We start from the raw sequence: 55274 nt of genomic DNA, 5'->3' as shown, positions 1-55274 counted from the left end.
GCACCCGCTTTAGGGGAGCCGGCAAGATCGTGACGGGTATACCAGGTGATCACAGTGGCTCCTGTGCTTCCTGGTCAGAGCCGTGTCCGCATCGCTGGTGTGACGCTCAATCCAACGGGTGCTGGCTTGTCCGCTCACACATCGCTCACGCCCAGACGGGTACCCCGCATGCTCGGAGGCGGGTGCGTCGTCGGTTCACGGCGGCCATCACGACACGGCTGGGCGTCACCTGTCCACCTGCCGCTTGGCGCAGCAAAGGATACGTTGTACAATTTCTTGTACAAGAGTAGAGGTGAGCGATGAAGACCATGACTTACTCCGAGTCTCGCGCGAGGTACGCCGAGGTACTCAGTTCCGTGAATGACGACCGCGAAGAGGTCGTCATCACCCGAGCTGGCCATGATCCGGTCGTCATAGTCTCCCTGGAGGACTACGAGTCCCTCAAGGAGACGGCATACCTGCTGCGCAGCCCGGCTAACGCCAGGCGGCTGCTGGCCTCGATCGAGGAACTGGAAAACGGCGGTGGCACCGTACGTGATCTGGCGATCGCCGAATGAAGATCACTTTCGCTTCTCGTGCCTGGGACGACTACCTGTGGTGGCAGGCCCAGGACCGGAAGCTGCTGAAGCGGATCAACACGCTGATCGCGGATATCGAACGAAACGGGAATGAGGGAATCGGCAAGCCGGAGCCGCTCAAGCACGGCTTCCAGGGCTACTGGTCGCGGCGTATCAATGATGAGCACCGACTGATCTACAAGGCCACTGAAGATGCGGTCTTGATCGCACAGTGCCGCTACCACTATGAGAGCTAATCTTTCCCCTCGTGAGGTGGCCTCCTTCTCTTGCGTGAGCGGGAGCGGGGGGCAGCCAGCAGTGGCGGCGACCGCTCCGCCACCAAAGACTTCTTAGCCGAAGCGCAGGACATCGCCCGTCATGTGGCCCTCGATCGGCCCGCCGCCTGGGCCAATTTCAGCCCCACCAACGTCACCTTTCGCTCCGTCAGCGCCGCCAACGTTTTTGGTGACGTGGGCATTGGATCTCCGACACCTTGGCCGTGTGTCAACGGTCATTGAGATGCCCAGGTAGGTGGCCGTTGGAGGCCCAGGCTGGTGGCCATCAGAAACCCAGGCGTGTGGCCAGTGGTGTTCCTGGGGTGGGGGGTCAGTTCAAGGGGACCACTCCCTTCCCGGCGAGGGCCTCAGCGAGGCGATGTGAGTCGCCGGAGGTGGTCACGAGGTGAGCGTGATGCATGAGGCGATCGGTGCTCGCGCCCGCGAGAGTCTTCGGCATGATCGTGTCGAAGCCCGAGGGATGAATGTTGCTGGTCACCGCGATAGAACGGCGCTCATAGGCGGCATCGATGATCCGGTAGAACGCCTCGGCGGCGTCCTCGCCGACTGGAAGCAGGCCAATGTCATCAATGACAATCAAATCGGCCCGGCAGATCCGGGCGACGGTCCGTGCGGTGGACCCGTCGACCTTCGACTTGCCGATCGCGGTGCTCAGCGTCTCCAGGGTGAACCAGGACACCCGCATGTCCTTCTCGATCGCGGCCTGGGCCAGGCCCTCGGTGAAGTGGCTCTTGCCCGTCCCCGACGGGCCGGCGATCACCAAGTTCTCGGCGCGGCCGATCCATTCCAGGGTGGTGAGGGAATTCTGGGTGGGTTCGGGGATGGTGGAGTCCTCGGCCCGCCAGGAGCCCAGGGTCTTGCCGGTGGGGAAGTTCGCCGAGTGGCGCCGCAGGCGCCGGGTGGCCGCGTCGCGGCCGGTGACCTCCTCGGCTATCAGCAGCCGCAGCACCTCGGCAGGGTCCCAGCGTTGAGCTCGGGCGGTGGCCAGAACGTCCGGGGCCGCCTTGCGCATATAGGGCAGACGCATGCGGCGCATGAGCTTGTCGAGTTCCTCGGGGATCGCGGGCGGGTTGGGAAAGCTCATGGGGGTGCCGTTCTCTTATGAGACGTTCGGTCAGGATTCGCTGGTGGGTGATGTGTTGGGTCAGCGGCCCAGGGCCTGCCAGCCACTGGTTCCGTTCTGGACGGAGTGGGCTTCGTCCGCGCGGACGACCTCTCCGGCGGGCTTGCTGTCGGCGATGTGTCCCAGGATCGAGAGCAAGTCGTCGTCGGCGAAGCGCCCGGCTGTGGCCGCCAGCCCCAGGGCCTGGTCGACTCTGTCGTTGCCCAGGACGGCGGCCAGCTCGACCGCGCGGGCCATCTTGGCGCGGATGCGGGTGGCGCCGGCGGGTCCGGCTTCCTTGAGCCAGCGCCCGGCTCCGGGGCCGATGCCCACGAACGCGATCTCCGCTTCCGAGCGGGGCCGCAGCCTCGGCTGGTGGATGCTGCGTCCGTCGGGATGGTCGGGGTAGTGCTCGTCGATGATCTGCGGAACACCCGGGGTGGAGAGCTCGTGGCGCCAAATCTCCGAGAGATCACCGGAGTTGGTGCGGGCGGTGATGGACAGTTCCTCGCCGACCACCCGGCACCACACCCTCGCGCCGGTATATCCCGGCGGGGTCGAGTAGCGCACCGAGTTGAAGCTGATAGTGCGGTCCGAGCCGACCAGCCGTTCCTCGCCCAGCGCGAGCGCGAGCGGCTCGATGGGCAGGACGTGCAGCGTGGTGCGTTCGACGTCCAGACGGTCCGCAGGTATCTGCCCAGTCGCCCGGTGGCGGCGCGAGTTCACCGCATCGCACCAGGTCAGGCAGGCATCGGCGAGCTCGGAGAAGGTGTCGTAAGCGGCCAGCAGGTTCGCATCTGTGGGCACCAGGTCGGCTTTCGCGATACGAACCGTCGCTTCCGCGCCGCCCTTCGATTCGGGGTCGTAGGGCACGCAACTGACCACTTGGCAGCCGTAATGCCGGCCCGCGGCGACCATCTGCGGATGACGTACCGGGATCCCGGCGATGTGCTCGACGGTCACCGTCTTCGCGTTGTCGGTCAGCACGTAGGTCGGCGCCCCGCCGATCCGCCTGAGCGTGGTGTCCAGGCAGGCCACCAGCGTGCCCAACGTGCAGTCCCAGACCGGGATCACGACCCGAAACCGCGACCAGGACAGCCACGCGCAGAACAACCAGGTCCGACGGCCGTCGATGCGCGGACCCTCGCCCCAGTCGAACTGGAGCCACCGGCCCGGCTCGGGAATCCACGGCCGGTACGTGCGGCGCTTGCCCGCCTTCCACGCGCTCTTCGCCGCGTTCACCGCCCGCCGCGTCGAGCGTTCGCTGCCCCGGTAGCCCATCTTCACGAGCTTCTCGTGCACCACATCGGCTCGGATCGTCGCCTTCGACTGCTCGACCCACTCCTCGACCTTCTCCCCGAACGCGTCGATCATCTTCGGCCGCGGCTCTCGCTCATAGGGATTGCGCCCGCCGTTGCGGGCCTCGACATACCTCTTGACCGTCTTCGGGTCGTGCCCCGTCAAGGTCGCCGCCGACCAGACCGTCCCGGTCAGGTCGTACGCCTCAAGGATTTCCATAATCTCCGTGTCAGACTTCGTCACAGGACCTCTCCGGCCGGTAGCTGATGCGTGCAAACACCAGCAAACGGGCGGAGGGGTCTCCTCCAGTTAAGGAAGTGATCAGGAACACCACTGGTCAGACGGCCATCCACCTGGACTTCCGGTGGCCATCAGCCTGGACTCGGCTGGCCGCACATCTGGACTTTGCCACGGCCGCCGTCAGCCGTGGGCATCCTGTGCGAGGCGTACGGCTTCAGCATCCCCACCGCCGTCCTGCCGTACCTGAACTTGGCCCAGGCCGCCCACTGCGCGTACCGGCTGAGTCTGGCCCGGCTGCGCGAGATGGGCGTACTGATCGGCTCGTACGAGCCGCACCGGCCGAAGGCCGGAGGCGGGGCCGACCGCTTGCGCTGGCAGGAAGCGCTGGAGCTGCTCACTCCCAAGCTGTCCGCCCAGGCGTGATCACCGCCGCCGTGGTTGTGGCGCCTGCGGGAGCGGGGCCGTCGATGCGGCGGGGACCGAGCCTGAGGCGGACATCCGGCCCGGCGAGGCCGACGGGACTGTGCCGGATGATGCTGCTCCGCCGGGCGGTATTTGGGAGATCAACTCCCCGTCCGCTCACGCAAACGGCCCCGGACGAAGGGTCCGAGGCCGGTTGGAGCCCCTCCCTGGGGGAGGAAACCCAGGTCAGAGCGGCAATGCTTTGTGCCCCCGGCAGGATTCGAACCTGCGGCACCCGCTTTAGGAGAGAGTTGGATCTTTCTCCCGCGCAGTGGAGCGGCGATCCGCCTTTTCCCAGGTCATCGCACTATAAGTGCAGGTCAGAGGCTCGCGGTGGTAGTCGCGCCGTCTCGACCCAGCGGCATTTCTTACCGGATCGTTCCCCGTCCTTCCCTGGCTGTTCTTAGGGTTCTGTCCCCCGCCTGTCCCCCGGGCGTCCCCTGAGACCCTCCGCTTGGTCCTCCGCCTGAGCAGCCGAATCAAAGGCGCAGCTGACCGAACGCTAAGCATTCGAGCGACTACCGCTCAGGGTTCGTGCCGCTCAAAGAGAACCACGTAAGCGCGGCGCACGATGCGGCGCTCGCCAGGAGGAGTCGCCTCGGCGGACAGGGTGCCGAAGGCGACTGCGAGCACTGGCGGAGGAGGGAGCATCTCCGGCGCCACGGCCGTGCTGATTGTGTCGGTCACTCGCTCAGACCCTTGGCGTCGCACTCGGCGCAATGGTCCGAGCACAGAAACGCCTCGCCGTGCGTCTGGCCGTGCCCGCAGGCCCGGCAAACCGCCCACTGCCTGACCGTGAGCCCGACCTGATCTGAACCGCACTTCGCGCAGCGCACTCCGTGCACGAGCGGCGTCTGGCCGTCCGCGTCGGGGTGGCTGGCCGTGTAGCCCAGCAGGCGTGCCTGCGGCTGCATCATGTCCACCTCGGGCAGCTTCGGGTCCTGCGTCAGCCGGACGAACGCCGAGTGGGCGACGGTGACGTTGGACGTCAGCGGGTGTGCTTCGAGTTGCGTCATGAGACACGTCGGGCCCCGGTCGCCGTCTTCGGTGAGCGTGTAGTGCGCGACCTCCCACACCGCCCGCCAGTCTTCGCCCAGTCCTGGGCGGCCCGCGTCCGTGCGCGGCATCCTCGTCGTCACAGCCAGCGTCCTTCGTTGTCGCGGGTGGTGAGGCCTATCGCCTCTTGGTCGTGGATCTCCCAGAGGGTCAGTCGCGGCAAGGCGCTGACGTGCTCGATGTGCACTACTGCGAGACGGTCGCCGTCTGGGTCGTAGTGGCCTTCGTCCCATCGCATGCGGCCCGTGTTCTCCCAGTACAGGCCTGAGTGGACGAGCCAGATACGGCGCAGCTCAGGGTCGTAGTCGAAGACCTCCCAGACGTCGGCTGGGCCGTCCGCGTCGCGCGGCCACGACTGGGCTGTGCCGTACGGGCGGCCGAGCTCGCGCTGCGTCTTCAGCTCGATAGGGGTGAGCGGGTGCGCCGGCCGTATGTGCTGGTACGCCTGACCGGCAATCAGCTCCCGTGCGGTGACGGCTTCGCCGTTGCGGTCGAAGGTCGTCACGTCGTCGGCGACATCGTTATAGACGTGGAAGTTCCAGCGCGCGCCGTCGTGGCACAGGAATGTCTCACCCACGTTGATCTCGTCGTAGCTCACTACTCGTTCACCTCCGGGAGGTAAAGCCAGGGCGAGCCGTCGCGGACCCGCTTCACGTAGGCGTACTCCAAGTCGTGGGCGGCCTCGGCGGAAGGTGTCAGGGAGTTGGGGCAGGTGGCGGCTCGTGATGACTGCTTGGTTGGTTGTGTCCTGAACGTGAAAGGGAGCTGGTTGTAGGTCAGTTCCTGGAATCGATGCTGCGCGAGAGATGAAGGTATGGCCCTTCGAAGCCGCCCTGCGGAGGGAGGCTTCAAACCGCCTCATGCTGCGCTAGTTGATGACTGCCGTGGTGAGCGATTGGGGAAAAGGCGTCGTAAGAGACGTCAGGTAGGGATCGGGAAGATGAGCGCAAGCGAATCGTTGCGGAAGCGTCGTTAAGCAGACAGATGACATCGAAACCGGGGTCTTTAGCCAACTCCGGGATGAGCCTGGCGGACATCCGCTTACTGGCCAGGTGGTGTCCGGCGTGTAGACGACATGAGCCCGGTCTGCCGCTTTCGCGTGGAACAGGAGAAGGCGTGCCCCGATACCGTCTTGCCCGACTGGGGCAGGACGAGAGGGAGTGTCCCAAGCGGCAGACACCGCAAGGGATCGAGTACCGATGCGGGGGACGCTGGCGGACCGACTCGTAGTAGTGATGAAGCCCCTGTAATGGGGGTGGAGCGAAGGGGTCGGGCCATTCGTGACGTTGTTTGTCTAGACAACCGGGGATCTCCGGGAGGAACTACATGGACGCGTTGAAGTCATCAGGCAAGCCGTTTGATATTTCGAAACGGGAAGTCTGGGAGGCATACGAAAGAGTGAAGGCAAACAGAGGTGCGCCCGGCGTGGATAGTCGGTCCATCGAAGACTTCGAGAAGGATCTCAAGGGAAACCTTTACAAGATCTGGAACAGGATGTCCTCAGGGACCTACTTTCCACCGCCGGTGCGTGCGGTGGAGATTCCCAAGTCGTCGCCTGGCGACGGCGTGAGGGTCTTGGGCGTGCCAACGGTGACCGACAGAATTGCCCAGACCGTAGTGGCCAGGCATCTCATGGAACGGGTTGATCCCGTATTCCATGAAGACTCCTATGGCTATCGGCCTGGACGGTCGGCACTGGACGCGGTGGAACGTTGCCGTCAGCGCTGCTGGAAGAGGGACTGGGTGATCGATCTCGATGTCCAGAAGTTCTTCGACAGTGTCCGGTGGGACCTCATCGTCAAGGCCGTGGAGGCGCACACCGATGCCGTATGGGTGATTTTGTATGTCAAGCGGTGGCTTCAAGCACCGCTGCAACTACCCGACGGCACCTTGCAGGTGCGAGACCGCGGAACCCCACAGGGCTCAGCTGTCTCACCTGTGCTCGCGAACCTGTTCATGCACTACGCGTTCGACACATGGCTGACCCGGAAGTGGCCGGGCATCACGTTCGAACGGTACGCCGACGACGCGGTCGTGCACTGCGTGTCGGAGCGTCAGGCCCGCGATGTGCTGGCCGCGCTGATGGACAGGATGGAGGAAGTCGGGCTGCGACTGCATCCCGACAAGACCAAGATCGTGTACTGCCGGGACGGGAAACGCCGACGGCCCTTCGGGCAGACGGAGTTCACCTTCCTCGGGTACACGTTTCGAGCGCGAGAAAGCCGGAACAAGCACGGACGGCGATCCACGTCGTTCGAGCCGGCGATCAGCAAGGAAGCTCTGAAGAGGATCAGTGGGGAAGTCCGCAGTTTGCGGCTCCACACCCGGTCCGACCTCTCCTTCGTAGAGCTCGCACGACGGGTCAACCCGACCGTGCGGGGCTGGATGAACTACTACGGCCGGTTCTACCGGTCGGCGTTGACACCCCTTCTGATGCGCATCAACGCCTACTTGGTGCGATGGATCCGGCAGAAATACAAGAGGCTCTCGGCGCTGCGGAAGGCACTCCGGAAGATGTGGGATATCGCAGATCGGTATCCCTGCATGTTCGCGCACTGGAGATGGACAACAGTTGCGTCCTCGGCCTGGTGATCAGAGTGGCAAGAGCCGTGTGATGGGAGATCATCAAGCACGGATCTGTGAGAGCCGAGGGGTGAGATTCCCCTCGGCTACTCGGCAGTGGTGAGGTCGCCGAGCCAAAGGCTGCGTAAGGCGTGGTCGAGCTGGTGGGAGTCGGCGATGGTGTGGAGGTTGAGGGTGCGGTGGATGAGTTCGTGGAGGAGTAGTTCATCGAGCTGGATGGTGGCCCAGTGGAGAGTGAGGCCGCGGGTGGGGTGGTGGCGGGCTCGGGTGGTGCGGAGCCGGGTCGAGAATGAGACCGGTATGCCTGTATTGCGGGAGCGTGCTGCTATTTGCAGGTCGATGATTTTGAGCCATTCCTGGCCGGTGGCGGCGTAGAAGTTGATGAGCCCTTGTCTGGCTTTGTGGAGTTTTTCCGCTGTGCTGTGTCGCATGGAGATGCAGCAGCGTGTTCCGGGGTCCAGATGGTGAAGGGCGGGCTCGATCTGCTGGGTGTCCGGGACGACCCGGAGGCGGTGCGGCTGGCCGAGGACCGGGAACTCCTCGCCGGTCTCGAGGACCTTGATTGGGTTGTTGGGCCTGGTGTCGGCGATGCAGGTGAGCTGCTGGTAGATCCAGCGGCGGCGGCGCCGGGCGAGGTCGGATGCCTGGGCGTCGGTGGTGTGGTGGGGGCCGCGGACGATGACCTGTCCGATGGTGGTGACGTCGAGGTCCATGGTGGTGCGGTCGCTGGTTCGCACGCTGATCGTGATGTCGCCGACGACGATGGTGCGTTCGGTCTTATAGGTCACTGCATTGGCGTCCTGTTCATGGTGTTCGCGGTGTGTAAGGCAGTCCGGTGCAGCTCGGCCGGAGGCTCGTCAGTGGCGGTTGCAGACCCAGGTCTTTGGTTCGCCGTGAGTGACGAGGTCCAGCTCCGTCGTGGTGCTCTTGCTGCACAGCTGGCAGGCGACGTGGACGGTGCGGGGCATCCGCAGAGGCCGTATCGGCTCGTCGGCGTGGAGTGTGAACGGGGTTGTCTTGCCGGGGACGGTGATGATCAGCCGAGAGGGATGGTCGGGATGGGGTTCGGCCTGCACGACGAGCAGGTGCTCGTCGGGGGCCTCGTGGAGGGCGAAGGTGTCGCCCACCCGAAGGCGCGAGGCGGGAAGGGCCGAGGGGAGCGAGACGGTGACCATGAAGCCCTGAGCCTGGCGGGGGTTGGGCATGGGCGGGTTGGGCGACGGGTTCACGGCTGATCTTTCTGGTGTGGTGCCGGAGCGAGGGAGCGGTAGGTGTGACTGGCTGTGAGTTCGGCGGTCAACTGGATCCGCGCTTTGCGTAGTCGCTGCTGAGCAGTGCGCAGGCGGGCTTCGGCGCCGGCTAGGGCTTGCTTGTGCCGCGTGACGAGTTCGGCGAGGCGGGCGACCTGCTGCGTGTAGTGCGTTACTGCGTCGGCGCGGAGTTCGACGGTTGGCCTTCGGGGCTTGTATCCACCCGGGGGCTTGCGGGTCTTGTTGCGCTGAGTCCGGGCGAAGTCGACGAGTTCTTCACGGACGACGTACTTGATCCGCTTGCTGAGGGGGCCGGTCAGGAGCACCAGGCGGGGGAAGTCGGTGTGACGCTTGGCCCAGTTGCTGACGGCGGAGCGGCTGACCCCGACGAGGCGGGCTCCGTCGGCGAGGGTGACCAGCGCGTCCTCGTGTCCTTCGTACTCGGGGCGGAGCCATGTCACTGCTTCCATGCTGGTCGTCCTTGCTGGGGGTGCGGGTGCGGGTGCGGGTGAGGTAGCGGTAGAGGTGGCCGCCGATGCGTTTGTTGATCTCCGCACTGGCGGATACGTCGCCTGGGGTGTGGTCGGCGTGGGTGGCGACGGGGCGCTGGTGTTCGTTGCACCAGCGGGTCCAGTGCCAGCGGGAGCCGTCGGGCGCGATGTACCGGCGGGTGAGGTCGTACCTGACGCCGACGAAGTCGTAGACGGTGGTGGGGAAACCGGCCTGCCAGGGCAGTCGACTGGTCACAGGCTGGTGTGCTGCTGGGTGTAAATCTCGGCGGCGTTGCCGTCGCTGGGTACGCCGAGGGTGATCGCCAGTGCAGCGAGGAGGCCGGTAACGATGGCTGCCTGCTCGGATCTGTGCGCGGGTGTCATGGCGAGGTGGGCGGGCAGTTCGAGATCGGTGCGAAGACGGGCGCGCAGGCGGTTGATTTCGTCGGCGATCTGGCGGCAGACCGGTTCGACGTGGCGCTGATGGTGTCGCCTGGCTGCGGCTTCCTGCTGCTGGTCGGATGTGTGCAGCCGCTGGCAACTGCCGCACAGATGGCCTGGGGCGGGTTCGGGGATTTCGCGTAGGGAGAGGCTTCCGCAGCGGGTGAGGACGAGTTGGTGAGGGTCGGCCGGCCAGGTGGTCACGGGCACGAGGTGCGGTTTGCCGGAGACGGAGATGCCGTACAGAGGATTCATCGGCTTCGCCCGTTCTTGATGAGGGCCAAGAGGAAGGTGAGATCGTCTGCGGCGTGGACGAGGAGGTCGGCTGCGGCTTCGGCGTCAGCGAGAGCTTGTTCGGGTTGATCGTCGTCCGGTTCGTGGTTGCAGAGGACCTCGGCGACCCGCGCGCCGTCCATGTCGCAGATCTCCAGGGAGGTGTGCGCGGCCTTGGCGTGGGACGCGTCGAGGAGTGCACTGTCGGTGGACCAGTCGGTGCGGCGTAGTCCAAGGGGCGGCAGATTCGCGGCCTTGAGGCGTGCGGTGATCTCGGTGATGCGCTCGCTGCGGGCGTGGTCCGCCTGCGTCCAGCGGGTGTGCTGGTCGCGGGTGGCGAACCAGTGGTAGCCGCGCCGGCCGTGGACGGTCGTGGTATCGAATGCGGTACCGAGGATCTGGCGCCACTTCGGTGAGGGGAGTCGGACGAGTTCATCTTCGGCGAGCAGACGGTCGATGAGTCGTACGCATTCGACGCTGCCGTGGGGGAGGTCTGGGACGGTGCGGTAGGTGTCGCGGTCGTATCCGGCGGCCCAGAACACGGTCATGACGAGGTCGTATCGCTGCAGGGGTCGGTCGGCGGATTCCAGGGCGTTGAGGATGGTGTCGCGGTTGAGGGTGATGGGCGTCATGGTGGTGTTCCGTTCGTGGTGATTGGGAGGTGCCCCCTCCATCTGTAACTAAATTCTACTCTCGACAGGAGGGGCGTCAAACCCGTTCATGCAGGTCAGTAGGGGGTGCTTGTCAGGCGGCGACCGGCGAGGCGTCCTTGGCCGCTTGCTTCTCGGCTTCGGCAGCGGCCAGTCCCTCAGCCCTCTTCTTCGCCTGTGCTTCGGCAGTCGCCAGGGTCTCTGCTTCGAAGTCCGAGAGTGCGTACCCCTCGGCTTTCAGGAAGGCCAGCCAAGCAGCGGTGTGGGAGCCGATCTCCCCGCGCCAGGCGCTGTCGCCCATCGCCTGCGACTCGTGTGCGGCACAGACCAGGGCGAGCAGGATCTGCCAGCGGCGGGATGCTGGGGTCTTCGCGATCACCTCGGCGAACGGATCGCTGACCCGGGTCCATTTGTTGCGGTCCTCGTTGGGGTCTGGAACCCGTAGGAAAGCAGCGGTCAGGGTGGTGTCGCCGGTGTCGACGAAGTGCTCGTACAGGTAGCTGGTGCCGGTGATCGTTGACATGACCAGCGTCCACGCTGCGGGCGAGGCATCGCCCTTGCGAGTGCACAGCGTTGCCAGGAATTCGTGCCGCACCAGCCGGGCTGCCCGCCACGCCTTGTTGTTGCGGATGACGGTGCGCCGCGCCTCCTTCTCCTCCTCCTTGTCCTTGTGCTCCCGGGCATCCTTCGGGGCATCGGGGGAGAGCTTGTGGCCGCACTTGGCCCAGTTCTGGCACAGCCACACCGCGACCGGCTCGTCCCGGTCGAGGTAGGCAGCATGACCGGGGCAGTTGCGATGATCCTCGGGGGTGACCGGATCGCCGTCCGCCGTGGCGAGATCGGTGAGTGGGCGGGTGGGGGTCTTCGCCCAGTTCCAGGACCGCTCTACGAGCGGAATGTCGGCCGTGGCCAGTTCCTCGGTGAGCTTCTCGCGGGCTGCCCGATCGGCGAGTTGGTCACGCAACTCCTGCATGGTGTGCGCCCAGTTGCCGCGTTGACCCTTGTCCTGATCGCGCTCCTTGGCGCTGCGGAGCCACCACAGGGCATGGTCGAGGTCCTCGACCTCGTGCAGGTCGGCGAGTTCCACGAAGTCGAAGTCGTAGGCGAGCGCCTCGGAGAGGCTCTTGTCGCTGAGCTTGTCCGCCGTTTCGGCAGCCTTCACCTGCTCCGGAGTCAAGCCCAGGGAGCGGGCGTGCTTGGCCTTGCGCGCCTTGCTGATCTGCATGAGCGACAACTGGCGTACGGCATTGATGTCGTCGCGTACGGAGGCGGCCCTGCGGTGCGTGTTCTCGATGAGGCTGATCGTCAACGCGTCATCGTCGACGCCCTTGAGGTCGGTGCGGATGATCGCCGGGACCAGCCGGTAGGGGCGGCCTGCGGCTATCGCGTTCTCGGCGGCGATGATCGCGGCCTTGAAGCGGCGCTGCCCGAAGATGATGCCGAGCGTCTCGCCGTCGGTCTGCGGGCGCAGGAGCAGCGGGGATTGCACGCCGATCTCGGCGACGGAGGCGATGAGATCCGCATCCGGCTTCGTGGTGTCTTCCTCCTCCTTGTCATCGTCGTCGTCGGTGTTGGAGGGGCGCGGCTTGCGGTGGTTGTAGGGATCGACGACTAGCGTGCGCGGGTCGACCCAGGCGAACGTGCCCGCGAACCCTTCGATACCGACGGATGCTTCAGCGGTGGTCGTGGGCTCGATGTCGGCGCTGGTCAGGGGTGCTTCAGTGTCAATGACGGTCATCGTGGTCTTCCGTGACGCGGGTGTGAGTAGCCGATGGCCGCCCATACCGAGGTGCTGGGGCTGGAACAGGTCAGGCGGTGGCCGTGGCCTTCTTCCGGGGCGTGCGGTTGCCGGGCTTCGCTCCCGTCGTTCGGGTCGTGCTGCTCTTGCGCGTACGTGCCTTCGGCGTGTTCTTCGCCTCAGCCTCGGTCTTGCTGGGGGCCAACTCGACGGGGGCAGAGTTGGTGCTCGGCGGAGGCGTGAGGCGGCGGGTGCGTGAGTCCATCGGGGAGCGGTGGCCATCGAACGCCGGGAGCAGCACGGTGCGGATGGCGGTGAGGATCGACTCCAGCGGAGCCTCGTCGGACGTGAAGGTGACGCCCGTGCTGTAGCGCACGCCCTCCGCCAGGCGGCGAGGGCCCGATGCGGTTGCCTTAGCGGTGCCGGCCGGGGACGCGAGTGCTGTCCCCCCGATGGCGAATGCCTGGACGGCCTGGCCGTTGAACAGGTGGCGGATGCCGATCGCGCGGCGGTCGGCAGCGACGAGGTGGATGGTGGAGTCCTGGCTGGGCTCGAAGTCATCGACGACATTCCAGACCCCGAGTTGGTCGGCCAGACGCTCGGCGAGAAGGTGCAGGTCCATCAGGGAAATTGCGTTCGGCGGCTGCGAATCGGTGGCTCCGGCGCTGGTCATGCGGGTGAGCTCTCTTTCCGAGGGGCGTGTTGGCGGAAGGGCGGGACGTGGAGCAGCCGTCCCGCGCGAGGGTTTAGGGGATGTGGACGATGGCCGGGATGCCGTCGGGGTTGGCCGGGCACAGGTCGCGGATCTCGGCGGCCGCGTCCCTGGGGAGCGCCGTCAGCTCGCCGCTGCGCGTGTATCCGGCGAAGACGACCGGGCCCTGGATCTCGTGGCCGAGGCTTCCGGCCAGGACGTGGACGGCGAGAACGGCGTAAAAGTTGGGCAGTTGGCGTGCGCGATGCTCGGCGGCGAGGGCGACGATCGAGGGGCCGCTCGGCCTCTTGATGTACTCCACGGCTTCTACCGAGTCGAGCAGCGCCCGGCTGATGATCTTGGACTGTTGGTCGAGCGTGGCGCCGATGTCGAGGTCGGTGACCTTGCCGTCGAGGCCGATGCGCAGGGCATGGATGGTGCCGGTCATGAATCGATCCGTTCGTAGAAGTGGAAGGGATTCACTCCCCAACCCATAAGTTAATTCTACTCTCGATGGGAGGGGTGTCAAACTCGTTTGTGCAGCTCAGGTGGGGTGCCTCGGTATCGTGGCCCGGTCGGTCTGCGTCAGGCGGCGACCGGGGCGGCCTGCTCCAGAAGCTGCTGCGCCTGACGTACGGCGCCGATAATGCGCGCCTTGCCGAGCATCTCGTCGCGGTGCTCGAACACGGCGCGCGCGTGCTTCATGGCGTCCTCGATCGCGTTCGGGTTCGCCAGCGAGTCGGCGCAGGCGACCGTCACGCGCTGCCCGAGGTCCCAGATGATCGCGTTCACAGATGCGCAGGCTGCGGCTACCTCGTCGATGTCGCACATCGACCACTGGAACTGGGCCGGGTCGAGGCCCCGCTCGCGCAAGTGCTGCGCCGCCGAGCGCAGCAGACCGCCGCTGCCGGCGGCAGGGTCGTGGATGTGCTCCCCGGCCTGGGGCTGATCCACGTGGAGTCTGACGTCCATGACGCTCTCGGCCGCGAGCATGTTCGCCATGGCATCGGAGACCGACGGCGGTGTGTGGTACTCGCCGAGCCCCTGCTGGGCCCCGACGGAGCGCACGAGCGTCATGACCGGCGACAGCACATCGGTCTGGGCGCGCAGGTACGGGTCCGCGTGCCCAGTGAGGTCGAACAGGCCGTTCTCCAGAGCCGCTTTGGTGACGCCGCGTACGACGTAGGCGCGGTGGTCGTCTATCTCTTCGTCGTTGAGCCACTCGTGCAGAATGCGGGCGCGGTCGATCAAGTCGGGACGGTTGATCCAGTGCATGGACCAGATCTCCCGGAACATCCCGATCAGCTCCGCGTCCTTCTGGCCGAGGATTTGCACCTTCAAGTCCGGGCCACCCTGGTCCTTCTGCCGGATCAGGGCGAGCGCAGCGACGATCCCGATGGGCACCTCGATGCGAGTACCGCCGTGCTGCCTGTGCCACACGCCAGCGACCGCCTCACCGATCCGCATGGCCTGCCCGTGCGGGTCGCGCGCAACTTTCGGCGGCAGCGGCCGCGGTGCCGCCACTGTCGCGGCGGGCGGAGGGCTGGGCGGTGCAACAGGCACTTGGGCTCGTGTGAAGGTCGCGGGTACGGGCTCCGGCTCTTCTTCCAGGCCAACGAACAGGTCGAGTTGCGTCACAGGTTGATCGCTTTCAGTGAAGGGGTGTGGGCATGCGGAGGCCCGCCCCCGCAGGGGCGGGCCGTGATGGGGAGGGCGACCGCTCTAGCCGGTCGGGCGAGGGTCAGCCCTGGTTGATCCAGACGACGCCGTAAGGCGTGTGCCAGGTGTATGACAGTGCGGACTTGTGGACTTCATCGCGCAGGTGTCCGCCGCGCTCTGCGGCAAGCGGCCATCCGCGTTCGGTGATCGCGTCCTGCTGTACGAGCGCCACCCAGGCGACGGCCCGTTCCTTCGAGCGCACGGCGGGCCTGAACGCCACCTCGCCGACGATCATCTCGTGCAAGTGAGTCGGGTCGGTCATCACCGAGGCCATGTCGGCATGGCGGGCCGCCGCGACGGTACGGGCGGCTTGCTCGGTGCGTGCCTGCCAGTGAGGGACCAGGTAGACGTGACTCTCGTTGTCGTTGTCGGGGTGCCACATCGTGATGCGCCACATGCCGCGCATCCAGCCCGCCACGTCAGGCTCCGCTGGGAGTCGGGGCGATGGAGTGCAGCCACTCGGTGAACCCTGCCGGGTCGATGGAGCGCCACTGCTGGATGCAGCGGGCGGCGGCGCGGGCGTGCTCGGCGCGCGCCGCCTCGGTGAACGCCACCTTGACGGGCGCGTGATGGCGGCCGTGCGGCCAGATCATCTGTGCCGAACTGGGCGCGGCGGCAGCGAGGTGCCACGTCAGGTTCATGGCCAGGTGCGCCGGGCTCTGTGACTCGATGGGGTCGCCGTCCATCAGGGCTATGGAGTCGTTGTCGGCGAAGAAGTCCAGTGGTGTGCCGTACGCGGCGTCGTCGGGCATGTTGACCCACACCCGCTGGCCGCGCCGCTCGTGGGGCTCCGTCTCGATGACGGTGCGGTTGAAGGTGAGGCAGGTGCCGTGCTTCTTCGACAGGTACAGGACGCTGACGTGGTCGCCGGGCTGGTAGGTGGGCATCGTGCTTCCCTTCTCGGTGGGGTCAGTTGCGTGCGGAGGTGTACTCGGCCACGGCAGCGGCGCGTGCGGCCGTGGCGGGGCAGGGGGCGAGGAGCCGACCGAGCCCGGCCAGGAGGCGCGCGGAGTCCTCCTGGCGGTAGGCGTCGACGATGGCCTCAATGACGTGGGCTGTCTGGTCCGGGGTGGTGGGGTGATCTGCGCGGCAGTTGCATGAGTCCTTCGCGTAAGCGGCCAGCGCCGCGAGCACCTGCGGGCGCTTGCTCGGCGGGGCGCAGCCGTCGTGCCGCTTGCGGGGGCGGTCCCGGCGCAGGTGGCTGTAGAACCGCTCTCCACTCCAGCCGCATACCAGGCAGTGGACTTGCCACTGCTCGTCACTGCCGGGGTAGCCGCTGCGCGGAGCCCAGCCGAGTTCGTCGATCCGGGCCAGGGCGACAGCGGCGGAGATGAGATTGCGGACGGTGGGGTTGAGGCCCGTGAGGTATTCGCTGAACTCCTCGGCTGAGGAATGGTCGGTGACGGTGGTCGTCTGGGGTTGGCTCGTCATGGCGGTGCTATGTCCTCGTGGTGTTTCGGGGAGCCCGTTCGTTGGCGCCAGGGCCTGCGGCGGGCAGTTGCCTACTGGGCCGCGTAGGCGCGGAGCACGGCGTATGCGGTGGCGACACTGGTTTCCGGGATCGCGAGGGTGAGCGGCGCATCGGGGTCGATGGCGCGTGCGTCGTGGCGGATCTTGAGATCGTCGGTGGGCGTCCGGACGATCGTGAATCGGGGGCCGGACTGAGAGAAGGCGGCGTGCAGTCCCGGTATGGCGTCCAGCACGGTGTGCACTTCGGGGGCAAACCCGAGGGTGGGATCCGTGTCGCCGGGCAGTTGTGCGGGCAGTGCGGGCCGGGCGCAGCGGATGGCCTGGCGGGTGTTGAGTCGGTCGAGGAGCAAGCCGACGTGCACGCCGTCGCGGTGCGGGAAGGTGATGACGATGGTGAGGACGGGGTTGCCGCCGTCGTTGGCGCGCAGGTTGATCTCGGCGTGGTCTGTGCTGCCCTGGGCGATGGCGGGGATTTTCGCGTCGCGCAGCGGCAGGCTGAGCAGCCGCAGGGCTGCGATGGCGTCGAGGCGTCCGTAGTGCGGCAGGACCTTGGTGTGGATGACGCTCGCGAGGGCCGCGCTGTCCTTGGAGTCTGCGCCTCGGCGCGGCATCGACATGGTGTGGGAGATGGCTTCCGGAAGCTTTGCCGGGTTGTGGCTGGTGGTGACGAAGGCGCTGATGCGGAGCGTGTCCGCTTGGGTGTCGAGGCTGACGCGGAAGCCGAGTGGGTGGGTCAGCATCGCGGTGGACAGGAGTCCGGTCACTTCCCATTCCGGGCCGAGGGTGTCGGCTGTGTCGGCGGCGAGGGCGAGCAGGTGCGCGGGGACTTGGCTGGTGGAGTACAGGTGTGTGCTGGTCGGCGCGCTGCTGTCATCGCGGGCAGGGGTGCTGTCGCTGTTCATGGAGTCCTCGGGTGGGGTGTGGATGAGGTGGGCGGATCGGGTTCACCTGCCCACCTCGTATCTTAATTCTACTCTCGAATGGGGGTGGGTCAAATCCGAACCACCAAGTCACAAATGGGCGTTGAGCTATGAGCCGCTGGCGGCAGCGAGTGCCGCAGTCATCTCCTCGGCAGACTTGCGGCCCGACACCTCGTCGTACGGGATGGTGTGTGTCATGTCCTTGTGCGCCGAGTTCTCCTTGGTGGCGACCTTGCCCCACACCTTGAAGCAGTCCTTCTCGGCCTTCTTATCGCGGTGATCGTCCTGGCCGTGCTGCGCCACGACCAGCGGTTGGCCGACATGGCCGTCGGTAACAACTTGTCCGAGTCCACCGTCCGTCGCTGGCGGGACGAGCTGATCGCCCTGCTCGCTGCCCAGGCACCGCGCCTGAACCGCGCACTGAGGGAAGTCACCAAGAAGGGCGGGGAGGTGGTTCTGATCGACGGCACCCTCGTTCCCACCCAGCGCCGCACCGGAAGAGCCGACCGCAAGAACTACTCCGGAAAGCACAGTCATCACGGCCTGCACTTCCTCGCCCTGACCGATGAGAGGGGCCGCCTGATCTGGAGATCCGCCGCCCGGCCCGGCGCACCCACGACAACACCGCCGCCCGCCACCACCATGTCCTGGCTCACCTGCGCGCAGTCGGCCTCGGCGCCCTCGCGGACGTCGGCTTCCGCGGCCTGGACAACGACGTACGCGACCCCGTGATCGTCACGGGCTTCACAGCCACCCGCACCCACGAACTCACCCCCAGCCAGAAGGACGCCAACCGAGTCCTCGCCGTCGGACGTGCACCGGTCGAGCACGGCTTCGCCCACGTGAAGAACTGGCGACCCTCACCAACTCCGCACCGACCCCGCCGGCGCCACCCACCTCCTGCGCGCCCTGCTCGTCCTGACGAACCGCGAAGTCAACCGCTGACGGATACTGGCCGCAACCGGGGTGAGCACGACGATACTCATAGAGGGGCCTTCGAACCCGCTTGTACGGTGGGGGTATGGCAGATCAACGGAACGTAGAAGGGTCGGTCGCGCAGGTCACTGTGGCCTGGGGGCGCGTAGAGAAGTGGCTGCATGCCCACGCCCCGGCGTCCGCCGTACTGCTGCGCCCTGCGGCCGGTGATGCCGATATCGCCGCCGTGGAGGAGACGATCGGTGTGACGTTTCCGCCCGCGCTGCGAGCCTGGTACCGGCTTCACGACGGCATCGACGATCCTGAGGACGGGAAGAGCTGGTGGCCCGCCGGGTTCTTGCCGGGGGGCCAGGGCTGGTATCGACTGGGGCAGCTGCAAAGCGCCTACGTGATGCAGACTCGCGACTGGGAACGCGAACCGGGTCGTATTCCGATCTCCTGTACTCCGGACGACATGTGGCACGGGCTCTACATCGATGCCCGCCCGGATGAACCGTCTTACGGCAATCTTGGCCGGTGGGTGGTCGACCGCGAACCGGATCTCATCCCGGAGTCCACCTCGGGCTGGCCGCTTCAGGCGTGGCTCACCGAGATCGCCGACGCTCTGGAAAAGGGCCGCTGCCTTATCGAACCCGACGGCTGGCGCGACGAGGACAAGTGGCCCGCATTGACCGTGTGCGGAGGGCTGACGTGGGTGGCCCCCGGGGAGGAGCCGCAGTCTCCCGAGGGCCGAATCCTTCTGGACGGTCCTCGTTAACGCCGGGTGGTCCGGCAGGAGCAGTGTCCCTGCCGGACCACCCGGCTCCTTACGGCTTGGGGACCGCGCAGGTCACGGTCGCCTTGGAGGCGTCGCAGTGCCCGAACTGGGGGAAGTTCACCCAGTAGAGGTCCTTGTCGAGCAGCCGGTACTTACCGGAGAATCCGGAGCTGAACGCGCCGCCCATCGAGGTGGAGTTGATCCAACTGGACATGGCGGAGCGGCCGCAGACCTCACTCCACGTCGGGGCCGCCTTGCGCTCGTCGTCGTACAGGTGCCACTCGCCCTGCTTGACGCGGGTGGCGTAGGTCTGCACGCACTTGTCGCCCGAAGAGACCGGGTTCAGGCCACCGATGATGCCGCCGGGCATGCCGCCGGAGTTGTAGCTGGAGGCATAAGCGAACTCGTCGCACGACACCTTGTCGCCCGCGCTGATCTCCGGGACGGGCGTGGCGTCCGGGTTGCCATGCTTGCTGGCCCAGCTTGAGCCATCACTGTTCCTGGGGCAGATCACGTCCCGGTTCTTGTTCGGGTCACGGCCCGGGGCGTTCTTGGACGCGTCCGGGAGGAAAAACATCGGCTTGTTGTGCGCCTTGCTGCCCGGGTGGTTGGGCAGCTTGGACTGGATCAGCCACGCGTGCGCGACCGCGGCCGGCGTCTTGTCGAAGTTCATCACCCACGTCGGGATGTACTTGTGGAACGCGCAGCCCGGTGTCGTGGAGGAAATCTTGTCGCAGCGGATCTGCGCGCCATCGGCCTGCCAGCGCGAGGCGGCCGGGTTCGCCACCGGCGAGTAAGCGGTGATCTTCGTGGACAGGTCGAGCGTGTCGGCATTGTTCGCCGTGCTCCAGGTGTGGTCGATCTTCCCGACCGCCGTGTGCGAGAACGGATCCGCACCCACCCATTCCAGTGCCCCGTCCCACGACTGCGGGCCGTTGGTGCACCGGTCAGGCATCATGCAGTCGAACCGCACGTCCAGCGTCACCGACACGAACTTCGCATCGACCGCCACCGGCACGAGGGTGAGCTGCTGGGTGAACGTTGCCGAGTTCCCCGCCAGTTTTACCTCTTGGCCGACGGCCCACGAGGCGTTCAGGATCTCACCGGTGGGCCTGCCGTCCTTGACGACGATGCCTACGTACTCGAAGGTGAAGCTGCCGATGCAGGCCTCATACCGTTTGATGTGCGAGTTGCCGAAGCCCTCGCACCAGTCGACCAGGTGAGGCAGTGGCGCCCTCGTCCCGTTCGTCCCTTTGGTGAGGGCGGCGCGGGTCTTCTTGCTGTTGTCCGGCACCAGACGTGAACACGGTTGAATGTTCGTCTTCTCATTCACCTCGCCACAGCTCCAGCCGTCTGCCGCGCTGCGGCCGATGGGCGGCTCGGCCGGTGGCACCGGTTTCACATCCGGCTGGGCGATCGCCTGTGGCTGCTGGTGGCCGTCCTGGCTAAGGGGCGGTGTGTCCTTTTTGGGCTCGAGCAGTTTGATGTCGACGGACCGGTTGCGGATCTTGAAGTTGACCCACGGGGACCACTCGGTCTCGTACAGGCCGCTGTCGTCGTAGGCGGAGGTGTGGAGGGCATAGGTGACGCCCGGCTTCAGCCTCCCGTGCTCGACCTTGACTTCTGCCGTCGAGCCGGATGGCACGAACTTGGACACGAGGACGCCGAACTGGCTGTCATCAAGCTTCACTTGAGTCTTCGGCTTGCCGAAAGCGTCAGTCGTGTAGACCTCGAACGTCAGGTTCGCTGTGTCGTTGTCCTTGTCGGTCACGGTGTTGCGCAGGACCGTCTCGGTGGTGTTGACCTGCCACACCCCGCCCACCTGAGTCCAGGTCGGGCCGGCCTGCGGGTTCTTGCCCGACACCGGTCGGTTGCCGGCCAGGACGTTGTTCTCCGGACCTGCTGCCGGGCGGGAGGAGGGAGCGGCGTTGGGATTGGAGGTGGGGGGCAAGTCGGGCTCGGGTGCGGCGGTTGCTATCCCGGATCCCAGGAACAGAGCAGCCGCGACACCCATGGCTATGCGAGCCATGATGCCTTTTCGTCTAGCTAAACTGGACACGTAGTTGTAGCCCTCACTCTTGGTGGTCGGGTTCGTCGCGCCGTCCACCTTCTTAGGCGCTACTGAACTCACGCATCAACGCCATCTATCCGGACATCCCCGCGTGTTCGGCAGAAACCAGATGTGACGCTGCGCACGGTTGTAGAACACTCGGTCACGATCAGGTTGCACTCTTCGCTGCAAGGACGAGACGGTGGGCTTGCCGCACAGCCATCCGCCGGAACCCCGCAGCCAGCGGCTACAACGTTCCGCCTGCGCACACCGCCGACTGAGGACATGAAGTAGTCACGACTTCGGCCGGACAGGGACTGATTGGACACTGACCGACGATCTACCCCGCAGACTGCCGCCCCGACCAGCGCGAGCACCCGAAAGGCCGTCACGCCAGCCCCTTTGACCTGGGACTTCAAGTCGGCGGAGGCTCAGTCCATGCCACGCGACCACTTGAACGGCACGGACCGCCGCCACCCGTAGTCGCGCATCTTGAGGATCTCGGCGCCCCCCCTCGCGGTCCCGTCAACGCGATCCGCGGCTCTATCACGACGCAGCCCCAACCAGCGCAATGCCCCGGCGGCTGCGCTTGCGGATGCTCGCCGCCCCAGCGTGACGCGCACTGGCCCGCTGCGCCGTCACCCGACACTCCCCGCACAGCGCCTCACTCAGCCGTCGATGCCCCGCCACCCCGCTGCTCGTCCCGCACGTCCCCGCCTGGGTCGGCAGCTTCGGCAGCGCAGGCGCCTCCTCGGCTACGGCAACCGCCTTCCCGTTGACCCATATCCGGGCCGCACACACACCGTCGAAGTGGCCGGCCTCCGGCCGCACCCGGTCGTAGCACTGCACCACGAACGGACAAAGGGCCGCGCAGTCCTCCATCAGCGGACCGCAGGCCTGGAGGAGTTGCGTCGGAGCGCGAAGGAGCGAGTCGTCAGGGATGTAGCCATCCAGGCCTGCGCAGGGCGCGAAAGAGGTCCAGGCGGCCGAGGTGGTGGAGTTGATCACGAGGGTGGTGCTTCCTTGCGGTGGAGGGCGGTTCAGAACAGGTAGGGATGCGCGACGGCAGCGGGCAGAATCGCGTCCAGAGCGGCAGCGGCCTGGAGTTGGAGCGTCATGGTGTGGCGCGACCAGCGGCGATAGAACTGCGCGTCCCACACCCCGGGGCCTGCGTACGGCCCAGGGCACGGCACGTACGACGCCTCATGCACCCGAGCCCGCTCGACCACCTCGCGAAGCGCGCCATAGCGCACCGCGGTCAGCCTCTTGCCGGCGAACTCGTAGGCCTCACGCCAGGTGACATATCCGAAGCGCACGCCTCGCGGGCCCTCGATCTCGTAGCGGAACCCGCCCGGCGCCGGCGTCCACACAGTCAGTGCCCCCGCGTCGGGCTCCCCGTCCAAGCGGCGCACAGTGAAGCGGCCCTCGCGCTCCTGGAACTGCTGCTCACCCCACTCGGCACGGGCCAGGCCATCGGCCAGGTCGATGAACTCCAGCAGTTGCGCCGGGGCAAAGAAGTCACGGACCGCCATCTGCAGGTCGTCGTCCGAGAGCCTCATGCGCCTGCCGCCCCTACGGTGTGCGAGCAGGTGGCCAAGTGCTGGGTGATTGCCTCGGCTATCGCGTCGAGCCGTAGATCACCGGGCGACTTGCACAGGTCCTCGGGGATCGTGTCGCGCACGATGCACCGCCACAGTGGGCTGTTGGAGTCCTCCGGGACATGCGAGACGTGCCAGCCCAACAGCCGGCGGCGCCGAAGGGGCAGGGAGTCCTGGCAGGCCACCACCACCAGGGTGCCGTCCGGCGCGTACGCGCACACGGCAAGACCCCCACGGGTCTCGATGTACGGGTGCAGCCCGAGGGATTCGAGTACGGAGTGGACGTTGCTGTAGATGGCGAGCGCATCCAACTCCTCGGGCCCGTAGTCGTCGCGGATGGCGGCAACTGCCGAGGCGGCGTTCAGCATGAGGATCCGATCTGATTCTTTAGATCGCGACCTATCTGCGGTCGCGTCGAGTCTGCCGTGGGCGCTGGCGGAAGGGGCGTGCGGGGCGGCCCCGCCATGACGACGTCACAGGTGAGCGGTCGCTGCGGGTCTCCCTCCTAAGTGCTGCATTGCGTCTGAATTCTACTCCCTGGAGTGGAGATGGCAACTGAGATCCTTGCGGCCATCTTCATATCAGATGCGACCTATCTCGTGTCGAGATTCCGCTCGCTGCCGTCATCGGCGCTCCTCACGCGCACATCACGCATCGCGTCAATGCTCTGGCGGGCAACCGCCGACAGCCCTTGCCCGCCTGGAGTGCGCCGCACCGACTTCAGCACCCGCTCGTTCGCCTCCCGCTCGGCCTTCTTGAACCGCTCCTTCTGTGCCCGTTGCTCCGCCTCCCGCTGCTGCCTCGGACTCGTACCGCAGCCACGGCACGAAGGCCCGGCCCCGTCCGGGTGAGTCGAACAGCCAGAAGCAGGCGGCGTATCGCCCAGCGGCTTGTCCTCGCCAGCGGCAGCGGGCTCCCCTGCGGCGTCAGCCGTGGGGGTAGGGGGGTTCTCTTTCTCTGGGTGTTGGCTCTGGTTACTTCCTATATCGCCTGAACCACCTGTCCCCGGTGCGCCGATGACTGGAGAGCCGACGCCTGAGAAGCCGTCTTCGGCCGCAGCAGGACTATCCCGTTCCAACTCCCGGCCGAGCCTGCGCGTGATGCGCCGCGCCTCCTGATCCAGGTACTCCTGCCCCGCCCACTCCTGCACCGTGTCGTACACCTCCGTGACCTTGACGAGTTGCCCGTTGTCGAGCCGTTCGGTCACCACCCGGTAGTAGCCGAGCACCTTGAGTTCCTTCACCGCTTCGCGAACCGCGTCCCGCCCCTCCTTGCCCGCCTTCGCGATCGACTCCGTACGGACCTTCCACGAATCCGGCTTCGCGATCAGGTATCCGAGGATGCCCCTGGCTCGGAATGAGAGCCGGGAATCCTCCAGGGTGGCCGTCGGCAGCACCGTGTACCCGGTGCTGAGGTGGCGGCGCAGAATTGTCACGGGGCATGCCTCCAGGGCGATAACAGGGCTTCGAATGATCAAGAGGGGGCCGAACCCCGCACCGCGCGTGCGGGGCCGCCACAGAGGCCGTCAAGCGGCCTTACGGGCCCGGCTGATCTTGATAGAGCGGGCGGTCTTCTGGCCAGCAGCCTTGCGCCGAGGCACGACCATGCCAGCGCGGCGCAGAATATGGATCATCGAATCCGTATCCGGGACCATCGGCACGACCAGGTCGGCGTCCTCGAACTGCTCGACCATGGCCGCGACGTCGGTCTCTTCCTTGTCGTGTCCGCCGCCCCAGCCCAGATGGTTGTCGCCGTAGTTGCCTTCGGGGGAGTCGTCGAGCATCGCGCGGACGGTCTCCTTCACCCGCTTGCTCTCCCGGTAACGCTCATGCGCGCGTACGTAGTCGGCCAGCGCCTTGGCCCGGTCCTCATCGTCGTGGATGAGGACCGTCTGGGCGGGACGGCCAGGAGCCGCTCCTGGCCAGCAGGCATCCACGAACGGGCAGTTGTCGCAGATCACCGACAGGCCAGGCCCGTCGTGATCCCGCCGAAGCTCTGCAGGGAAATCCGCCTCCAGGACACGGTCCACCCACCACCGGGCCTCAACACCCAGCCACTCGTCGAACGGGAACTCCTGAATGTGCTCCTCGCCTGTATCGCGGCATACGAACCGGAACCGGATCCGCTGCACGTCGATCGGTCCGAGCCGGTGCAAGTGCCGCTGACCAGGGATGTCCGCGAAGCCGACCGTGCGCAGCAGACCCGCGTAGAGCAGGACCTGCCGCATCTCCGCCGCGGTCGGCCCGTACCGCACGACGCGGTCCCAGACGCGGCTGGACTTCGTCTTCACGTCCTCAACGGTCACGACCTCGGCAGGTTCAACCGGCCCGTGCCGCTTGGGCAGCCGGGCTGCGGTCGCAGTATCGAGTTGGACGACGTCGATGTGCCCGTGCAGCGCATCGTCCGCGACGGTGCGCTCGACGAGCCATCCGTACTCGCGCCGCGCGTCCTCGAGGAGGCCCTTGTGGATGTACGTGCCGAGGATCGCGGCGCGCTTGTCCCCGGAGTTGGTGCGTTCGGCGCCGGCCAGGATGTACCCGGACCGTCGCGAACAGATCGTGTCCGACGCGCCCAACTGGGTCTGTACGGAGCGGGGTCGTCGGGCGTCTGCGGCGTGGGCGGCATCCCAGATCGACACGGGGTTTGCCGGGGCAAGGGTTGGTGCGGTCACACTGATCTCCAAGAGGGCATGCCGGGGCCCGGCCCGTGGGCAACGGGCCCCGGCATCACAGGGGGAAGGGAAGGGCTAGGCGGCGGCGAACTCGTCGACCGGCGCGTCCTCAGCAGGGTCTTCGGTCTGGGCGTCCTTCTGGGCGGCCGCCCGCAGCCTGGCGGCATCGCTGGTCGGATCGGACATCTTCTGGGGCTTCTTCAGCTCCGTGGCCTTCCGCTCGATGTCCGCACGCACCACGCGGATCTCCTCACGGGACAGTTCCTCGTCCGCCTCGACATCCCGCCACAGTTTCTTGAGGCCGTCCACACCGTCCTTCGCGGCTTCCTGCACCCTCGGCAGCCACACCTGAGCCAGGTCTCCAGTGAGCTCAGGGGTCGCCCTGGGCTGGGTGTGAATAGAGCAGCCCATCAGCCCGAAGACCAGCTTCTCGACGGAGAAGTCCGGCACGACCCTCGGCTCCCCGTCGCGGGGAACCTGGAACTTCAAAGACCGTGCTCCGATGATCTGCGGCTGCTCCTCGCGGCGCAGGCGCACCCACGCGGTGGCGTCGTAGGCGAGGGACTTGTGCCCCTCCACTCGCCAGTCCTTCGACTTTGGGATCGGGTCGCCGTTTCCGTCGACAGCGGCAACCTCCTTGCCGCGCGCCAGAAGCAGCACGATGCCGGGCATGGTGCGCACCAGGTACATGACCTTCGCCCACCGCTCGTACGCGTCGTTCCACAAGTTCATCGACGGCTTGACCTCGGCGTCCGGGTCCTGCCGCAGCTTCCGCTGTCCCTGGTTCGAGCGGCGGGCCCGTTCGTTGGTCCAGTTGACGAGCATCCGCCACAGCAGCGACACGGAGTCGATGACGAGAACGATCGGGGGCTCCTTCGCGGCGGCTGCGCGCTTAGCCTCGGCGTGCACTGCCTCGACCTGGCCGAGGATGTCGCGGTAGGCGCCGCTGTGTTCGATCAGTAGGTAGTCCGCGCCCGGGACCTGCGCGTACTCGTCGGCGGTGTCCTCGCCCAGCTCAAGCCAGTACGCCTGGCCGGTCTTGTCTGAGCCGGTGAACTGAGCGGCTACGAAGCTCTTGCCAGCCTTTTCCTCGCCTTCCAGCAGGATTTTTGGCCACGGCACAACGCCGGTGGGCTTGCGGGTGCGGAGCTTCGGTATGGGGTGGGTCATGCAGTTCTCCAAGAGATATAGCGATGTTCTATCGCGACCTATGTCAAGCGGTGCGGAGCTCCCGGGTCTCGAACAGGGAGCTCCACTCGGGGCGCCGGTCGAGCAGGGTGCGGACGTAGCGGGAGCGGAAGTCGTTGTTGAGCTTGAACGGCTCACCCCGCGTCGCACGGCCGTACTGCCAGCGCAGAACCTCGAACAGCATGCCGATGCCGATGCGGCGCAGGCCGCGCTCGGCGCAGTCGGCGGTCAACGCCTCCAACTGCTCCAGGATCCAGGGGTTGAGCTGGTGGAACGATTCGAACCGCTCCTGGATGCTCACCCCTGCGCCGACCGGGTCCGGATGCCGCAAGGGCGCGATGGGCAGCTCGAGCTGCACAGGAAGCATGACCCCTCCTCTATCTCTGTATCGCGACCTATATTGCGGCATAACCGGAAGGCGATCTAACAGGCCCCCTCCCCTTCGTGAGTCAATTCTACTCTCTGTGGGGAGGGGGTCAACTTCGCCTACGCCCCCTCGGGAGCTGGCTTCGCCTTGTTCCCTCGCTGGGAGAAGAACGAACCGGGACCCTCGTAATGGCCCTCACGCAACGCGGCCGCCACCTCGTCCCGCAGCACCCAGATCTTCTTACGGGACATCTCCATCGTCGTCGGAGCGTGAGCCAGCACAGTGTCCAGCAACCACACCTTGGACCCCGACAATTCGTAGTCAGCCTCCGCGACCTGGCCCGACCCCGTACGGGACGCCTGGCTGACCGCGAACTGAGTCATGCCGAACAGTTCGGCATACTCCTGGGCACCGACCAGCGCCGGCAGTTCGCCCTTCTTCATCGGCCGAACCCCGGCCCCTTGCTCCACCTCGAGCGCGGCCAGCTCCCGCTCATCCAGTTGCCGGCCACGACTGCCCGGCGTCAGTGCCAGCGCAACCACAAACCCACCAGGCCAGTACGGCTTGCCTGAGACGATCACCGCGTCCTCATAGGAGAGGACGCCACGGTGCACCCAGCTGTTACTGACCACCGAGGCCTTGATGTTGTAGACCCGGCCGATCTCCATGCGCCCGAACAGCAGCGGCTTCGCCACCACAGCCTCCTCTCCCCATACGACGTGCCTGAGAGAGCAGAATAGTTGCAGCCGTCGCGAATCCGAGCGCCGAGGCCCGTGAGCTGGGGACTGTTAGGCTGAAGCCGCACTTTCCAAGAGGTGTAGCAAGGCCCTCGTGCCCACTTAGCCGGTGCTCGGGGGCCTTCACCCATGCTGTGGGCCTGCGAGGTGCTAGGACGGCCAACGCCCCGAAAACCTAGCGGTGGGACTCGGGTGGAATCGAAGTCGGCAGGCGTGGGAAGAGCACCTTGTGCACACGACCTCTCGCACCATCTGTCCGTACCGAGCGACCGATATCCGCACGGTGCTGGAACTGATCGAAACGGATTGCCTACCAGGCCAGCCGGTTTGCGCAACGAACATGCTCGGACAGGCACTGGGTGGCCGATCGCCCATCGACTCCCCTTGGTAGTCCGCTACGGAGACAAGGCCGTCGGGGAAGCTGTGATCGGGAACCCTATCGACGACGTTGCAGTGCTGCGGTGGCCGCGCGTCGCTCCGACGGTGCGGCGGCAAGGAATGGGCCGGGCCGCGCTCGGCTCCGCATCCCGGCTTCCATCACGGCGTCCTGACCGGCTTCCGCGAGCGCCTGGCCGAGGGACGCCGATGGGCTCCTGGATCTCGCTCTGGAGCGGATCAGGGCCGTCGGGCTGCTCCGGGAGTGAGGACGCCAGCGCACCGACTCCACCCACATTCTGGCCGCGGTCCGGGACCTGACCCGCTTGTAGTTGCCTGCTGTTCTTCCATGAGACCAGGAGATGCCGGTGCTTTCCGGCCGGGAAGATCCTATTCACCTCAGATGATCCTCAAGTCTGTTGTGTTCTTCCGCCGTTGACTGTGAAGATCACTTTGTCGTCGCCTCGGTGCGTAGCCTGACCAGCCGCATCGGCGGACGACGCCCGGCCGACCAGCCGGGTACGACCGATCGTTGGGGGAACCTCTTGAAGATCACTAAGCTCACCACGCTGACGGCTTCTCTTGTCGCAGCTGCAATATTCAGCACGGGCCTTACGGGTGCTGCTGCGGCATCGGAGAGCGCCGGCACAGAGCGCACGGCCGCCGTCGAGACCGCCGTCTCTGCCGATGAGCAGCGTCTTGTCCAGACTCTGAGCGTCATCGAAGCGATGCCGGACAGCGTTGTCGCGGGGGGCGACGCCGCTGTGCAGGCATACCTGAAGGAAAATCTCCCGGCGCCGGCCGGTGTCCAGGCTTTCGGCTGGGCACAGAGCCTGAAGTGCGGGGCTGCCATCGGGGCAGCGATAGCGGGTGGGGCCGTACCCGTGGCCAAGATACTCAAGCTGAGGGCGTTCATCCGCAAGGTGGGCTCCGTGAAGAAGTCCGCCTCCCTCCTGATCCGCGTGGCCAAAGGTGAGGAAAAGCTCAGTGAGCTGGGCGCCACCCTCGGCGGCCTGGCCTCCGTCATCCTTGGGATCGACATGATCAAGAAGCACTGTCGCTGAGGAGAGAGGGGCCAAGAAGATGACCACGAGTAAGGCACGTCTCACAGCGTTGATCACGCCGGTGGAGCAGGAAGCGCAGAACGAGGCGAAAGCTCTGTCTCAGGGCGGCCGCGTGTCCAGGGCAGTGTCCCGTCTGCGCAAGGACTCGGGACTCGGACTTCGCACCGGATCAGCGGCGCTGGACCTTCTGAACGAGGGTAGTTCTTTGCCCACGTCCTACCAGCAGGCGCTGAACGCCCTGAGGTCTCTCTCTCCAGATCTCGTCGACGAGATGTCGGCGCTTCTGGACAACGAGGACAGTACGTCCGCGATCAAACTCCTCAGGGAGCGCACCGACATGGACCTGGCCGGCGGCTATCACCTGGTCCAAGAGCTGTCGGGCCGGCCTGACACGGCGGCGTAAGACAAAACGACGGTGGTACAGCCGCAACGTGTGCGGCTGTACCACCGGACGGTGCAGATCGCGAAGCGGCCCTCGCCACCCGGTCTCGAACCGGGCAGCGAGGGCCGCATTTTTGCGTTTCCGGGTTTTGCTCCCTGCCTACCTTGCGACGCCTGGGCCAGCGGGCAGCACGGTGAAGCGGATGGATGGGGTGGAGATGAGGGCCGCCCAGGATGTGCCATTGCACCGGGACACGCGGAGGGCGATGCAGTCAGTCCTCCGTTACGCCGAGAGTCTCACCTGCTGCCCGTAGAGGCAGCTCAGGGACACCGGCGTCCCATCTTCGCGAAGTGGCGGTTGTACCCCTTGGTATCCCACCACTCTTCCAAAAGGCCCCGCACCAGCTCAACCAGTTGGCGAAGACGCTCAGGATCAGGGGCAGACGAGGTGAACACGTCCACAAAGGACCTGTCGCTCCATGGCAGTGTGAACACCCAGCACTCGTCGGCGTGACCCTTCCGCTCGATGATGAGCCGGTAGGTCAACGTGACGCTGCGGTCCGTTTGGTGGTCTACCGTCAGGTCGGTGACATTGAGCCTGGTCGCGCCATCACCGGAGGTGTATGAGCGAGCCAGGGCACGCTCAGCCGGAGTGTGAACCGCCATATGCACCTCTCACCTCGTCTACGAGTATCCCAAGTTAGTCGCTAGCACCTGGCGGCGGCGAGGCTCCTGACCTGGTAAGCGGTCCGCAGGTCGTTGCTACCGGCGGGCGTTCCGATCTTGGTACGGAACTTCTCGCGACTTGGGCAGGAAGCGGTCCAGGTCGAGAACCCACCCCCGTTGGGCGTGCCGGACCATATGGCGGCACTGATCTTCCTATCCATCGTGTTGTTCCAGCCGTGCCCCGCCTTGGCTGAGGTGATGCACGAGTGCGGGGAACAAGTAGTGCGTCGCTCCGGGAGCGAGGTGGTCTTGAAGCCAGTCGACCGGAAGCCGCTGGCTGAAGCCGTACGCGCCAGCCTCCCGCTCCAGATCGAGGAGCTGTTCGGTGTCGACTGCCCGGATCGTGCGGGGAAGAGGTGCGGTCATCTCGAGAGGATGCCAGGAAGACCGCAGTGGGCTAGGTCGACGAATCAGCGTGGGCGGGCTGCGATCTACCGCCGGGCGGCATCCCAGACCTCTTCTGTCCTGTGTCATCGAGTCGTCCCTGACGCGGTCGCTCTGACCTGCCACGAGGAATCTTGAGTGGCGAAGCGACCGTGACCCACGGGTGCCATCGTTCGGAGATGCGGAGAGTTTCCGCCAGTGGATCTTGCTGGACCGTGGGAATGCTTGGCGAGTGCTCCTGCGGCGAGTTCGATGGCGTCGGGGTAGATCGCGGCGTGTGCGTATGTATCGAGTTCGGTCGAGACGCCGCGGTGGTGATTGTGGGTCTGCAGTGTGAGGAGCCGGTATCTCCAGTGGTGCGGGACGGCGGCTGGGGAGGTTGGCCAGGGCGGGACGGCGTTGGCCGCGGTTTGGTGGGCGAGGGTGAGTTGCTGGGGTGTGAAGCGGCGTAGGAGGCGGTTCGCCCGGTGTTGGGCGGTGGTGATCTCGGGGCATATGGAGAGGTCGAGATGGGGTTCTCCGAGATCGCTGAGCCAGACTCCGTGCCGTGTGCAGACCTTGTGGTGAATCGGCAGATGGACGGGGACGGGCTGGCGGATGCCGAGGCGGGCAGTGCACCGGTGGCAGCAGGCGGTCGTGGCCCGGACGGGGCCTTCGTCGGTGTCGAAGGCGGGAAGTGCGCGGGAAAGGCCGGCGGGAGTGGTGCTGGTGAGGTGGGCGAGTTCGTGCAGGGCCTGGGTGGCTGCGGGGGCGAGCATGTGGTGCTGGGCTCGGTCGTCGAGGTTGTTGGTCTTCGTGGAGAACCACGTGGGCAGCACGGCCAGTACCTCGGTGACGGTGAGGTGGTTGGCCTGGGCGATCCGGGCCAGATAGGAGTTGAGGGTCTCCCCTGCGATCGGGGCGACTCGCTGTGGCAGCACCGGTGTCCGCTTGTGCCTGCGGGCGAGTGTGCGGGACATCCCGGATGGGACCTGGGGAGGCTCCTCCTGCGAGTTGGGTTCCTGGCGGTCGGCCAGGACCGGCAGGCGGTGTCGGCGCTTCAGCTCGCGATAGAGGGTCGCTCGGCTTCCCTGGAAGCCGAGGGCGGCTACTTCTTTGAACAGGACGCTGGTCCGCAGGTGCGGATCTTCGGTGAGTCGCTGACGGCAGTAGCGGGCGAGGGGTTCGGTGAGCAGGCTTGGCCGTGGGGCCCGAGTCCCTGGCGTTCTGCGGCCGTTGATGTAGTCGCGGATGGTTTGGTGGCTGTGGCCGATGTGGTCGGCGATGGCCTGCACCGGCCATCCGGCCGCGTGCAGGGTGAGGATCTTCTCGGCTCGTTCTCGGGGCAGCATGGGTGTTGATCAGGTGGCGGGTGGCCGTGGGGACTGGGAAGTGAAGTCGGCGTCGACGGCGTCGAGGGTCTTCTTGGTGATCTTCTCGGTGCTGTCCAGGACTGCGTTGATGGCAGCGCCGCGGATCAGCCAGAGCAGGCTTCCGATCATCCCGTGGGTGCGCTGGTGCAGGTATCGGTCGAGTCTGGTGAGGGCTCCGGGCCGGTGGCGGTGGAGCCTCAGGCTGTCCTCCAGGGCTGCGATCAGCGCGGTCCACTGCTGGTTCTGGCCGAAGGGTCCGGTGCGGACCATGCTGAACCGGCCGGCGATCTGTTCTCCGCGGGTGCCGGAGAGCAGTCCGGTGCGTTCCAGGCTGATTCCGGCGTAGACGAAGGTGGCCGGGATGCGTTCGGAGAAGTACTTCAGAGTGTCGGAGGCTTCGGCGCCGGCGCGTGTGGCGGTGTTGAGGTTGTGGAGTTCGTCGACTGCAACGAGGGTCACGTGAGCGTCTGTACTGACGCCGCAGACCGCGTCGGCGATGTCGGTGATGTTGCTCCTGGCGGAGATCGGCAGGTCGAAGAACCGGGCGAACTCCATCGCGATCATCTTGGGGGTGGCGGCGGGTGGGACGGTGATGTAGATGACCGGAATGTCGCTGGACGAGTTCGGGTGACGCCGCCGGTGGATCACCTCGACGGTCTTGCCGAGTTGGGTGAGCGCGGTGGTCTTGCCGGTTCTGGCGGGGCCGGACACCATCAGGCCGCACCGTCCGTAGTGGGCGTTCTTGTTCATCTGGATCAGGCATCGGCCCGAGGCGATGACCTGGCGGATTGTAGGAGTCTGGACCACCAGCAACCGTGAGTGGTGGTCGATGCGGTCATCGTCATAGCAGACCCGTTTGTCGTCCGCGAGACCCGACCAGATCACCTCGGGCAGCAGATCCGGCACTCCGGGTATCTCGGTGACGAACCCGCGCCAGCCCGGCAGGGTGGTCAGCTGCAGATGCCCATACCCATCCGCGGGATCCCCGCCCCGCCCCGGCCCCTGACTCACCACTGCTTGTCCGCTTCGGTGAAGGCATCGAAGATCGGCATCGGGATCACCTTGGCGATGTTCTCCTCGGGAGCGTCGTCGTCCGGGCCCGCTTCGCCGTCGGCGACGCGTTCGGCAGGGGGCTCCTCGGGCGGGATTGGGGTGGATGGCGGACTGGACTTGGTGCGGGCGGCGACACGCCGGTCCCGGCGGCTGAGCCGGGCCCTGCTGCCTGCGTCACCGCTGTCAGCGGGTCCCTGATGTGCTCGTCGCAGCAGGTCGGCGACGGCGTCGGCGAGTTGCTCCTCAGTCGCTCCGGGCAGGCTGCGGCGGGTGTGGTCCCATGCCAGTTCACCGAACGGGGCGGCGACGCGGTGCAGTTGTTTCCAGAACAGAGTGATCCAGCCGCCCTTCCAGTGGTCACGGACCCAGATGCGGGACACGTCGTAGGGGTCGTAGTGGATCTCCCACAGATCCTTGCGGTCCCTGACGCCTGACCGCTGCTGCCGCAGCGGGTTGAGGGCCTGGTCGTCGTAGGTCCGGTGCTTGATCTTCACGCCGTAGGCGTTGACCGCCCGCCAGGTCGCGGGCAGCAGCTCGATGTAGTCATCAGCCGACAACGCGACCGGGACATAACCGGCCGTCTCGACGAGAGCGGCGTACTTCTCGTTCGGGCTGAACATCCGCCCCGGGTGAAGGGGGTCGCGCAGCCCGTCGTGGGGCCGGCTCTGCCAGAGCACGATCCACTCGTCCAGGAGTTCCTGCAGCTCCAGCAAGGACCAGAGCGGCTGCTGTTCGACGTGCCGGCCGCGGCGCTCGGCGTTGAAGCCGGTGTAACCGGCCACGAACTGGGCGAACAGAGTTCCGACGGAACCCAGCATCCGCTCGATGTGGCCCTTCTCCCAGCCAGATGCATCGTGCACCGGCTGGAAGTTGATGCCCAGGAAGTTGCAGGAGGCCCGGAAGTTGCGGGAGACGAACACCTTCCCCTGGTCGACCACGATGGTCTCGGGGACGATGACCGGACGGGCGGCGGCGTGCTCCAGACGCGCGTCGATGTCCAGCAGCCGCCTAAACGGCAACGCCGAGCGTGACATCGCCAGCGCCTGGGCCCAGCCGGGCCGCATCGGCTCGGGGGTGACGGTGCGGGCCAGCAACACGCTGGCGTCCACGGACTTGGTCGTCGGCCGCAGCACCGCCGCGGTCAGGCTCCTGGTCGCGACATCGATCATGCCGGTCAGATCAACCCGGGCGGGGACCCCGTCGTCCAGGCGGACCAGCACGTCCAGCGGGGTCGAGTCCATCTGCATCAACTCGCCCGGCGCCGCCGCGCTTCTTTCGCCGAACGGCCCGTCGGGCCGGTCCGCCAGCGACCGGCGGGTGCGGGCCGATCCGGTGGTGTGCTTGCCCGCCGACAGCTTCTCCAGCAGCCGGTAGAGACTGCGCTGCGACGGCAACTCCACCGCACCCCGGCCGTGATCCGCCTCCAGGATCTGACCGGTCCTCCAGAACAGGTAAGTCGCCGTCCGGGTGGAACCCTGGGCGGCCTCGGCGACCGCCTTCTGCATCGCCTCCACCACCAGCGGGTCCACCCGGCCGTGCGCGCTGACGGGCCTGCCCGATCGGTGGTCGGCCATCCCGACCACTCCGCGGGCCTCATAGCGGCGGCGACGCTTGGCGATCGCACTCGCCGTCACCGGCCGCCCCGCAGCGCTCAGTTCCGCGGCCTTGGCCTGCTCACGGCGGGTCAGCGACACCACCGCCGGGTCGTACTCCGGCTTCGGCCTCGTGCCGGCAGGAGCCTGCGGCGGAACCCCGCGCAACACCTCCACGATGTGCTGTTCCCACCACAACGCCTCCGCCGCCGCTGCCTCCGGCAGACCCTCCAACGGCGTCGCCGGCGGAACCGGTGTCCGCGACGACGCGCGTACCACCTCGAAGTCCTCGGCCGCCGACAACTCGATCAGGCCGAGGTCGGTGACCATGCCATCCGTGTCCGCCAGACGCACGGTCGTGCCGGACACCGCGATCACCGTGTGCAGAACCCCGGCCACCCGTACTCGATCACCGATCGACACCCCGGCAGGCCGCCGCGGCCGACGCCCCGCGCTCACCGCATGCCCCTCGCTGAGCCAGCGGCCCGCACCAGTGTGACGGGGCCCAGCCGCTCATGCGCGAGATCCGCCACCAGTTCCTGCCTCCACATCAGATGAAACAGCGGGGGCAACACCGCCAGCCGATCCCCGACGTCCTCGGCTCCCGTCAGCAACGGCGTCGGCACTGCGAAGGTCTCCTGCAACCGGGCTGCGACCTCAGGTCTGCCGGCGCAGCGCGGATGCCGGTAGCGGGCCAGCCACCGCAGATTCGCCATCAGCGCAGGATCAGGGACACCGACGTGCCTGAATTCCCAGCCGGCCGCCGAACAGGCCCGCTCGGTGGCTGCGAACGCCTCGGCGGTCCGCTCATCGACCTGGTCTTCGGCACGGACATCGACCACGCGAGCACGGCCGTCGGCAAGCCGTACGAAGTAGTCCGGGGCGTGGCGCCGCTTCTCTTTCCCGTCATGCCAGTGCAGCCAGAACGGCTGCGAAGCGATCCCCATAACATCAGGATCGAAGTCCATCAGGATCAGCCGGTCCTGTTCCAGCCACGACTCGAACCCCACATGACGTCCAGTCGATGCGGCCCACCACCAGCCTGGGAAATGCCCGAGTCCGCGCGACCAGCGGAACGTCCGTACCGGAGCTGCCTCCTCCCACGCCAGCCCGTGGCACTGATCCAACGGGACAATCCGGTCGTGGCCTTCAACACCGCCGAAACGGAGCGTGAACCCACCTCCGGCGGTGTCATGCTCCAACGCACGTGCAGTGCGCACCTGGTCACCTCGCCCATTACACCTGTGCCTGCCCCAAGCACGGCCAAGGCGTGTCCCAGGCACACCCGGGACACGCCCATTACTTCAACTTGCACAGCCGCCGATCGGCCGCCTCAGCCCGCCAGCAGCGCCTTCGCGGCCGCGATCACCGGCACGCCCACCTCGCCGACCAGCGCCGCGATTCCGGAGATGCGCTGCACCAGGCCACGCCGGCGCTCCGCAGACGTCTCCTCGGCGATCGAGTCGGCCGCCGCGTCCACCTCTGCCCGGTCGTTCTCGTCCAGGTACGGGCGCAGTTTCTCGACCTCCCGCAGGAGGGCCTCCACCGCAGGCCCTCCTGCGGTCGCGCCGACGGTCTTGCCGCCGGCCACGATGTCACCGGAACCGGTGTGCTCGGCCTTGCCGATGCTGCCCGAGCCGTACTGCTGAATGTGGTCGCCGCTCATGATCCCCCGATGTTCCCGCTGCCGCTGTGCTGGGCCTTGCCGATGCTGCCCTGGCCGTACTGGTGGATGACGTCACCCTGCACCGCGTGGGCCACGTTGATGACCGTCTGTGCGACGTCGGGGTTGCCGATCGCCTTGGTGATCTCGTAGATCAACTGCTGGATCTCCTCCTGCTGCGTGGACCAGATGGCCTCACGCTGGGTGCCGGAGGTGTTGAGGACCAGGCCGTACACCGGGGGCTTCTGCAGGGCCGAGACCAACCTCCAAACCAGAAGTGCCTCGACGGCGAGGAAGACGATCGTTCCCACGGTGCCGGCGAAAGAGGCGAATATGCCGCCCAGGATGAACCAGCCGATGCTCTGGAGGATGAACTTCTTCCACGCGGCACCCTTGTCGACGGTCAGTCGTCTCTGGCCGACATGGGAGATGTTGCGCAGCGGATAGGCCTCGCCACCTACCCACAACACACCTTCATTGATTGTTACTTGGGCCGCCAAGGGACCCTCCTGTCCACTCCCGGACGATGAGGTGTGCAGCGTAGCGGAGCCGATGCGGACACAAGACGGAAATCACACTTTCCGCCCATTACCTTCGAGTAAACCGTAGTGGCAACAAGCCGAGCTTGAGCAAGATTCAGTGGCAAAGAGGAAGATCGACTGTCACAGGACATCTTCGAACGCGTCGGAGGTCAGCCACTCGGAGTCATGGCGTCCCGTCTTAAATGATCTGGTTCCGAGTCGGCCCGTTGACCTGCGGCGACCAGTTCAGTTGAGACGTGGGGATGCCAGGAATCTCAGGTGGTGCGGTCCCAGGCATGCCGGAGGCTGTCTCAGTTGACCTGGTCCGGCTCCGCTGTGTCGAACTGATACCAGGTCTGAGTCGTCAGCCACTCCTGGTAGTTCCTGAAGATGTTGGCGAGGCCGTCTGGTTGTTCTCGTGTGTCGAAGAACTCGCCGAGGAGCTGGTGGAGTGTGATCACGGCTTCGGTGTCGGCCTGTGCGGTGAGTGGGTGGACCCAGCCTCCGGGAGCGAGGTGCCGGATGAGAACGGGCCAGGTCAGGTCGTGGCCCCGGCCGAGGCGGACAACGAGCCACTCCTGGGGTGTTCACGAGTGGGGTTGACCAGTGCCTTCGCGGCTCGCCGAAGATCGTTCCCCGTGTGCGTCGTGATCGTTCCCCCAGGCTGGGTCGAGTTCATCGATTCCAGGGCGAGGCGGGGGTCGGTCGGGGTCCGACGGACCAGCCAGTGCAACACCTACTTCACTGGCCCGGAACACCAGACTCCGACGCGACGATGACATGGGCAAAACCATCCATGTCAGTGAGGGGCAGTCAGCCTGTCGAAGGAGTCCGTTGGATCAACCTAGATCAGATGAGTACGACTACCGATGCCCGAGGCGGTTGATGGTGATGGGGTGGGGCCCATGAAGACGACGCAGAACCATGTGACGCGGCTCCCTGCCCTCCACAGAACCTGGTGGAAGGCACCCCTCGTGGCCTCCCTGCTCGGTCTTCCGCTCCTCGCGATGGAGTACAGCGTGATCCGGGCCCACGACGGCATGGGCCAATACGGAGTCGTGATCTATGGGGCCCTGTCCCTACTTGCCATCGCCTGGGTCCTGCCCCACCGCCGGTCCATGCGGACGTACCGCATAGTGGCGGCTTCGCTCGCGCTCGGGTGGGTGTTTCTGCCCCTCCTGATTGCGCTGCTGCTGGCGGCGGCGCTGGCCTAGAGCTGAGCCGCGAGAAGAGTTCGAACTGCTCCTCGCGGTCACGTAGCGAGTCGGCCGGGGCGGCTGGTTTCGTGCTCTGGCCGCGAGATCTTCGAAGTAGGCGATGCGGCGTTGCCGTACTTCCGTCGATCACCTCGTGGAGCACCACAGCCTGTACGCAATAGCGTCACCCCAACGAGCGACAGCCCGTCACAAACACGTCGGCGAACCACATCACCTGAGACCAGAAGTGAATCGGACCAGATCACCTAAGACGCGGACCAGGTCGCTGGAGACGGGACACATGGCCTTCACACTCAGAAAGGCCCCTCGGTGTCCTGTCGCAGTTCATCTGGCGGGCAGAGGGCTGCTGAACTGCTGAGGTGCCAAGTCGTTTAAGAACATCGCCCCGCGGCGTTCTCGAACGACATGGCTTTCGCGGAAGCCTGCTGACGGTTCAACGACGTCGGTGCGGACCCGCGGGGGAGGTCCTGCCTTCCGTTGCCGTAGCCACGCTCCCCGCGCGAACGAACTCGGTCGCGGCGCCTTGCTGTGGCCAATTATGCTCACTCGCGTGCGTCGGAGGTCCCTACCAGGGGATCTAACCGGGTTCAGCCCAACGTCCTGGCAGGGGGTTCGTCCATGATCACGGCGACCGTGCGCGAGTGGTACGAAGAGGAAGGCTGGGGAGTGCTCGACTCGGTTGAAACACCCGGTGGTTGCTTCGCGCACTTCAGCGACATCGAGATGGCCGGCTTCCGCACCCTCGACCCGGGTCGGCAGGTCCAGCTCGAATGGGAGGCCCCCGGTTTCCAGCAGGACGGCTACGACTTTCGCGCCCGCCGAGTGGTTCTCTGAAACCTCTGCCGTTGGTGGTCGCAACACGACCACCAGCCCATCGCCTCAGAAACCGACCGTGACAGGCGCAGTGAGAACGAGGTCAGCAAAGTGAGATCAGGCCCCACGATCGAAGGCAAATCCTCCGCTCCGGCCGCGAGCCACTGAGAATCGGTCACATGACGAAGGAGCGGCCTCCCGACGAGTGGGCAGCGCGGAAGGCAGCAGCCCGCCTCCGCCGTCGGATCGGACGAGGGAGGCGGGCTGACTCGGGTCAGTCCTGGAGGGTGTGCGGCGGTTCGAGGGACAAAGCCTGGCTGGTCTTGCGGTCTTCGAGGCGCTGCACCGCTTCGCCGGTTCCGAGGACCGCGGCCATCAGGGCGAGGATCAGCCCGGTCGGTAGCCCGTCCACGTAGTAGGCGACCAGGGAGAGCGCCGACGCGGCGATGGCATACAGGCGAGTGCTGTGATCATGGATGAAGGTGCTCAAGTTCAGTTCCCGTTGGCGAGTTGGTGCAGGAGGTCCCAGCCGCGCCGGCCGATGGCCGGGTCATTGGGGCGGCCAGTGGCATGGAGGTTGTGCTTGCGGTTGAAACCGGAGGCCGCCTTCTGGGTCTGCGGGCCGTAGGTGTCGGACAGCGGCACCGACCGGTCGAGCCATCCGGTGTCCTTGAGTGCCTGCTGGAGTCGCTTGGCCGACGGAGAGGTGCGACCCGGGGCGAGCCCGGCCGGAAACGGCGGCGGCGTGTATGCCTTTCCGCTGCTCTTGCCGGGGATCGTCAGCCGCTGGCCGGCTTTGATGACATACGGGGCAGGGATGCTGTTGGCCTGGGCGATGGCCTGCCAACTGGTCCCGAGGCGCTGGCCGATCCCGGAGAGCGTCTCACCGCTCTTCACGGTGTGAGTGGAACCGTCGGATGTGCCGCCGCCGGGCTTTCCGCCGGTGGGCCGCCCCTTCAGGCGGTCCCTGACCCGGCTGCGCAGCCAGCTCATCGCGAAGCCCTTGGGATCGATCTTCCCCGGCTGCCACTCCAGATGTCCGATCACACTCGCCGCGCCCCAGCCGTGCACACGGCACAGTGCCGTCGAGACCCGCTCGATCGCATCGAGCTGCGCAGACGGCCACGGGTCATGACCGTCGCCGAGGTTCTCGCACTCCCATCCGTAGAACGCTGTATTGCCGTCCGTATCCGCCTGATTCGCCGCCGGCAGTGCCCGTTCGGCGATCACGGCCTGGAGAACGTCTCCGTCTCCGCGGCCAGCATGATTCGCCCTGCCATTGGCGATGAGGTGAACCGTGCCGTCCTTGGCGATCACGCCATGACACAGCGGACCTGGAAGGCCCTCGTATCCGCGCTCGCAGATGCCAACGGTGTCGCTCGTCCCGGACGTCACCGTGTGGTGGATCATCACGCCGCGGACGGGGCCCCAGGGGCCCTTGTGGTTTCGATTGTGAGTTCGCCAGCCGGAACGCTCGACGACACGCACGCCTTCTGCGCGCAGTGCTGAGACGAGCCGGTCAGGAGTAAGGGGTGTTGCCAACGTCGACGCTCGAAATCTCCCCGCGCCCGATCTTGAAGTAAAGGCTGCTCGCGTACCCGCCTACGGCGGCGTCCCTCGCGAGACGATCCACAGCTGGAGAGCCATGAGGAGCAGCGGGGCCACGAACGAAGAGATCACCAGACGTCTCGTCGCAGCGGCCTGCGTCTGATCCTCACGCCGCTGCTGCTCCGCCCGCTCCAGGCTCTGGTCATGCTCACCGCGCAGGCCGGACAAGCTCGCTTCGACCTGGCTGATGCGCTGATCGACCGCCCGCTGATCTGCCCGGTACACGTCCTGGGTGACGACCTGGTCGAGACGTGCGGCGAGATGCGCGAGGTCGCCGCGCAGATCCTCACGCAGCTGTGAGACAGCACGGTGCAGCTCCCACAGCGTGGGCTCGGCACTCGGCGGCACGGACACCGCAATCACTCCTGGCAGCCCCGCGCCACTCTTGATCTTACGAGTCTCAAGAATCCCGCTACCACGGGTGCAGCCCCAGCCCGTCCGGGGCGCCGCAGGGGCGTTGGCCCAGGCCGGGCCATGGACATAACCGATGCCTTAGGGCTTGTGTGCGACCCCGCCGAACATCGCCACTTCGTCCGGCATGCCTACGGCATCCGTCTCAGGACGCCAGCGGCTGCATGACACCACGCCAGGGGCGAGGAGCTCCAGGCCGTCGAAGAACCGGGTGACCTGGCCGGGAGTGCGCTGGGTGAGCTTCGGGGTGCCGTGCTCGTTCCAGAACGCCACTGCCGCGTCCACATCGGGCATCGCCGGATCCGTGATCGTGTGGGAGAGGACCAGGTGGCTCCCGGGCGGCAGCGCGTCCATCAGGCGGCTGACGATGCCGTACGCCTGCGCGTCGTCGTCAAGGAATATGACCACGCCGAGCAGGATGAGTGCGACCGGCTCATTGAAATCCAGGGTCTTCGCCGCGTGCTCCAGGATGACGTCGACGTTGCGCAGGTCCTCGTCGAGGTAGTCGGTCTTCCCCTCGGGCGTGCTGGTGAGCAGGGCACGCGCGTGGGCGAGCACCAGTGGGTCGTTGTCGACGTAGACGATGCGGGATTCCGGCGCCAGCCGTTGGGCGACCTCGTGGGTGTTGTTGGCCGTCGGCAGGCCGGTACCTATGTCGAGGAACTGCCGGATCCCGCAGTCGGCGACCAGGTACCGCACCGCACACCCGAGGAACAGCCGATCCGCCTGGGCGTAGTCGCCGATGCCCGGGTGCAGCTCACGGATCTGGTCACCGGCCACTTGGTCGACCGGATAATGATCCTTCCCGCCCAGCCAGTAGTTCCAGATCCGGGCCGTATGCGGCTGCGCGGTGTTGATCCTGTCGCGCTGCAGGGACGCATCGGCAGGTGTCGACTGCTCGGCCACGGGGTCTCCTCTTGGAATGCAGCTCGCTTCAAGGTCAACGCGCAGCCTACATAAGCGAGTTACGCACCAAGATGGCACGTCGTCTATGCGATCAGCTGCCCCGAGCATGAGCCGGGCCATTGCGAGTCCTGCTCGCGGAACGACCCGCGGGGCGGCGGCTGCCCAGTGCCGTGAGGCTGAGGGCAGCACCGTAACCGGGTGCTACCGGCCATCGACGAGAACCTCGGCGAGAAAAGGCGAGAACGTGCCGGCGGGAACATCGGGAGCCACGCCGCACATGCCGTCGGAGTCGCCGGGGACCTTGATCCACAGCAGGTACTCGGCGCCGCCGACGCCGATCGAGGAGGGGACTCCGAGTCGCCGTCCGGCTGGGTTGCAGTAGTCGACGTGCTGTCCGTCCGCGTCCATTGCACCGTTCCCGTTCCGAGAGGTATCGATCACGAACCGCGCATTGGGTACGCCGAGTGCGGCGAGGGCTTGGCTGACCTGGAGCCCGTAGGTGCAGGAGATGTCGGTGGAGTCGAAGTTCGCCACTCCGATCGCGAAGCCCCTCGCGCTGGCTGCCCCCGCTGCCGCGAGCCGGGCTGCCATCTCGGCGGGCCTGATCCAGGTGGCGTTGCCACCGTCGAGGTAGGACCGGACGAGGGGGCGGTCGGCCAGGGAGTTGGCCGCGTACGCGACCAAGGCGGTGCGTTCGACTCGCATTGCATCTGTGGGCAGATCGCCGAGTTGGCTGAGAGAGTCCGGTTCGACGATGACGAGGGCAGGCCGGTCGCCGATACCGGCGGCGAAGGCGTCGATCCACGTACGGTATTCCTCCGGTGATGCGGCTCCGCCGCTGGACTGTCCGCCGTTGTCCCGGTTGAACATGTTGTAGGCCGCCAGGATCGGCAGCCGCCCCGCGGCGGCCGCAGCCGACATGTAAGCGTCGACATCACCCTGAACATCCTTGTTCCAGTCCCCGAACCACTTCGCGGCCGGCCGCCGCACCAGCGAACTGGCGATCCTCGTGGCGCGAGGATCGCCAGGGTTCGCGGCCACCCACCGCGCCGCGTTGGAATCCGGATCGGCGTAGAAACCTTCGCGGACGGTGGAGCAGGTCAGGCGGACCTCGGTCAGGTAGACGATGACCTCTGTGCCCTGCCCGAACTGGAAGCTCACCTGCCCCGCCGTGGTGTCGAGAGCGGCGGTGAAGGTGAGGACGAAGTGCGTGTCCACCGCCGACAGCGTCACCGTACGATCCAGCCCTGCTGTCCACGGGGCCGCGCCGAGCCCGACCTGCGCGCGCAGCGTCGTGCCGGGCTGGCTGGCCCGGGCGGTGAATGTCAGCGTGTAGGTGCAGCCGGGGCGAAGGGTGATGTTGTCCTGCCCGAGCGGGGCATCCCACAGGTTCGCGGCGTCGGTGGTGGCGGTTGCCTCCAGTCCCGTTCCGGGTGCATTGAGGGTGACCATGACGGGGTCGCCGGACCACCAGCCGGTGGTGCCGGTCGTGAACGTGCCGTTGGTGACGAGGTCTCCGTACAGGGCGGCCACAGATGCTCTCCGATTACTTGATGTAGGTGACGCGAAGCTGCGGCGGGTGTGCAGTGCCCACGCCGTCGAAAATGCCGTAGAACGTCTTGGTCGTGGTGTTCGGGTCGATCGCGATGCCGCGGAAGGTTGCCGAATCGAAGATCGAGGTGATGTCGATCCATCGGCCGCTGGCCCGGGCCCAGCCGGTGACAGTCTTCGACTCGCTCTGATCGGCGGAGAACTTGGCCGGCCGCGACGCGTGGTTGTGCACCTTGAGGACCGTGGTGCCGCCGGATGCGTAGTACCAGTGGTTGGCGTAGAGGTAGACCTCAACCTTGAGGAGTTTGGCGCCGGACAGGTCGGAGGCGAGGCTGCCGCCGAAGCCCACCAGCGCGGCCTGGGTGCCGTTGTTGGCCGAGAAGTAGCCGCCCACCATCTGGTTGCCGTAGTAGGTGTTGTAGCCGGACCGCTTCGCGTAGCTGCCGGACCAGTTGGCCTTGTACGTCCGCATGACCTTGACGGGCGGATCGGGGACCACGGCACCACCGGTGTTGAAGACGCCCGTCTTCGCTACCTGTTCGCCGATGTCCTCCACCGTCATCTGCCCCTCGCGGCCCTGGGCTCCGGTCAGCGTCACCTGCTGGCCGGCGGGTGCGCCGCTGTCGCTGGTGAAAGTCAGCAGGAGCCGGTTACGGCCAGGGCGGATCAGGTCGGTTGGTCCGCAGGGGCTGGTGAACTCCAGGCGCACGTTGCGGCGTACGGCTTGCGACAGCGGAAAGCGTGCCTCCTGGATCTGAGTGGACTTGATCAGTGGTGCGGAGGCGTACCCGGTGCGCAGTCGCAGCACGAGCGAGCCCCCGGCAGGACTGCATTCCGCTGACCCGTCGTAGACGATCCGGTACATGCGACCGGCCTCGGCGTCGAAAGCCAGCTCGACGTAGCCCATCTCGGTGCCGGTGGTCGTCTTTACCGCCTTGGCTATCCAGTCGACCGCGACGACGCCCTGTGGCCCGTTGTTGAGGGTGGTGAGGTCGTCGCCGCCTATGGTGACGGTCCCGGCGACGTTGAGGTTCTGGAATGAGGCGTCGCCGGTGGAGCCGATCGCGGCGACCCGAGTCGTACCGTCGCGCAGTGTGAGGTAGTTGGCCTGACCGGACACCAGCGAGACGACCTCCTCGCCGTCTTCGTCGTAGAGGCGAAGACCCTGAGGGCCGATCTCGGCGCGGGCACCGCCGGTCGCGTCGCCGAAGATCGTGTGCGCCTCGGCGTTGTCGAACACACACCATCCGGCCGTGGCCGCGGACGCTTCCAGACACAAGACCGCGCGGGTCGTGCCCTGCGGCGCGGCGACCTGCCCCGTCACTCGCCGCCACACACCCGCCTCGGGCGCGGTCGCCTCAGCGACGCCGTAACCGAGCACTTCACCTGCGGTCGTTTCCCACCGGGCGAGGACCTTCACCGCCTGAGAGGCGAGGCTCTCAGAGGCCAGGACATCGACGCCGAGGAAGATCTGCGAGGCCGCCAGTACCGGAACCGTCGCCAGAGGCAACGTGAAGTAGGTGGGGGAGTCCGCCGTGCAGTCGAGACGAATCCCCACACCCGTACGGTTGCCGGGGGCGAGCGACCAGGCGGCACCACCGGCCGCAACCGTGTTGGCGGTGGCCGCGCCCTCGAACCCCGGATCTGGAATCAGATTGGTGCCCTGGCCGACCGCGAGTTGGTCGGGGGTGACCGAGCCGACCGCCAAATGCGGGGTGATGATGGCGCCGACCGCGATGTGCCCCTGCTGGACCACTCCATTGCCCAGGTCACCCGAAGCGGCCCGACGAGCAGTCGTCCGCACAGAGGCGGAGGGGAAGCTGGGGATGCCGGAGGTGTTCACCGCGACCAGCCGCACCCACAGGGGCCCGTAGTGATCGACCGCGACGGTGACTGAGGCACCCGATGCGGCCTCGATCGTCGCAGTAGGCCACCTCGCATCCGGCTGCGTACTCGCCGAGGCCAGTACATGGACCTGCACCCGGGACAGATCCAGCGGCGGAACATCCCCATCGGCGAAAGCGCCGTCCCAGGTGATGCGCAGCCCACCGAGGACCGATTCCACCTCCGGTACGGACGGGGTGGGCGGTCGCGGCCCATTGACCGTGACCACGCCGCTGGTGCCGTCCGGCTGCTGGCCGATGACCGCGCGCAGCGAACCGTTTTCGTCATACACGTCGACCGAGCCGCTCTCGATGCTGGCGTTGGCCAGCTTGGGGGCACGGACGGCGCTTCGGAGGAGCTTCTCCAGGCGGGCGAGGCGAGTACCTATGTCAGTGGGCAAGGCAGTCTTCCTTGAGGTGCTTAGGCCGCGGTGGCGTACTGGTGGGCGCCCGCCGGTACGAGCTGAAGGGTGGCCGTCTCGCCGGCTTCGGTATCGGGGCGGACGGTCCAGCCGGTGATGCGGCACCACCCGGACCAGTCCGTCCACTGATCGCGGACGCTGACGCGTACGTCATCGCCGATCTGCCAGGAGCCGATGGGCGCCGAGGGGTGATCGCGGACGGTGATCTGCTCGACCTGGCCCAGGACCTGCCGCCACGCCCGCTCCGCCTTCGCACGCTGGGCGAGGACGTCGCGGCCGCGTACCTCGGGTAGCTCCAGGATGTGCTCCAGGCGCAGCCTGCGGTTGCGGACGGCTTCGACGGCGCGCTGCTGGGAGCGGCCTTCGCCTGTGCCGGTGGCGATGACGACCTGCGCGTACTCGTCCGCGCTGTACGTGACCGGCGGGCTGTCGATGATGTTGATGCCGCTGGAGAACGCAATGTCCGTACGCCTGGCTCCGAGGCGCGGGTAGCCGAGCTGTATGCGGCGGACCGGCCGATGGTTCTTGTCCCACCAGGTGGTGCAGGTGTAGTCGGGGGAGTCCGTGCCCTTCACGAGGTCATCAAGCTGCTCCCCGAGGACGGGGGTCTCCCACCAGCGGGAGTGCCACGGCTCGGCCGTGGTGCCGACCGTCGCCTTCGACGTGGTCGCGTCGACGCTCAGGCCGAGGTCACCATCGGGGATGGACTGGGCGTACGCCACGATGTCCCGGGCCACTTTGCACGGATCCGCCCGTACGTACGGGCCACGGCCGCCGAGCTCGCCGTCCAGGTCGTGCCTCCGATGCAGGTATGAGGACCATCCGGCAGCTTCGACCTTGAGGTTGTCGCCGTCGGGCTCGGTCTGCCAGATCGTCCCGCCCCACCGGAGGTGACCGTCCCGCTCGGCGTAGATGAGGGTGTTGCCCGGATCTGCGAGTTCGGGATGCGACCAGGCCAGGCGCGGGGAGAGAGTTCCTTCCAGGTGGCCGGGGCCGTTCAGGTCCGGGCCGAACTCGACACCGGTGAGCGGGAGATGGGGTGAGAGCCACTCGCCTGTCAGAGCGTTCTGCGTGAGGTAGCGGTAGGTCACACCGGGCCCTCGGTGAACTCGATGTCCGCGACGATGCTGCTGCCGGCGTCAACGCCGAGGTCGCCCTTCCAGTCCTTCGACATCTTCGCCTGGAGGAACAGCGGTTGGCTGGTGCCCCGGTAGGCGGCCGGGAGGGTGAGGGTGTCGGCCACGATGCCCGTACTGCGGCGGACGACCTTGCCCTGGTTGTCGTCGATGACCGTGCCCTGCCCGACCACAGTGCCGAAGACGGGCTGAAGCATCCCGTACAGGCTGTCGACGTCGAGGCGGAGCCCGGCAATGATGACCGTGAAGATCATCTTTGTGGCCCAGGCGGGAACGGGAATCATCCACCGCGCCTCGGCGGGCCAGTTGTGCCACTTGTCGTCGTCCTTCCACGCCTTCGTCAGCTTGACCGGGTAGGCGGTGTGCAGGGCACGCTCCCGGCGCGGGTTGGCAACCCGCCGTAGGTCGCGGATCATTGCCGCGGTGATCGTGCCCGTGTTCGCGGGAATGTCCAGACGGCCGATCGCCACACCTGTCACCCCGGCAGGGGCGGCGGTGGCGGTACTGTCGACGTTCGGGATGACATCGAAGACGTTGATCTGATCCGTCGCCGGATCCAGACCGCCCTCGAACTCCGGGTCCGTCACCCGCAGCACCACCAGATCGGAGCGCGGCGTGGCACCGGTCGGGGCAATCGGCACGGTGGCCGTACCGATGTTGTACGCCGTGTAGGACCCCTGCCAGGCGTTCGCCCTACCGCGGATCACGGCGGAACCGTCAGCGATCTGCACACCAGCCCCCGGTACGGGCAGCGCAGTCACCTTCAAGTCCGCAGCCTCGGTAATGCCCTGCGCGCCGCGGCTGAGGTCTTTGATCATCATGCGGAACGTCTGGGCCGAGTGAGTGGCGCCATCAACGAGGAGAGGGGCTTGCGCGAGCGTCATCGGTGTACGGGTTCCTTCGGTCAGAGAGCGATGTAGGCGTCGCGCCACGCCACGGTGAGGCGCGCGGTCGCGGTGGGGTCGGATGCGGTCCAGCGGATCTCGCTGCGCCCGGGCGGCAGCACGAACGTGTCCAGCCGGGACGTGGTGGGCGCGCTGCCGCCGTTCTCACGGGTCACCGTGATGCGACCGGGCCGGGTGTCGATCCGGACCCACTGGCCGGCAGCGAGCGTGACCGGCAGGTTCACGGAGCGGCCGGTTTCGATATGCGTGATGACGGGGTTCGCGCACGGCCCGTGCACGGTGATCACCGGATGGGCGTCGGTGGTCCCGCCATTGGTCACCCAACCGGGACGGGTCTGCCCGGACGGTTGGCCGCTGGAGACCCGGAGGGGGGCCTGAACAGGGGCGGTGAAGCCGCCGCCCGACAGCCAGCCCAGCCGCAGCTGCGCCTGCTGCTCGAAGTCGGCGTAGTAGCGCGGATCCGGGGCCACGAACTCAAGGTCGAGGGGCACCCAGCCGTGCGCCGCCTCAGCCCATGTGGGGTCGAGCTTCCGCAGCCGCCCGAACAGGACACGGACGGGGGAGCCGGGCCACTTGATGCGCAGCGGCATCACCGCCCCACCGACCGTACGGACTTGCCTGGTGTCGCCGACCTGCTGGAGGCCGGCGAGGACCTGCCGCGCCGCGGCCGGATCCCCCGGAGTCTTGATCGCGCAGTCGATGCGCAGGGTGCGGGCCTCGTACCAGTCCGGTGCCAGCCACGCACCATCGGCACCCGGCTGCTCGACCAGCTCGCCGCGTACCCCTGCCCGGCCGAGTCCTTCGACTTCCGCTATCGGGATGCTGGTGGCATGGCCGAGGACGATGCCGCCGAAGTCCAGCTGCCAGTCCGTGAGTTCGGGGGCGCTCATCGAAGGACTCCTCCGCGCTTGGCGCGGCGCATCTGGTACGAGACGGCGGAGGCGATGTCGTTCGCCGATGCCGGGCTCTGGGCGACATGAATGGTCTGGCTGCCGATCGCGGGAGCCTGGTGGACGACGACGATGCGGGAGCGGCCATCGGCGGCATCGACGAGACGGCGCGGGGCGATGGAATAGCCGAAGCGGTCAGCGGTCTCGGCCAGGACAGCGGTCGCGCGGCCACGTTTCGCCGGGGCGTGCGGGATGTACGACTCGGAGCCCGTCTCCTTCTCGGCGAACTTGATCAGCCCGTCCGAGGAGGAAGAGGAGTAGACGCCGGGCTCCCAGATGCCGCCGTTGGCATACGCGTGCCCCGCATTGGCCTTCACCAGATCGGCAAGGAAACGATTCGCCTTACTGCCGGTGCCCTTGATCTGCTGCTTGCCGAGGTTGCTGATCTCGATCAGCCGGTCCTCGTCTATGCCCGTGGAGCCGGAGACATCGTGGATGCCCTTGTTCTTGGCGAGCGCCCCGATGATCTTCAGCAGATCGGTGAGCTGATCGCCGTCCAGGAGCCTGCCCGCGGCCTTCGAAGCGTCGTTGGCTTTCTTCGCCGTCTTGCGGTCCTTCACTGCCTGCCCGGCCAGGACCTCGGCATTCTCGTCACCCTGCGCTGCCAGCCGCTGAGCAAGAGCCCCGTACCCGCCGTCCGAGAGCTTGGCCAGGTTCTTCTGGAAGGCGGCGTTGTCTTTCACCGCCTTCCGCAACTGGCCCGTGTAGGCGCCGAGCGACACGCGGGTGGTGCCGGCGAGCTTGGTCAGCTGCGCCCCCATGTCCTTGATGTACTGGCCGGAGCCGCGGGCCATCTTGCGGGTGAGAGAGACCCCTTCCTCACCCATCTCCTCCAGGGCCTTCGCGACGTCCGCACCCGCGCGACGCGAAACCGTCGCCAGGTCCTTGCGCCAAGCCGCCGCCGTACGCGAGGACTTGCGGAGGTTCCTCTCGAACAGCTTCAGGTCGAAGTGCTCGCTGCCGCCCTTGCCCTTGCGCTGCGACTTCGAGACGACATTCGACACGGACAGGCCCGGGGTGTTCACCGGTTGGTACGACCAGTCGGACAGCCCGCCGGAGGCGTTGTAGGTGACGGAGCCGCCGAAGCGGCTGGCCACTTGATCCAAAATCAGCTTGGAACGAGCCCTCTTGCTCGACGCGAAAGGTATATATGCCTCCCCGAAAGTTTCGTCCTCCGCCCACACACGCCAATCGCCGCCCTTGGCGATCTGCGCAATGTGGTTCTCCTGACGCACACCGCCGTCGGCGTACGTGACGATGCCCCCGTCAGCCTTCGGGAAGACGTAGCCGTCGGCCCACGGGCCCGGCTGCCGGGTTATTTGGTAGACCTCGCTCCTGAAGATGGAGACCGTCACCGACTTGCCTTGCAGCCCGTTGATGGCGCCCTGGATCGCCGATACGTTGCCCGTCGCCGTGCCAGTCGGCACCGTCACCGTGACGTTCTTGCTGCCCGGTACGTCGTGAACTTTGAACCCGAGGGCCTCCAGTTGGGCGCGAGCGCCCCCGGTGGGTGCGCTCATCGTGACGGTCTTACCGCCCGGGACGCTGGCGATCTTCTGCTTGACCGCTTCGAGGCCGCCGATCGTCGCCGCCGTCGCCGCAGTGACGTTGACGTGCTTCCCGCCCGGGGTCTGGCCGATCTTCGCAATCAGCGCGTCCAGATCGGTGCGCGCCATGCCAGTCGGGGCGGTGACCTGGACACGCCGGTCCTTGAGGTCCTCAATGTCGAAGCCAAGGTTCTTCAGGTCCTCGCGGGCCTCGTTGCTGAGGGTGGCGATGGTGACGGTCTTGTTGTCCGGAGTGGCCTTCAGCGCCTGCTGGACGGCAATCAACTCCGCCATCGACTCGTCCATGCCGGCCGTCTGAAGCAGGATCGACACCTGGGAGGGAACCAGCCCGGCGGCGTCGGCGAGCTTCCCGGCCTGCTCCGCCCCCAGCCCGTAGCCCTCGGCGGTGGCGATGGCCGACTCGCGGGCCGTCTCCATCTGCGACTGGGCGGCCTTCAGCGCCTCCGGGACCGTCTTCCCGTTCGCCTCCGCATACTGGTACGCCGCCAGCGCAGCCTCCGAGGAGTTCGTGGACAGCCCCTGGAGCAGGTCGTACAGCTTCTGCCCATTGCGGGTGACAGTGGACAGCGAACCGTCCATGTTCAGCAGGGACTTACCGAACCCGTCGGACTGGCTAATGCCGCCCTTCAACGACTCAGCAGCGTCGGACACAGACCGGTTGAGCCGTGCTTCGGCCGCCGACAGGTTCACTGACCCGCCTGCCAGGACATTGAGCGCGTCGTGCAGAGCGCGAGCCCGGGTGTCGGCGTCCCCCGTCGTGTCCGAGAGCCGGCGCATCGCGTCGGAGAACTTCCCGAACGGACCCACCGAATCGGCCGCGGACCTGCCCCCAGTACCCGTGGCATCAGCGAGGTTCTTCGCGTCCTTAGCAGCCTCGGACATCTCGCCCTTGACCGAACCGAGCGCATCAGCGGCGCTCTTCGCCTTCTGGCCGAAGTCGCTGTACGCGACTCCGCCACCCCTGACCGCATGCCGACTGGTGTCGGCGGTGGCGTTCAACTCGGACTGCAGAGCCCCCAACGACTTCCCCTGCCCGAGGTAGGAGTCGGTGAGCTCACGCATGGAGACGCCCGCGTCGGCCATGACATCGACCAGGCGCTTCTTGCCGTCATGAACCTTGGTGTCCATGATCGACTGAGCGGCTGCGACACGGACGCTGTCGGTGACCGCACCGTTGGACTCCCGCAACGCCTGGGTGAGGGTGCTGACCCTCGACTGGTGCTCGGCCGTCGCCTGGGCCGCTTTCTGCTGGTGGGAGGCGAGCATCGACAGGCCCACACCAGCAGCAGCGACAGCGACACCCCACGGGCCACCGAGCGCACCCATCAGCCCACGGGCAGCACCACCCAGGCCCACACCAATGGACCGGGTCAGGCCCGAGACTGGCCCGGACGCGCTGCGGAATGCAGCAGTCATCTGCCCGACGACCGGGATGCGCGTCTGAAGGACGGCGAGAGCCTGCCCCACACGGCCGATCGACTGACCAGAGGCAGCGGCGAGGTGGCCCTGGACCCGCATCTGGCCGCCGAGCGACCGGAACGCGCCGACGACCGGGCCCGCGATCGTGCGGCCCAGGTTCAGCATCATCGGGGTGACCAAGCGGGCCAGGAACATCGCCGCGACCGCCGTCTGGACCGGCCCCGGCAGCGCGCCGAAACCGCGCACAAGGGCGGCGACGACATGGCCGATAGGTATGAGGACCGTGGAGGCTGTGCCAGCCGCACCAGAGACGAGATTCAGTGCGGTGACGATCATGTCCAGGTCCGTCGCCCCGGCATCCGCCTCGTCTCCGATGTCCCCGATAGCCTTCGCGACCGGGGAGACAGCGGAGCCGACGTTGCGCAGGATCTCCATCAGCGCGCGGCCGCCGTTGACGAGCACATTCAGCGCGGCGGCGGCGCCGCCGAACGCCACGTCCTTCACCGGCTGGCCAAGTCCGCTGAACGCGTCGGTCAACCCGCGCAGCCCGGCCTCCGCCGCAGCCGACACCCCGGGCGCGGCCAGCGTGTACAGGTCGTGCAAATAGTCCAACGCTCCGGCGACGAAGGGGGTGGCCGAACCCAGACCCGCGGTGAGAAGCCGAGCACCCTTCTCCAGCGCCGGGGACACCGCGGTGTAGAGCACCTGACCGGTGTTCTTGGCCTGCGTCTTCAACTGGGTGACCGCACCCGCCAGACCCTTGGTCTGCGAGGCGGCGATCTCACTCGCCGCACCCGTACGGCCGATCGCCGTGTGCATCTGGTCGAAGCTCTCGACACCCTGATGCGCCAAGGCCGCAGCACCGGCCAGCGCAGGCTTGCCGACAACGTTCGCGAGCGACCCGAGGAAGTCCCTCTGCGACATCCGGTGCTGGGCCTTCTCGAACCCGTCGATCACTGTGCGCAGGCCCTTGAAATTCCCGCGGGTGTCCCACGCTTCAATGCCGAGATCCGCCAAGCCCCTGCGCATATTCGCAGTCGGCTTGGCCAGGTTCGTGAGCATGCCGCGCAGGGACGTTCCTGCTTTGGAGCCGAGGATGCCCGAGCGGGCCAGCATTGCGACCGCCGCCGAGGTGTCCTCGATCGAAATACCCAACTGGGCCGCAACGGGCCCGGTGTAGGACATCGCGTAGTAGATGTCCTGCAACCCACCAGAGGCAGCATTCGCAGACGCCGCGAGAACATCAGCAGCCCGGCCCGCATTGTTCGACGAAAGACCGAACTGGTCCATCACGTCACCGAGATACCGGGAAGCATCGGCAGCCGACAGGTTGTCGGCTGCGGCGAGCTGCATCGCAGCCCGGGCATTCGTGATCGATGACGTACTGGTCTGGCCCGCCTTGGCCAGCTCCAGCATCGCGTCCGCAGCCTTCGCTGCGGACGTGCCGGGGATGTTCAGGTCGGCGCCGAGCTGGCGGGCCTTCGCCGAGGCCTGCACCATCTCCTGGCCCGAAGCGCCGGTGACCGCACCCCATTTATTGATGGCGCGCTGGTACTCGTTGCCCTCCTTGGCGATCTCCACGAGCCCGGCGACAATGCCGCCGCCCACCAGCAGACCCCGCAGATGGTGCGCCTCCTGCCGGGCACCCAACAGCCCATGCTGCAACTGCCGCATCGAGGCATGCCCGTCCGCACCGACACGGCGCAGACCAGCCCGGGCACCATCGGCATGCCGCCCCAAGGTGCGCAGCCCAGAGCCTGCACCGCGCGCACCGGAGCCGATCTGCCCCAGCTGCCGATTCAGACCACTGACATCCCGGCCCAATGAGCGGACAGCACGGGACGCCTGCCGAACCCCCGAGAGGAGGCGAGACGCGTCGGCGCGCATCTGCACACTGAGCGTGTAGTTCGACACCTGACGGTGCCCTTACTCCCCGCGCCCCTTCCGGCTCTGCCCCTGGTGCTGCTCCCACCGCCCACGCGAAACGAGGCCGACCCGCACCCCGTACCCGTCAGCCCCGTCCGGGACCTGGTCCTGCTCGGCACTGATCAGCTCACAGCCCACGCACCGCACCGTGGTAGTGACGAACGCGTACCGGTCACCACCCTGGGCCTCGTCCCACTCCGCAGCCCGAGTCCCGCAGTTCGTGCACACACTGGACCGGTACGCGTCGTACGCCAGCGCCTTCGCCCGGTCCGCCTCCGACCAACGACCTTCACCCGCACCCATGAACAGCGAATGCGGAATCCGGTACCGGTCGCACAGCTCCAGCTCAGCGCGGAACTGTACGTCCGCGATCAGCCTTTTCCCAGCTCCACAGTGCTCGTCCGGACGATCTGCTGCGCCTGCCACGCGGCGGCAAACAGGGCATTGGACTCCGCGACCGGCCAACTGTCCAGCAGATCCTGCGCGTCGTCCTCGGTCATCCCGTCGACACCCTGGCCGGCGTCATCACGCTCGATGTGCGCGGCCGCGATCAGAGAGGCAGGGAACGTCTCAGGGTTCCAGGCGTCGCCATCCTCGGCCTGCTCCTCCGTCGGCGGGAACCGCTTGATCAGCCCATCCAGCACCGGCCGGGGCAGAGCCTTGAACGTCAGCGACAGCGAGACTGTGTCGAACGCGGCCTGAACCACCATGAGCTCGTGCTCCGCGCGCTCCGTCTCTGCACTGTTGGTGCGCTCGGCCTCCGCGTCCGCCATACGGCAGCGGGCCACCTCCACCTTCACCTGGTCCAGGCGCTTCTTCGCCGCCATGTCGTCACAGATCTGCAGGGTGTGCTCCGGCAGCTGCCGGGCACGAAGACGGGCAAGCTTCCGCGCCCAATGCGCGTCACGGGCAGCGGCGTTCGCGGGCGGTGCAGGGGTGGGGCGGGTGGTGCTGGACATGCAGGACTCCACACAGAGGCGCAAAAGGGGGAACAGGTGGGGAGCCCGGCCGGAACCGTGCGGCGGAGCGCCGGAACGGAGGGGGTGGCGCTGCAACGCGCGCAGGCCCGGCCGGGCAGATCAGGGTCGGCCGGGCTACTTCTCGATCTTCGGCGGGATGCCCGCAGCCGGGATCTCCGCATCCTGCGTCGGCTTCTCCGTGATCGAGAAGTTCACGGTGAACTTCGCGGCCTCGTTGTCCGTCGAGTAGTTCGGCGAGCGCGAGCCGATCCGCACTGGGAAAATGTCCATGGACCGGGAGGCCGGCACGTCTCCTTTACGGAGGAAGACCACCCAGCCCGTGTCGTCCTTCTTCAGTAGCTGCTCGATCTCGTCCGAGACCTTGTCCTCGTAGAACCCGAGGGATGAGTCGTCCGCTTGGTCGGTTCCGGGGATCTTCGACTCGAAGGTGCTGCCCAGGTCGGGAGTCTCGATCGCCTGGTTCGACAACGACCAGCCGTCGATCGCCGCGATCGTATTGGTGAGGTCGGTGCCGGCGGTCAGCTCCGGACGGGTCGGCACATGGCCCGAATCGGCGACCGCCTTCAGCCACAGGACACGGGTAACGCCGCGCCGCGAATACTTCTTTACCTGCAAGGTCTACTGTCCGATTCCGGGACGGCAGCCAGACGCGCGAATTGGGGTGGCCCCGTCCCTCGACGACGTGTCGGGGAACCGGCCCATCCCGGATTCGGGTGGGCGTCCGCGCGGGGCCTCCGCGGTGAGGATGCGAGCGGAGCTCAGCCAGAAAAGGCGAGCCCGAACCGCTGCACGTAGATTACGATACCGTCGTCCGAGAGGTGGCATGGGCGGCGGCAGCGGAGCGCGCCATGAGGCCTATGGCACAGTGCGCTCAGTGCACTCTGCTGGAAAGAAGTGCAGCCTCAGATGGCCGGTGAGGACTCGCC

At 66.8% G+C, this 55274-nt stretch carries 59 protein-coding genes and 2 pseudogenes; 11 read left to right on the top strand and 50 right to left on the bottom strand.

What is annotated here, in order from left to right:
* Positions 1-299: 299 nt before the first annotated feature.
* A complete protein-coding gene (locus ABCR94_RS00635; RefSeq protein ID WP_347116966.1) occupies positions 300-557 on the top strand; it encodes a type II toxin-antitoxin system Phd/YefM family antitoxin in 258 nt (85 codons plus the stop codon).
* Complete coding sequence (locus tag ABCR94_RS00630; RefSeq protein WP_347116965.1) at positions 554-814, top strand: Txe/YoeB family addiction module toxin; 261 nt, start codon at positions 554-556, stop codon at positions 812-814. Before ABCR94_RS00635 ends, ABCR94_RS00630 begins: the two co-directional genes overlap by 4 nt.
* A gap of 349 nt (positions 815-1163) precedes the next feature.
* Here the strand turns inward: ABCR94_RS00630 and istB are convergent, their stop codons facing one another.
* Positions 1164-1937: an IS21-like element helper ATPase IstB gene (istB, locus tag ABCR94_RS00620; protein ID WP_347116964.1), complete on the bottom strand. Its 774-nt coding sequence runs from the start codon at positions 1935-1937 to the stop codon at positions 1164-1166.
* A 60-nt stretch (positions 1938-1997) separates the two neighbouring features.
* Positions 1998-3473, bottom strand: a complete 1476-nt coding sequence (gene istA, locus ABCR94_RS00615; RefSeq protein ID WP_521976416.1) for an IS21 family transposase — start codon at positions 3471-3473, stop codon at positions 1998-2000.
* Positions 3474-3677: 204 nt separating this feature from the next.
* On the opposite strand from istA, the pseudogene ABCR94_RS00610 reads away from it, so the two are divergent.
* Positions 3678-3917: pseudogene (locus ABCR94_RS00610) on the top strand (flavoprotein); the annotation flags it as partial.
* Between the two features lie 564 nt (positions 3918-4481).
* On the opposite strand, the gene ABCR94_RS00605 reads toward ABCR94_RS00610, so the two are convergent.
* The 3 genes from ABCR94_RS00605 to ABCR94_RS00595 are packed head-to-tail and all read right to left on the bottom strand — an operon-like array spanning position 4482 to position 5610.
* A complete protein-coding gene (locus ABCR94_RS00605) occupies positions 4482-4643 on the bottom strand; it encodes a hypothetical protein (RefSeq protein ID WP_347116962.1) in 162 nt (53 codons plus the stop codon).
* Positions 4640-5095: a hypothetical protein gene (locus ABCR94_RS00600; protein ID WP_347116961.1), complete on the bottom strand. Its 456-nt coding sequence runs from the start codon at positions 5093-5095 to the stop codon at positions 4640-4642. The genes ABCR94_RS00605 and ABCR94_RS00600 overlap by 4 nt, the downstream gene beginning before the upstream one ends.
* Entirely contained in the window at positions 5092-5610 is a 519-nt protein-coding gene (locus tag ABCR94_RS00595; RefSeq protein ID WP_347116960.1) for a hypothetical protein, read from the bottom strand. Before ABCR94_RS00595 ends, ABCR94_RS00600 begins: the two co-directional genes overlap by 4 nt.
* 728 nt (positions 5611-6338) lie before the next feature.
* Here ABCR94_RS00595 and ltrA point away from each other — a divergent pair.
* Complete coding sequence (gene ltrA, locus ABCR94_RS00590; protein ID WP_347116959.1) at positions 6339-7604, top strand: group II intron reverse transcriptase/maturase; 1266 nt, start codon at positions 6339-6341, stop codon at positions 7602-7604.
* A 77-nt stretch (positions 7605-7681) separates the two neighbouring features.
* Here the strand turns inward: ltrA and ABCR94_RS00585 are convergent, their stop codons facing one another.
* The 14 genes from ABCR94_RS00585 to ABCR94_RS00520 all read right to left on the bottom strand — a co-directional run bounded on the left by ABCR94_RS00585 (position 7682) and on the right by ABCR94_RS00520 (position 17541).
* Positions 7682-8383 carry a YgjP-like metallopeptidase domain-containing protein gene (locus ABCR94_RS00585; RefSeq protein WP_347116958.1) on the bottom strand — a complete coding sequence of 234 codons (702 nt, stop codon included), beginning with the start codon at positions 8381-8383 and terminating at the stop codon, positions 7682-7684.
* Positions 8384-8452: 69 nt separating this feature from the next.
* Entirely contained in the window at positions 8453-8824 is a 372-nt protein-coding gene (locus ABCR94_RS00580) for a hypothetical protein (RefSeq protein ID WP_347116957.1), read from the bottom strand.
* Positions 8821-9315 (bottom strand): hypothetical protein, encoded by a 495-nt coding sequence (locus ABCR94_RS00575; protein ID WP_347116956.1) that lies wholly within the window; start codon positions 9313-9315, stop codon positions 8821-8823. Before ABCR94_RS00575 ends, ABCR94_RS00580 begins: the two co-directional genes overlap by 4 nt.
* 273 nt (positions 9316-9588) lie before the next feature.
* Positions 9589-10032, bottom strand: a complete 444-nt coding sequence (locus ABCR94_RS00570) for a hypothetical protein (RefSeq protein ID WP_347116955.1) — start codon at positions 10030-10032, stop codon at positions 9589-9591.
* On the bottom strand, positions 10029-10682 hold the full coding sequence (locus ABCR94_RS00565) for a hypothetical protein (protein ID WP_347116954.1): 654 nt from the start codon (positions 10680-10682) through the stop codon (positions 10029-10031). The genes ABCR94_RS00570 and ABCR94_RS00565 overlap by 4 nt, the downstream gene beginning before the upstream one ends.
* 112 nt (positions 10683-10794) lie before the next feature.
* A complete protein-coding gene (locus ABCR94_RS00560; protein WP_347116953.1) occupies positions 10795-12438 on the bottom strand; it encodes a ParB/RepB/Spo0J family partition protein in 1644 nt (547 codons plus the stop codon).
* A gap of 70 nt (positions 12439-12508) precedes the next feature.
* Positions 12509-13111: a hypothetical protein gene (locus tag ABCR94_RS00555; protein WP_347116952.1), complete on the bottom strand. Its 603-nt coding sequence runs from the start codon at positions 13109-13111 to the stop codon at positions 12509-12511.
* A 73-nt stretch (positions 13112-13184) separates the two neighbouring features.
* A complete protein-coding gene (locus ABCR94_RS00550; protein WP_347116951.1) occupies positions 13185-13577 on the bottom strand; it encodes a hypothetical protein in 393 nt (130 codons plus the stop codon).
* A gap of 137 nt (positions 13578-13714) precedes the next feature.
* Positions 13715-14596, bottom strand: a complete 882-nt coding sequence (locus tag ABCR94_RS00545; protein WP_347116949.1) for an N-6 DNA methylase — start codon at positions 14594-14596, stop codon at positions 13715-13717.
* A 274-nt stretch (positions 14597-14870) separates the two neighbouring features.
* Positions 14871-15266: a hypothetical protein gene (locus tag ABCR94_RS00540; RefSeq protein WP_347116948.1), complete on the bottom strand. Its 396-nt coding sequence runs from the start codon at positions 15264-15266 to the stop codon at positions 14871-14873.
* 1 nt (position 15267) lies between these two features.
* The gene (locus ABCR94_RS00535; protein WP_347116947.1) at positions 15268-15735 is read right to left on the bottom strand and encodes a hypothetical protein; all 468 of its coding nucleotides are present in this window, start codon (positions 15733-15735) and stop codon (positions 15268-15270) included.
* A gap of 22 nt (positions 15736-15757) precedes the next feature.
* A complete protein-coding gene (locus ABCR94_RS00530) occupies positions 15758-16279 on the bottom strand; it encodes a hypothetical protein (protein ID WP_347116946.1) in 522 nt (173 codons plus the stop codon).
* 71 nt (positions 16280-16350) lie between these two features.
* A complete protein-coding gene (locus tag ABCR94_RS00525; RefSeq protein WP_347116945.1) occupies positions 16351-17220 on the bottom strand; it encodes a hypothetical protein in 870 nt (289 codons plus the stop codon).
* Positions 17221-17346: 126 nt separating this feature from the next.
* Positions 17347-17541 carry a hypothetical protein gene (locus tag ABCR94_RS00520; RefSeq protein ID WP_347116944.1) on the bottom strand — a complete coding sequence of 65 codons (195 nt, stop codon included), beginning with the start codon at positions 17539-17541 and terminating at the stop codon, positions 17347-17349.
* An 18-nt stretch (positions 17542-17559) separates the two neighbouring features.
* Here ABCR94_RS00520 and ABCR94_RS38995 point away from each other — a divergent pair.
* Both ABCR94_RS38995 and ABCR94_RS00505 read left to right on the top strand, forming a co-directional pair.
* Positions 17560-18281, top strand: a pseudogene (locus tag ABCR94_RS38995) (transposase family protein).
* Positions 18260-18931 carry an SMI1/KNR4 family protein gene (locus tag ABCR94_RS00505; protein WP_347116942.1) on the top strand — a complete coding sequence of 224 codons (672 nt, stop codon included), beginning with the start codon at positions 18260-18262 and terminating at the stop codon, positions 18929-18931. The pseudogene ABCR94_RS38995 and the gene ABCR94_RS00505 overlap by 22 nt, the downstream one beginning before the upstream one ends.
* A gap of 49 nt (positions 18932-18980) precedes the next feature.
* Here ABCR94_RS00505 and ABCR94_RS00500 read toward each other — a convergent pair whose 3' ends face one another.
* The 9 genes from ABCR94_RS00500 to ABCR94_RS00460 all read right to left on the bottom strand — a co-directional run bounded on the left by ABCR94_RS00500 (position 18981) and on the right by ABCR94_RS00460 (position 27500).
* Positions 18981-21038 (bottom strand): hypothetical protein, encoded by a 2058-nt coding sequence (locus ABCR94_RS00500; protein ID WP_347116941.1) that lies wholly within the window; start codon positions 21036-21038, stop codon positions 18981-18983.
* Positions 21039-21527: 489 nt separating this feature from the next.
* Positions 21528-21989 carry a hypothetical protein gene (locus ABCR94_RS00495; RefSeq protein WP_347116940.1) on the bottom strand — a complete coding sequence of 154 codons (462 nt, stop codon included), beginning with the start codon at positions 21987-21989 and terminating at the stop codon, positions 21528-21530.
* A 32-nt stretch (positions 21990-22021) separates the two neighbouring features.
* A complete protein-coding gene (locus tag ABCR94_RS00490; protein ID WP_347116939.1) occupies positions 22022-22540 on the bottom strand; it encodes a hypothetical protein in 519 nt (172 codons plus the stop codon).
* Entirely contained in the window at positions 22537-22947 is a 411-nt protein-coding gene (locus tag ABCR94_RS00485) for a hypothetical protein (RefSeq protein WP_347116938.1), read from the bottom strand. Before ABCR94_RS00485 ends, ABCR94_RS00490 begins: the two co-directional genes overlap by 4 nt.
* Before the next feature lie 224 nt (positions 22948-23171).
* On the bottom strand, positions 23172-24014 hold the full coding sequence (locus ABCR94_RS00480; RefSeq protein ID WP_347116937.1) for a hypothetical protein: 843 nt from the start codon (positions 24012-24014) through the stop codon (positions 23172-23174).
* A gap of 90 nt (positions 24015-24104) precedes the next feature.
* Positions 24105-25250 (bottom strand): hypothetical protein, encoded by a 1146-nt coding sequence (locus ABCR94_RS00475; protein ID WP_347116936.1) that lies wholly within the window; start codon positions 25248-25250, stop codon positions 24105-24107.
* A gap of 75 nt (positions 25251-25325) precedes the next feature.
* Positions 25326-26420: a DEAD/DEAH box helicase family protein gene (locus tag ABCR94_RS00470; RefSeq protein ID WP_347116935.1), complete on the bottom strand. Its 1095-nt coding sequence runs from the start codon at positions 26418-26420 to the stop codon at positions 25326-25328.
* Between the two features lie 43 nt (positions 26421-26463).
* Positions 26464-26805, bottom strand: a complete 342-nt coding sequence (locus tag ABCR94_RS00465) for a hypothetical protein (protein ID WP_347116934.1) — start codon at positions 26803-26805, stop codon at positions 26464-26466.
* Between the two features lie 119 nt (positions 26806-26924).
* A complete protein-coding gene (locus tag ABCR94_RS00460; RefSeq protein ID WP_347116933.1) occupies positions 26925-27500 on the bottom strand; it encodes a hypothetical protein in 576 nt (191 codons plus the stop codon).
* Positions 27501-28384: 884 nt separating this feature from the next.
* Here ABCR94_RS00460 and ABCR94_RS00455 point away from each other — a divergent pair.
* Entirely contained in the window at positions 28385-28981 is a 597-nt protein-coding gene (locus ABCR94_RS00455; RefSeq protein WP_347116932.1) for a hypothetical protein, read from the top strand.
* 19 nt (positions 28982-29000) lie between these two features.
* The gene (locus ABCR94_RS00450; protein WP_347116931.1) at positions 29001-29384 is read left to right on the top strand and encodes a hypothetical protein; all 384 of its coding nucleotides are present in this window, start codon (positions 29001-29003) and stop codon (positions 29382-29384) included.
* A 299-nt stretch (positions 29385-29683) separates the two neighbouring features.
* Here ABCR94_RS00450 and ABCR94_RS00445 read toward each other — a convergent pair whose 3' ends face one another.
* The 9 genes from ABCR94_RS00445 to ABCR94_RS00405 form a co-directional block, all read right to left on the bottom strand.
* A complete protein-coding gene (locus ABCR94_RS00445; RefSeq protein ID WP_347116930.1) occupies positions 29684-30028 on the bottom strand; it encodes a hypothetical protein in 345 nt (114 codons plus the stop codon).
* A gap of 213 nt (positions 30029-30241) precedes the next feature.
* A complete protein-coding gene (locus tag ABCR94_RS00440) occupies positions 30242-30454 on the bottom strand; it encodes a hypothetical protein (RefSeq protein WP_347118504.1) in 213 nt (70 codons plus the stop codon).
* A 104-nt stretch (positions 30455-30558) separates the two neighbouring features.
* Positions 30559-31803 carry a TniQ family protein gene (locus tag ABCR94_RS00435; RefSeq protein ID WP_347116929.1) on the bottom strand — a complete coding sequence of 415 codons (1245 nt, stop codon included), beginning with the start codon at positions 31801-31803 and terminating at the stop codon, positions 30559-30561.
* A 9-nt stretch (positions 31804-31812) separates the two neighbouring features.
* Positions 31813-32835: a TniB family NTP-binding protein gene (locus ABCR94_RS00430; protein WP_347116928.1), complete on the bottom strand. Its 1023-nt coding sequence runs from the start codon at positions 32833-32835 to the stop codon at positions 31813-31815.
* Complete coding sequence (locus tag ABCR94_RS00425) at positions 32832-34928, bottom strand: TnsB C-terminal domain-containing protein (protein ID WP_521975872.1); 2097 nt, start codon at positions 34926-34928, stop codon at positions 32832-32834. The genes ABCR94_RS00430 and ABCR94_RS00425 overlap by 4 nt, the downstream gene beginning before the upstream one ends.
* Complete coding sequence (locus tag ABCR94_RS00420; RefSeq protein WP_521975870.1) at positions 34925-35671, bottom strand: TnsA-like heteromeric transposase endonuclease subunit; 747 nt, start codon at positions 35669-35671, stop codon at positions 34925-34927. Before ABCR94_RS00420 ends, ABCR94_RS00425 begins: the two co-directional genes overlap by 4 nt.
* A 131-nt stretch (positions 35672-35802) precedes the next feature.
* Complete coding sequence (locus ABCR94_RS00415) at positions 35803-36135, bottom strand: hypothetical protein (protein ID WP_347116927.1); 333 nt, start codon at positions 36133-36135, stop codon at positions 35803-35805.
* Positions 36132-36632: a DUF6232 family protein gene (locus tag ABCR94_RS00410; RefSeq protein WP_347116926.1), complete on the bottom strand. Its 501-nt coding sequence runs from the start codon at positions 36630-36632 to the stop codon at positions 36132-36134. Before ABCR94_RS00410 ends, ABCR94_RS00415 begins: the two co-directional genes overlap by 4 nt.
* Positions 36633-36964: 332 nt before the next feature.
* A complete protein-coding gene (locus ABCR94_RS00405; protein WP_347116925.1) occupies positions 36965-37114 on the bottom strand; it encodes a hypothetical protein in 150 nt (49 codons plus the stop codon).
* Positions 37115-37558: 444 nt separating this feature from the next.
* Between ABCR94_RS00405 and ABCR94_RS00400 the strand changes: the two genes are divergently transcribed.
* A complete protein-coding gene (locus ABCR94_RS00400; RefSeq protein WP_347116924.1) occupies positions 37559-37867 on the top strand; it encodes a hypothetical protein in 309 nt (102 codons plus the stop codon).
* Positions 37868-38488: 621 nt separating this feature from the next.
* On the top strand, positions 38489-38704 hold the full coding sequence (locus ABCR94_RS00395) for a cold-shock protein (RefSeq protein ID WP_347116923.1): 216 nt from the start codon (positions 38489-38491) through the stop codon (positions 38702-38704).
* Between the two features lie 253 nt (positions 38705-38957).
* Here ABCR94_RS00395 and ABCR94_RS00390 read toward each other — a convergent pair whose 3' ends face one another.
* The 10 genes from ABCR94_RS00390 to ABCR94_RS00340 all read right to left on the bottom strand — a co-directional run bounded on the left by ABCR94_RS00390 (position 38958) and on the right by ABCR94_RS00340 (position 53092).
* Positions 38958-39173, bottom strand: a complete 216-nt coding sequence (locus tag ABCR94_RS00390; RefSeq protein WP_347116922.1) for a hypothetical protein — start codon at positions 39171-39173, stop codon at positions 38958-38960.
* Positions 39174-39175: 2 nt separating this feature from the next.
* On the bottom strand, positions 39176-40225 hold the full coding sequence (locus ABCR94_RS00380) for an N-acetylmuramoyl-L-alanine amidase (RefSeq protein ID WP_521975866.1): 1050 nt from the start codon (positions 40223-40225) through the stop codon (positions 39176-39178).
* 60 nt (positions 40226-40285) lie between these two features.
* A complete protein-coding gene (locus ABCR94_RS00375; RefSeq protein ID WP_347116921.1) occupies positions 40286-40645 on the bottom strand; it encodes a hypothetical protein in 360 nt (119 codons plus the stop codon).
* Between the two features lie 138 nt (positions 40646-40783).
* Positions 40784-41608 (bottom strand): SAM-dependent methyltransferase, encoded by an 825-nt coding sequence (locus ABCR94_RS00370; RefSeq protein WP_347116920.1) that lies wholly within the window; start codon positions 41606-41608, stop codon positions 40784-40786.
* 201 nt (positions 41609-41809) lie between these two features.
* On the bottom strand, positions 41810-43141 hold the full coding sequence (locus tag ABCR94_RS00365; protein WP_347116919.1) for a glycoside hydrolase family 6 protein: 1332 nt from the start codon (positions 43139-43141) through the stop codon (positions 41810-41812).
* A gap of 13 nt (positions 43142-43154) precedes the next feature.
* Entirely contained in the window at positions 43155-45443 is a 2289-nt protein-coding gene (locus tag ABCR94_RS00360) for a hypothetical protein (RefSeq protein ID WP_347116918.1), read from the bottom strand.
* 20 nt (positions 45444-45463) lie between these two features.
* A complete protein-coding gene (locus ABCR94_RS00355; protein ID WP_347116917.1) occupies positions 45464-46555 on the bottom strand; it encodes a hypothetical protein in 1092 nt (363 codons plus the stop codon).
* Positions 46552-47484: a hypothetical protein gene (locus tag ABCR94_RS00350; protein WP_347116916.1), complete on the bottom strand. Its 933-nt coding sequence runs from the start codon at positions 47482-47484 to the stop codon at positions 46552-46554. The genes ABCR94_RS00355 and ABCR94_RS00350 overlap by 4 nt, the downstream gene beginning before the upstream one ends.
* A gap of 20 nt (positions 47485-47504) precedes the next feature.
* Positions 47505-48395 (bottom strand): phage distal tail protein, encoded by an 891-nt coding sequence (locus ABCR94_RS00345; protein WP_347116915.1) that lies wholly within the window; start codon positions 48393-48395, stop codon positions 47505-47507.
* Positions 48392-53092, bottom strand: coding sequence for a phage tail tape measure protein (locus tag ABCR94_RS00340; protein ID WP_347116914.1), 4701 nt, complete (start codon positions 53090-53092; stop codon positions 48392-48394). The genes ABCR94_RS00345 and ABCR94_RS00340 overlap by 4 nt, the downstream gene beginning before the upstream one ends.
* 6 nt (positions 53093-53098) lie before the next feature.
* On the opposite strand from ABCR94_RS00340, the gene ABCR94_RS00335 reads away from it, so the two are divergent.
* Complete coding sequence (locus ABCR94_RS00335; protein WP_347116912.1) at positions 53099-53269, top strand: hypothetical protein; 171 nt, start codon at positions 53099-53101, stop codon at positions 53267-53269.
* Between the two features lie 99 nt (positions 53270-53368).
* On the opposite strand, the gene ABCR94_RS00330 is transcribed toward ABCR94_RS00335, so the two are convergent.
* The 3 genes from ABCR94_RS00330 to ABCR94_RS00320 all read right to left on the bottom strand — a co-directional run bounded on the left by ABCR94_RS00330 (position 53369) and on the right by ABCR94_RS00320 (position 54963).
* On the bottom strand, positions 53369-53671 hold the full coding sequence (locus ABCR94_RS00330; protein WP_347116911.1) for a hypothetical protein: 303 nt from the start codon (positions 53669-53671) through the stop codon (positions 53369-53371).
* 68 nt (positions 53672-53739) lie between these two features.
* On the bottom strand, positions 53740-54327 hold the full coding sequence (locus ABCR94_RS00325) for a hypothetical protein (RefSeq protein WP_347116910.1): 588 nt from the start codon (positions 54325-54327) through the stop codon (positions 53740-53742).
* A 135-nt stretch (positions 54328-54462) separates the two neighbouring features.
* A complete protein-coding gene (locus ABCR94_RS00320) occupies positions 54463-54963 on the bottom strand; it encodes a phage tail tube protein (protein WP_347116909.1) in 501 nt (166 codons plus the stop codon).
* Positions 54964-55274 lie beyond the last annotated feature (311 nt).

It is taken from the genome of Streptomyces changchenzhani (assembly GCF_039766235.1).
Lineage (GTDB): Bacteria > Actinomycetota > Actinomycetes > Streptomycetales > Streptomycetaceae > Streptomyces.
The sequence above is the reverse complement of the archived record's forward strand: the minus strand, read 5'-3'. Positions and strand labels throughout refer to the sequence as shown.

Bases quoted from the DNA above. Each gene is read 5' to 3' on its own strand.
- ABCR94_RS00635 (WP_347116966.1), top strand. From the start codon at position 300: ATGAAGACCATGACTTACTCCGAGTCTCGCGCGAGGTACGCCGAGGTA.
- ABCR94_RS00630 (WP_347116965.1), top strand. From the start codon at position 554: ATGAAGATCACTTTCGCTTCTCGTGCCTGGGACGACTACCTGTGGTGG.
- istB (WP_347116964.1), bottom strand. From the start codon at position 1,937: ATGAGCTTTCCCAACCCGCCCGCGATCCCCGAGGAACTCGACAAGCTC.
- istA (WP_521976416.1), bottom strand. From the start codon at position 3,473: ATGGAAATCCTTGAGGCGTACGACCTGACCGGGACGGTCTGGTCGGCG.
- ltrA (WP_347116959.1), top strand. From the start codon at position 6,339: ATGGACGCGTTGAAGTCATCAGGCAAGCCGTTTGATATTTCGAAACGG.
- ABCR94_RS00575 (WP_347116956.1), bottom strand. From the start codon at position 9,315: ATGGAAGCAGTGACATGGCTCCGCCCCGAGTACGAAGGACACGAGGAC.
- ABCR94_RS00570 (WP_347116955.1), bottom strand. From the start codon at position 10,032: ATGAATCCTCTGTACGGCATCTCCGTCTCCGGCAAACCGCACCTCGTG.
- ABCR94_RS00565 (WP_347116954.1), bottom strand. From the start codon at position 10,682: ATGACGCCCATCACCCTCAACCGCGACACCATCCTCAACGCCCTGGAA.
- ABCR94_RS00560 (WP_347116953.1), bottom strand. From the start codon at position 12,438: ATGACCGTCATTGACACTGAAGCACCCCTGACCAGCGCCGACATCGAG.
- ABCR94_RS00555 (WP_347116952.1), bottom strand. From the start codon at position 13,111: ATGACCAGCGCCGGAGCCACCGATTCGCAGCCGCCGAACGCAATTTCC.
- ABCR94_RS00550 (WP_347116951.1), bottom strand. From the start codon at position 13,577: ATGACCGGCACCATCCATGCCCTGCGCATCGGCCTCGACGGCAAGGTC.
- ABCR94_RS00545 (WP_347116949.1), bottom strand. From the start codon at position 14,596: ATGCGGATCGGTGAGGCGGTCGCTGGCGTGTGGCACAGGCAGCACGGC.
- ABCR94_RS00535 (WP_347116947.1), bottom strand. From the start codon at position 15,735: ATGCCCACCTACCAGCCCGGCGACCACGTCAGCGTCCTGTACCTGTCG.
- ABCR94_RS00530 (WP_347116946.1), bottom strand. From the start codon at position 16,279: ATGACGAGCCAACCCCAGACGACCACCGTCACCGACCATTCCTCAGCC.
- ABCR94_RS00525 (WP_347116945.1), bottom strand. From the start codon at position 17,220: ATGAACAGCGACAGCACCCCTGCCCGCGATGACAGCAGCGCGCCGACC.
- ABCR94_RS00505 (WP_347116942.1), top strand. From the start codon at position 18,260: ATGGCAGATCAACGGAACGTAGAAGGGTCGGTCGCGCAGGTCACTGTG.
- ABCR94_RS00490 (WP_347116939.1), bottom strand. From the start codon at position 22,540: ATGAGGCTCTCGGACGACGACCTGCAGATGGCGGTCCGTGACTTCTTT.
- ABCR94_RS00485 (WP_347116938.1), bottom strand. From the start codon at position 22,947: ATGCTGAACGCCGCCTCGGCAGTTGCCGCCATCCGCGACGACTACGGG.
- ABCR94_RS00470 (WP_347116935.1), bottom strand. From the start codon at position 26,420: ATGACCCACCCCATACCGAAGCTCCGCACCCGCAAGCCCACCGGCGTT.
- ABCR94_RS00465 (WP_347116934.1), bottom strand. From the start codon at position 26,805: ATGCTTCCTGTGCAGCTCGAGCTGCCCATCGCGCCCTTGCGGCATCCG.
- ABCR94_RS00450 (WP_347116931.1), top strand. From the start codon at position 29,001: ATGACCACGAGTAAGGCACGTCTCACAGCGTTGATCACGCCGGTGGAG.
- ABCR94_RS00445 (WP_347116930.1), bottom strand. From the start codon at position 30,028: ATGGCGGTTCACACTCCGGCTGAGCGTGCCCTGGCTCGCTCATACACC.
- ABCR94_RS00440 (WP_347118504.1), bottom strand. From the start codon at position 30,454: ATGACCGCACCTCTTCCCCGCACGATCCGGGCAGTCGACACCGAACAG.
- ABCR94_RS00435 (WP_347116929.1), bottom strand. From the start codon at position 31,803: ATGCTGCCCCGAGAACGAGCCGAGAAGATCCTCACCCTGCACGCGGCC.
- ABCR94_RS00415 (WP_347116927.1), bottom strand. From the start codon at position 36,135: ATGAGCGGCGACCACATTCAGCAGTACGGCTCGGGCAGCATCGGCAAG.
- ABCR94_RS00400 (WP_347116924.1), top strand. From the start codon at position 37,559: ATGAAGACGACGCAGAACCATGTGACGCGGCTCCCTGCCCTCCACAGA.
- ABCR94_RS00395 (WP_347116923.1), top strand. From the start codon at position 38,489: ATGATCACGGCGACCGTGCGCGAGTGGTACGAAGAGGAAGGCTGGGGA.
- ABCR94_RS00350 (WP_347116916.1), bottom strand. From the start codon at position 47,484: ATGACGCTCGCGCAAGCCCCTCTCCTCGTTGATGGCGCCACTCACTCG.
- ABCR94_RS00345 (WP_347116915.1), bottom strand. From the start codon at position 48,395: ATGAGCGCCCCCGAACTCACGGACTGGCAGCTGGACTTCGGCGGCATC.
- ABCR94_RS00335 (WP_347116912.1), top strand. From the start codon at position 53,099: ATGCTGCAACTGCCGCATCGAGGCATGCCCGTCCGCACCGACACGGCG.
- ABCR94_RS00330 (WP_347116911.1), bottom strand. From the start codon at position 53,671: ATGGGTGCGGGTGAAGGTCGTTGGTCGGAGGCGGACCGGGCGAAGGCG.
- ABCR94_RS00325 (WP_347116910.1), bottom strand. From the start codon at position 54,327: ATGTCCAGCACCACCCGCCCCACCCCTGCACCGCCCGCGAACGCCGCT.